This is a genomic window from Cohnella sp. GbtcB17 (assembly GCF_019091135.1).
In the GTDB taxonomy this organism is placed as follows: Bacteria; Bacillota; Bacilli; order Paenibacillales; family Paenibacillaceae; genus Cohnella.
Genome location: NZ_JAGXJW010000010.1, coordinates 1 through 57671, shown reverse-complemented (window position 1 = coordinate 57671; position 57671 = coordinate 1). Strand labels below are relative to the sequence as shown.

The following is a 57671-nucleotide window of genomic DNA, read 5'->3' as shown; positions in this document are numbered from 1 at the left end:
GGTGACGAACAACGTCGCCAACTTGAATACGCCGGGCTATAAGGGTGTTAATTCGGTGAACCGGGCATTTCCGGAGATGCTCATCTCGCTGATGGGCAGTCCGGACGACACGAAGGGCACGATCGGCAAATTGAATACGGGCGTATTCGCCGAGGAGAGCCTCATCAACCTGAGCCAGGGCGACCTGAACGAGACGGGGCGCAGCCAGGACCTGGCGCTCGTGTCGGATATTCTCGTAGACGGACAAGCCTTCGACGATTCCGGCAAGTTCGTGGACGCCAACGGCAACGTCACCTACCAGCCCCAAGCGCTGTTCACCGTGCAAAATGCGAACGGCGAGCGCCGCTACTCCCGCGACGGCGGATTCCGCACGACGGCCGATGGCACGCTCGTCACGCCGGACGGGATGGAGGTGCTCGGCGTGGACGGACAACCGATCCGCGTGGAAGGCACCTGGGACAACGTGCAGGTCACGGCCGACGGTCGCCTGATCGACAAGGAGACCCAGCAGCCGCTGGCCGGCAATCCTGCGCTCCTCCTCACCGAAGTGAACGATCCGAACCAGCTCGTGCGTCAGGGCGACGGCAAATACGTCTACGCGGGCGACCCGAACGGGCTGCGTCAAGTGCAGGCGGGCGAGCGCGTAGAGATCAAGCAGGGCTACCTGGAGCGCTCCAACGTGGATGCCTCGCAGTCGATGGTCGACATGATGAGCGCGCTGCGCGCCTACGAGGCGAACCAGAAGATCGTCCAGTACTACGACCGCAGCCTCGACAAAGCGGTTAACGACGTCGGCAAAGTCTAATAGAAGCGAAGGGGAATCGAGATGAACAACTCCATCGTCAGCGCAGCCGCGTCCATGGGCGCTCTCCAGCAGAAGCTTGATGTGCTCGCCGACAATATATCCAACGCCAATACGAAGGGCTATAAGCGCAAGAGCACGGTGTTCGAGGATATCCTCACCAACCTCCAGCCGCACGAAAAGTCGTTCGAGCTGCCCGGACGCCGGACGCCGCTCGGCTTCACGCAAGGCTGGGGCGCGCGCGTCGTCGGCCAGCAGATCGACATGGCCCAGGGCGCCATGCAGCAGACCGACAGCCAGACCGACCTTGCGATCGCCGGCAACGCCCTGTTCGAGGTCCGCTCCGGCGGCACGCTCGACAGCGCGCGCGCGTTCACGAGGCAGGGCGCCTTCCAGCTGTCGCCGACGGCCCAGGGCGACAGCCTCCTCACGACGGCCGAAGGCTATCCGGTCGTCGCCGTGAATACGGGCGGCCAGGATACGTTCGTGCGCGTGCCGAACAACTACGACATGATCGTAGGCGCCGACGGCAGGCTGACGGCCCGTTCCTCGGACGGCAACGAGTCGATCGAGCTTGGCACGCTGCGGCTGGTCGAGGTCAACAAGCCCGAGCTGCTGCAGGCGGTTGCGGACAATCTGTACGGCGTTCCCTCCGACGTGAACGTGGCGGACGTGGTTGCGAATGTCGTCGCGAGGCCCGACGAGGCAGGCGGCGTCGCAATTCGCCAGGGCTTCCTCGAGGAGTCCAACGTCAGCCTGGTGGACGAAATGTCGGATCTTGTCAACGTCCAACGCGCCTATCAGCTCAGCGCGAGGGCGCTCAGCTCCGGCGACCAGATGTCCCAGATGGCTGCGAATCTCCGCGCTTGACGCGGCTTGACCGCCGGCGGCCTGCCGGCGCTTTGACATGCCCTGCTGCCGGACAACTTGCGCAATCCCGACCCAAAGCTTAGAATAAATTGACTCGAACAAAGCCATTTATTCGGGCTTCTTTATTCTGAAGGAGGATCTACCGTGTCAGCGACGAAGCGTCCGACGGACAAGAAGCAGCGATCCGCAGGACGTGTCATGATGCTGATCGTTTGGATTAGCGTCAAGATTTTGTTCATCCCGGTATTGTGCATCCTGGCGCTCCTGGCGGGGCTCGGGATCGGATATGCAGTGCTCGGCAAGCAGGATTGGTCGGACGTGTTCGACTGGAATACCTGGAAGCATATGTACGATCTCATCTTCGAGGGCAGTCGCTAATCGCGTCCTGATTGAAGGGACTTGCATGCCGCTGATGCGGGATTGGAACACAACAAGGAGGCTCCCCGTCTTACGGCAAGGGGAGTTTTTTTATGCGCAAACGCGATACATATGGTATCATTTACCCGTGACGATCGAACGGGATTTTACCCGAAGCGGGACTGGCGGTATAATAAAAGCTGACAACGGTCTTGCGATCGCGATCGCGAAGCCGATGGCGGAAATGGGAGGTTCCGGCGGTGAATGTGCCGAATCTGTTGACGATGTCCCGCTTTGTCCTGATCCCCGTCTTTATGGTGCTTTATTTGGACGGACATCCTATATGGGCGTTGATCGTCGTATTCGCGGCCGGGATTACCGACATGCTGGACGGCTACATCGCCAGACGCAGCGGCCTGGTGACGCAGATCGGCGTCATGCTCGATCCGCTGGCGGACAAGCTCATGATGCTCGCGGTCGTGGGGGCGCTGCTGGCGGACGGAGAGATTCCCTGGCTTGCAGCGGGCATGATGGCATTTCGCGAATTGGGAATGATCGCGTTCGGTACGTTTTTTCATTTTCGGGGCAAGCGGACGGTGCCCGCGAATTCATTCGGCAAGCTGACGACCGTCATCTATTATCTCGCCATCGTCCTGCTGATCCTCGACCAGCCGGGAGGCGTCGTCGCGCTTTGGATTGCCGTCGGCCTGTCGTTCGTGACGTCCTTCGTTTACATTACTTCATTTAAAGAACTGAACGGCGAGACGAAGTCCGCTTGAGCGTTCGCTGCCGTCCCGAAGGGAGACAAAAGGACTTGCCGCAAGGCCGCGCGGGAAGCGATCGGCACCGGAGGCAAGCCCTCTTATATTCAACCTTCGCGGCTGCAGGACGCGGAAGGATTATACATAGTATGGGCGCCGAACCTCGCTGTTATTCCTTGGTCGCCATACATTCGAAGGGAGTATCGTTCATGCTCGACATTAATCAAATTCAGGAAATCATTCCGCACCGCCAGCCGTTCCTGCTCATCGACCGCATCCTCGAGCTCGAGCCGGGCAAACGCGCCGTCGGACTCAAAAACGTGACGATGAACGAGCCGTACTTTGCCGGGCACTTTCCGGGCTTCCCGGTCATGCCTGGGGTCTTGATCCTGGAAGCGCTCGCGCAGGTGGGGGCCACGGCGATCCTCGGGCTCGAGGAGAACAAAGGCAAGATCGGCCTGTTTGCCGGCGTGGACGAGTTCCGTTGGCGGGGGCAGGTGACGCCGGGGGATACGCTGACTCTCGAGGTCGAGATTATCCGCCTGAAGGGGCCAATCGGCAAAGGACAGGCATCCGCCAAGGTAGACGGCAAGGTCGTCGCCGAAGGCGTGCTGATGTTCGCGCTGACGGATCCGGCGAAGGAGAGATGAACAGAATGTACGGCCCCGGCGCGCCGGGTTCTCGCGGTGTGACGCAGAACGCGGCGCCTGGGTATAGATAAAGAGACCACAGACGGAAGGATGAGAATTTGATGACCATTGCTGCCAACGAAGTGTATGAATCCTGGCTCCACAATTCCAAAGTAGACGCCGCGACCAAGGAGGAGCTGCGCTCGATCGCGGATAAGCCCGCGGAGATCGAGGACCGCTTCTACCGCGAGCTCGAGTTCGGCACAGGCGGCCTCCGCGGCGTGATGGGCGCGGGTACGAACCGGATGAACCGGTACATGATCGGCCGCGCGACGCAGGGCTTCGCCAATTATTTGCTGCGCAACTTCGAGTCTCCCTCCGTCGTCATCGCGCACGACTCCCGCAATAATTCCGATATTTTCTCGCTGGAGACGGCCCAGGTGCTGGCGGCGAACGGCATCAAGACTTATTTGTTCCGCTCGCTGCGTCCCACGCCGCAGCTCTCGTTCGCGGTGCGCGACCTGAAGGCCGCAGGCGGCGTCGTCGTGACGGCCAGCCACAACCCGCCGGAGTACAACGGGTACAAGGTTTACGGCCAGGACGGCTGCCAGCTTGTGCCGCATCAGGCGGAGCAGGTCATCGCCGAGATCCGCGAGGTCGACGCGTTCGAGGACGTCAAGCGCCTGAGCCAGGCCGAGGGCGAGGCGCAAGGCCTGATCGTGTGGCTGGGCGAGGACGAAGACAATCGGTTCGTACATACGGTAGCCGCTCAGTCCGTTCATCCCGAGATTTTGAAAAGCGGCGCGGGGGCCGCGCTGTCCGTCGTCTACACGCCGCTTCACGGCGCGGGCAACATGCCCGTACGCTGGGTGCTTGCCGCCGCCGGCTTCACCAACGTTCACGTCGTGCCGGAGCAGGAGCAGCCGAACGGGATGTTCTCGACCGTCAAGTCTCCGAACCCGGAGGAACACGAGGCGTTCACGCTGGCGATCAAGCTCGCCGACGAGATCGGCGCCGACATCATCATCGGCACCGATCCGGACTGCGACCGCATGGGGGCCGTCGTCAAAAACGACAAGGGCGAATACATCGTGCTGTCCGGCAACCAGTCCGGCGCGCTGATGGTGCATTATTTGCTTTCCAGCCTGCAGGCCAAGGGGCGATTGCCGGCCAACGGCGCCGTCGTCAAGACGATCGTCACGAGCGAGATGGGCGCCGACATCGCGCGTTCCTACGGCAGTGCGGTCATCAACACGCTTACCGGCTTCAAGTACATCGGCGAAAAGATGACCGAGTTCGAAGCTACGGGAGAGCATGCGTTCCTCTTCGGCTACGAGGAGAGCTACGGCTATCTCGCCGGCACGTACGCGCGGGACAAGGATGCGGTCGTCGCGTCGCTGCTCATCTGCGAGGCTGCGGCCTACTACAAGACGCAGGGCAAGACGCTGTACGACGTGCTGCTGGAGCTGTATGCGAAGTATGGCACGTACCTGGAGAAGCTGGAGTCCCGCACGCTCAAGGGCAAGGACGGCGTCGCCCAGATCGCCGCGATCATGGCGGACTGGCGCACGAACCCGCCTGCAGAGGTGGGCGGCGTCAAGGTAGATCAGGTGCTCGACTACGAGCTGGGACTGGACGGCCTGCCGAAGGAAAACGTGCTGAAATTCCTCCGCGCCGACGGCTCCTGGTTCTGCCTTCGTCCTTCGGGCACCGAGCCGAAGATCAAAGTATACTTCGCCGTCCGCGGCGACGACCTTGGCAGCGCTGGCGCCGCGCTGGATACGTTGGTCGGCGCGGTTATGGCGCGCGTGGACGCGCTTAGCTAAAATTAAAGCGAGGTTCACGAGGTTCGCGCGCCTTTCGGCCACATATGAGCCCGCAGCCGCATGCGCTTCGCACGGCTTGCGGGCGCTTGTGCGCTTGGGTGGCAGGGGAATATTGATTGGTGCAAGGTAGTCGGATTGGTGACGGCGAAAATGGACGGAAGGCTGCATGGCGCTGTCCGAGGTACGCCTGCGCTCTCTCGCTGTCGCATCCTGTCGCGGTATTGCGCGGGAAATGAAATATAATGACGATAGCGGGCTAGGCGGTTCGAAACTTGCAGGAAGGCGCCTTCGTCTAATGAAGGTAATGTGTAATGAACGGAATGAATGTAATGAACGGAACTACATAAGGCGGGCTGTTTGCGGGCTGCGGCTGCTGCGAAGAGGCAGAAGGGAAAATTTACGTTTTCGGCATTCAATTTCCGCATAACTGCAATACTACGTTTAATCGACGGCTTAGGTAACTTTCGGATGAGGCGCGCGGCGTTTTAGGGCGACAAGCGGCGTCGCCGATGAGGATAAAAGGGAGTGGAAGCGGTGCCTGTATGGCTGGATCAATGGAATCGCAGACTGGGGAAGTGGCTCTGGTGGATCGTGCTGATCGGCGTGCTGGGCTCGCTGCCCGTCGCTTATGCGCGTGTGCAGACGGAGCATTCGGCAGACCAAGTGGAAATCATCGTGGACTATAAGGACATATTGACGATCGCGGCTACGCAAGCCGATCCGAAGGCATTTGCCCAGGAGCAGCTGCAGAAGCTTAAGGCTGCGGGCGTCAACGGCATGGCCGTGTTCGAGAGCAATCTGGACGAACTGGCCCTGACCGGGGACGTCACGATGTATACGGCTCAGCAAGCCGCGCAGCTGGAAGGCGAGCTGAGCGCGCCGGGCGACAATCGTACATACGTCATGTTCAACAAGCCGGACACCGAATCTGCGATCCGTCCGATCGTAGAAGACGCGTTCAAGCAGGCCGGGGTGAGCGTCGAATCCTGGTCGGCGAAGGGGCGCGACGGCATCGTCCTCGGCGTCGGTCCCGATGACGCGAGGCTGCGTCCGATGGAGCCGAACCCGCTCGCCTTGCAGGCGATCCACGATGCGGGGCTGATGGTCGTGCCGCGTATTTCCGATCGCACCCAGCCTTACAACGCCGAGCGTGTGGCCGATTGGCTGGCCAAGTTCAAGGCGGTCGGCGCAACGCGGATCATTTTCGACGGTGAAGCCGTCACGGGATACAACAACCAGGCCGACGAACGCAGTCTGGACGACTTCTCCAAGCAACTCAAGGACGGCGGGTTCGGCATCGCCGTCATCGAGAACCTGAAGGCGCCGCAGCTCGGCATGGGGACGCTGGCCAAGAAGCTTAACTACAACGCGGTCCGTCTTCATTCGGTGTCCGAGGGCGAGATGATGGTGATCAGCCCCGAGACGCTGAAGGACCGTCTTGTGCTGGCGGTAAAGGACCGCAACATTCGAATGATCTATCTGAACGCCGCGCCGGCACGCGACGACAAGAAGGCGGTCGTGACGCACCCGATCGACAAGACGATCGTCACCGCGTTGTCCGGAAACGACGGCGCGATCGAGCGCATGCGCGACTTCGGCTTCGAGACGGGCGAAGCGCATGCCTTCAAGGTGCACAAGGCGCCGGCCGAGGCGTTGTGGCGCGGTCTGGCGATCGCGGGCGCGGTCTCGTTGATTGCCCTGATGATCGGGCTGTTCCTGCCGCCGCTGCTGCTGCCGGTTACGATTCTCGGGTTTATCGGAGGCGCTGGCGTATTCCTGCTCGATTCGTCGCTGCTTACGCAGGCGCTGGCGCTGTTCGTCGCGATCGCGGCGCCGACGGTGTCGGTCGTGACGCTGGTTCGTCTGCTCCGTGCGAGGAGGAGCCGCCCAGAGAACTTCCGTATGTCCGCCGGACGTCGTTTGGGCTCCGCGATCTTGTTCTATATTCGTACGGCGATCTTGTCCGTCATCGCCATCCCGTTCGTGATCGCACTGCTGAACGACATCACGTACGAGCTCGTGCTGCAGCAGTTCCGCGGCGTCAGTCTGCTTCACCTCGCGCCGATCGCGCTGGTGGCGCTGTACGTATTTTTCTACGGCTCGGCGAACGGCTTCTGGGGCAACATCCGGCAGCTGCTGGTTATGCCGATCAAAGTATTCTGGGTCGTCGTCGGCGTGTTCGTATTGGCCGCGGGCTACTACTATCTGACGCGCACGGGCAACGGCGGCTCCGCGTCCGGCATCGAGATGAAGCTGCGTACGTTCCTCGAGACGACCTTCCACGTGCGTCCGAGATTCAAGGAATTCGCGATGGGGCATCCGCTTATGTTGCTCGGTCTGTTCCTCTCGCTTCGTTATCCGAAGTGGCCGCTCGTGCTCATCGTCGCCGCTACGATCGGGCAGCTGTCGATGGTCGATACGTTCGTGTATATCCATACGCCTGCCATCCTGTCCGCGACCCGGGATCTGCTGGGACTGGGCATCGGCTTCCTGATCGGTCTCGTGCTGATCGTCGTCTGGCAAGTGCTTGAGCGCTTGTGGGCGATTTGGGGGAAGCGGCTGGCGGCGAAGTGAGCGCCTGCCGCGGGTGCGGCGAAAGTCGGGTTGAAAATCGGGTAAAGAGTAATGCGGCCGTTCAGGCACGGCGTCGTAGCGCGGGCTGGTTGGCGCCGTCGCGCAGGCTGGCCGGCGCGGCCGCTTTCATCTGAATTTAAGGCAAACTTAGGCGGTGCATGGCATAATGGGTATGGCAAAAACGGACCGGAAGCTGCGGCTGGTGCTGTCCGGCTACTACGGCTTCCGCAACAGCGGAGACGAAGCGGTGCTGCTCAGCATTCTGAACGCGCTCGATCAGGCCGGCGAAGATCAAGGTGTGTTCGTCGAGCCGATCGTGCTGTCAGGCGATCCGACCTGGACGGCCCGGCAGTACGGCGTCTGGTCGGTGCCGCGCATGAAGCTGCGCGAGGTGCGCGAGGCGATCGCCGCGAGCGACGGCGTCATCAGCGGCGGCGGCAGCCTGCTCCAGGATGCGACCGGTCTCGGGTCGATCCCGTATTATCTGGGCATCCTGGAGATGGCGCGCTGGGCGCGCAAGCCGACGTTCGTGTATGCCCAGGGCATCGGGCCGGTGAAGCGCCGGATGTTCGGGCCGTTCATCGCGCGGGCGATGCGCAAGGCGTCGTACGTGTCGGTGCGGGACGCCGAATCGGCCGCGCTGCTGGCCGGGTTCGGCGTGCCGGAGGAGCGGGTCGCGGTCGTGCCGGACCCGGTTATGGGTTTGCCGCTGCCGCCGGCGGAAGGCGGAGCGGCGGCTGCGGTTCGCGGGGGCGCTGCCGCCGGCGGCGCCGCGGGCGATGGGCTTCGCGCCGCTGAAGCCGAAGGCGCGGCGCGCGAGGGCGGCACGGACAGGACGCCGCTGGTCGGCGTGTCCGTGCGGTTCTGGCGCGGCGACCGGTCCGATTTGGACCGGATCGCGGCGGCGCTGGCCGCGCTGGCGCGGCAGCGCGCGGTGCGGCTGCGGTTTTTGCCCTTTCACGAGGGCGCGGACGAGGACGCGTCGCGCTACGTGATCGAGCGGCTGGGCGATGCCGCCGCGATGGCGGAGATCGCGCCCGCGCACGACGCACCGCAGGAGATGCTGCGCGAGATCGACCGCTGCGACCTGCTGGTGGGCATGCGGTTGCACTCGCTCATCTATGCCGCGAACCGCGAGGTGCCGCTGCTCGGCTTGTCCTATGATCCGAAGATCGATCAATTCCTGTATCGCCTCGGCGACCGGGCGATCGGGACCGTCGACGCGATCGATTTGCAACATTTTACGGCCAAGGCCGTCCAATTCATAGAAGATCCGGCACAGTGGCGCATCGACCATTACAGCGCCATCCGGCGACTGAAGGAAGAAGCGGCCGTACCGGCGCAGCGAATCGTCGAAGCCTGCCTGGAACTTAGAGGGAGATAACCATGTCTCAATCCGCGGAAACGCGCAGCTTTCCGACCGTATCGATTTACGGCATCCCGTTTTCCAAAATGAATATGGCCCAAACGGTCGAATACCTCATTAAGGCGGTTGCGTCCGGCAAGAGCCATCGCGTCGTCACCGGCAATCCGGAGATGGTCATGAAGTCGCTGCAAAATCCGGTGTTCCGCCGGGCGCTCGCGACTGCCGAGCTCGTCGTGCCCGACGGCACTGGCGTCGTATGGGCGGCGCGGCGCGTCCGCCAACCGGTGGCCGAACGCGTAGCCGGATACGACCTGCTGCATGAGCTGATGCGCGAGGGCGACCGCCGCCAATGGAGCGTCTACTTGCTCGGCGCTTCGCAGGAAGTCGTGGATGCGGCCCATGCCAAGCTGGCTTCGCTCTATCCAGGCGTTCGATTCGCAGGCGTTCGCAACGGGTATTTTACCGACAGAGAAGATGAAGCCGTTGTAGCCGCCATTCGCGAAGCGAAGCCCGATCTGTTGTTCGTCGCCCGCTCGATGGATAACCAGGAGCCGTGGCTTGCGAAGCATCAGAGCGCGCTTGGCGTGCCCGTCATGATGGGCGTCGGCGGAAGCTTCGACGTGCTGGCCGGCAAGACGAAGCGCGCGCCTTCGCTGTTTATCAAGCTGAGGCTGGAATGGTTCTACAGGCTGCTTCGGGAGCCGACGCGGATCAGGAGAATGATGGTACTTCCTCAATTCGCGCTCAAAGTGGCCCGAGACGGCGATAACCTTTTGCAAACGAAATGAAAATGCGTGAAAACAAGCTTGAGTGAAGGAAAACGGCCTTTTTTGCCGGAATTCGGCGAAATTATTGGCTTGTTCATTCCCGTGCCGGAGCGTATAATTCATTCCGGTACATAAGCTAAAGGAGATGTAAAAATGCCGACAGGCTGGATGGTTGGAATCGGGATCACCGGATTTGTGCTATCGCTCGCGCTTGCGCTGGTGCTGACGCCGCTCGTCAAGAAGTTCGCGTTTCTCGTGGGCGCGGTCGACAAACCGAATCATCGCAAGGTGCACACGCGGATCATGCCCCGGCTCGGAGGCCTGTCCTTCTACGCTTCGTTTACGGTCATTATTCTTCTCTTGCTGCCGCTTATTCCCGAGCACTGGTTCAGCGCTCACGACAAGCGTCTCATCGGCGCGCTTCTGACAGGCGGTTCACTCATCGTGCTGCTCGGCGCGCTGGACGACAGGTTCCAGTTGTCCGCCAAGCTTAAGCTGCTCGTGCAGATCGCCGCGGCGTGCGTCGTCGTTTTCGGCTTCGATATTCAAATGGACTTCGTTAATATACCGTTCGGTGCAGCTAGCCAGTCTCTGACGGATTGGATTAGCATCCCGCTCACGATCTTCTGGATCGTGGGCGTCACCAACGCGATTAATCTGATCGACGGGCTCGACGGCCTGGCGGCCGGCGTATCCGGCATCGCCATCAGCTCGATCCTCGTCATGTCCGCCCTGATGGGCCAAGGTACCGTCGTCATTCTTTGCGCGGTGCTGCTCGGCGGCATCATCGGTTTCCTGTTCTTCAACTTCCATCCGGCCAAAATCTTCATGGGCGATTCGGGCGCGCTGTTCCTAGGCTTTGCATTGGCGATGCTGTCGATGCTCGGGTTTAAGCAGATCACGGTCGTCTCCTTCGTGACGCCGCTGCTGCTGATCGGCGTGCCGCTGTCGGATACGTTTTTCGCGATCATCCGCCGCCGCGTGCAGAAGAAGCCGATCTTCGAGCCGGACAAAGGGCATCTGCATCACTGCCTCCAGCAATTAGGCTTCAGCCACCGCAAGACGGTGCTCATCATCTACGGCGTGGCTGCGTTCTTCGGCGCATGCGCCGTGCTCCAGTCAGTCTTCTCTAACTCGGGCGTCGGCAACTGGCTGACCTTCGTCGTCATCTGCGTGCTGCTCGTCCTGCTGCAGATCGGCGCCGAGCTCATCGGCATCGTGGACAAGTCCAAGCGTCCGATCCTGAACTTCCTCGCGCGGATGCGCGTTAAGGAGACGGCGGGTACGCGTTCCAAATAACGTTTGAAATGATCGGCCCTGTTCCGCGCTTGCGGACGGGGCTTTTCTTATGCCAGATCGAGGCGAGTGGGTACGGAGTCTTAATATGGGGAAATGGCTAAACAATTGGAACCTCCCAACCGATAACAAAGGTACGATAACTGTCCGCTGAGGCAGGCAGGGTGGTGTGCGTTGTTTTATTCCATTTTTGTTATGCCTATAACTATTGATCCCGCACAAGGAGGATTTTTCCTTTGAAACTTCTGAACACACGGTTTATCGCTTGGATGCTGACGCTGGCGCTTGTCGCGACGCTTCTTCCCTTGACGCCCGCTAAGTCAGCGGATGCGGCATCGGCTTACTTTCAATTCGACGATTTCAGTACGGACGTGAACTCGCCTTCGGACGTTAATAGCAACGTCATCGATATCAACGGCACGTTCAACAGCGTCGCTCAATCGACGCTGACCTATAAGATTGAAAAACTCGTCAAGTCTACAAGCGGCTCCACGACGACCTATTCTGTAGCCGAGTCTTCGGTCGGCACGACTGCCCCAATTATTACGGGCTCGAGCAGCTTTAAGTTCGCCGCTGTTTCGATTTACGACGGATTGAATCGCATTACCGTTTCCGGTGCCAATACATCAGGCAACATCGTAGACGGCACAGCCTACGTCAATTTTACGAACGTACCTGTCATCTCCGAGATTAAGATGATCGACGGTACGACACTTCCAGAAGGAACATCGATCGTCACCGTGAATCCGACGGCTACGATCTCGCTTAAGGCGCCTAATGCGACTGAAGTAACGATCAACGGCACGCAGATGTTCGGCGGATCGGGTTCCAGCTTCGTTTTGTCGGGAATCGCTCTGAATCATGGATTGAACACATTGACGGTCATCGCGAAAAACGGGAGTAAAACCTACCAACTGACGCGTACGATTGTCTATTATAATTCCACGCTGACAGCATACAATGTGCAGCTCGGCAGCATTCCGCTTGACGGTCATCCGACGATCAGCGCGGCTGTATCCAGTGAAAAGCTGAGCGGCAAGGTGGTCATGCCCATTACAGGTGCCGCGCCGACCAATCCACAATTTACGGTTGAGTTGTGGGAAACTTCGAAGCTTGGTACGGTCGTCACGCCTCTTCCTACCTCCACGGCTACCGGGACTTTGCTCGAATCGACTTCGACTTACGCGACTTACAGTTTCACGACAAACGGCGGCTTTAGCTTGTCGTCGAACAATGAGTACACATTTAAGATCATCGGGCCAAGCGCATCGATTGTAGACTTGGTTCCATTCACGTACTTGGCAGCCAACTCGCCATTTATTACAGGCGTCAAGCAAGCCTATAGCGTGACGGAGAGCGGCAGCACGGTGTCATACACATCCAGCGCAAACTTTTCGGACAATGCGACGATCTCTCAGTTGCCGCTTTGGCTCGTTCTTGAGACCACGAACTTTCCTAGCGGCACGACGACTGTCAGTGTCGAGCAAAACGGAGTGAGCGTGGCTTCGGTAATCAGCGCGACTTATCGCACATCCGGTACCAATTACCCGGCGATTAAGATTAGCAACTTGCCTGCCGGTCAATTGAAACTAACTTTTAAAATCACAGACGCCTCTTCACGGACCTACAGTGTAGTACGCAACGTCACTTATTATCCGGCGCCGGCAATCCAAATCGACAACCTCTATTCCGGACAAACTTTCGGTTCGTCCGCCGAATTTCAGAGCATGTCGATCGTGGGGCGTCTGCTGAATTTCAACTTGGCCAATGCCGCGGAGCTTGCCTCCGTCAAAGTGACCTTGAATGGCGTAACGGCAAATGTCAACTCACTGGGGACGATCAACACATCGAATGGTGGGTTTACGCTTACACCTTCTACCCTGACACTAGTAGCCGGCGCTAATACGATCACATTCACCGGCACAGCGGGCGGCATCCCAATCTCGACATCGTTGACGATCTACCTATTCTCGAAGGAAGCCCCGGTCATTACGAACGTTCACCCGGTTCAGTATGTGCTGCCGCCGCTGAACGACAGTACGACCACGCCACTGCGGAAATTTACGGACAGCGCGGTCAAGTTCCCGGTAACGGACGACAATGAATATACGACGACAGAAAAATCGTTTGATCTCTTGTTCAAAGTCGTAGAATTCGATTCGATCGAGGTTCAGTTGGATGGTAATAAAGTGGCGGCAGGTTCGGTATCAGGCACTACACTGACGCTCGCGGACCCTGTAACGACCGATTCGATCGTCGCTTATATCGACAAGGACGCGCTTACCAAGCCGGTATATGCTTATACGCTCGGCGGCGGTGAGAAAGAGTTCCAAATCCGGCTATCCGAGATTAAGCTGCCGACGTCCGGTTCCGTTAACTTGACGATTACGCTTCGCAAAGGAACGAACAGCGTCTCGCAAACGATCACGGTCGTTCGCGATCTGTCCCCATACCTGGTTCTTTCGCCGAAGCTGCCGAACGAGTCGGTCATTAACGCCAACTTCATGAACATTAGCATCAAGGCAGAAGGTGCGGATCAGGTACTTATCGGTAAGATCGCCATGACGAAGGGCGAGGGCGATATTTTTCGCTATGAAATGCAAAACATGAAAGCCGGCAAAAACACAGTCAAATTTACGGTCGTTACGGGTACGCAGAAGGTCAACGGTTCATTTGACGTTACGTATGCAGCTGACGATTCCATTTCCGCGCAGTACAAGGCATCGATCGCGGCTTCTGGCAAAATCTCGATTTTTACCGGCGATCTGCAGCTTGCATTTCCGAAAAATACGTTCCTCCGGCAGGCGAACGCCAGCCCTGGACAAGACGTTAAAACGGTCGACCTGTTCAACTCGCAGACGATCTACTTCGGCATCGCCGATCGTACGGACGGACGTACCGTCAAGAAGTACAACGCTGTAGGAGAGACGGATAGCTCCGGCAACTACCTGGATGGCACAATCAAGTCGATCGCGGCAGATTCGTACGCAACAGATCGGCTTAGGGCTAAGACAAATTTCAGCTACGCTTCCGACCTCTACTGGATCGATGCCGGTTATTTCGATAATACGGTGACGCCTTCAGGAGATTACAATCTGATTAGTGCGATGCAGCCTTACCAAACGGGAAGCATGTTCTATGGACGCGTCTACGAGCCTGCCAAGTGGCTGGAACCGTCGCAGCGCGGTACGATTACAATCAAGTACGATACCAACATTTCGAATGCATACGGACAAAATCTCAGCGTATGGAGATATACGAGCAATGGCTGGGAGAACATCGGCGGCGTAGTCAACACCTCTAACAAAACGGTCACGGCGCCGTTCGATGGCTTTGGCTATTATACCGTCATGGGGTTGCGCTACAGCTTTAGCGATATCATTGGCCACAAGTATGCGCGACTTGCGTTGGAGTCGATATTCGCTCATGGGATCATGAACAACAAGGACGCGAACTCCTTCGGCGTTTACGAGAACATCACGCGCGGCGAGTTCGCGCAGATGCTCGTCAAAGTGATGGGAATTCCGCTTCAATACGACCCGAACAACATGACGTTCGACGACGTACAGCCATTCGATTATCCAGACCAACCGTACTGGAACTATCGTTACGTAGAGACGGCGGTTAAAAAGGGATATATTAGAGGCAAATCGCCGCGGTTGTTTATGCCGAACGACAATCTGACTCGCGGCGAAGCGGCTGTCATGATCGCACGGGCGTTGAACCTGGTTAAGAGCAACGCGGACGCGACCAAGGACCTTGCGTCGCTGCAGAAGATTTTCACCGATGCATCGACGACGGACACTTATGCGGTTAGTTCGATTTTGGCCGTAAACAAGGCCGGATTCATCTCGGGCATTGCCAATACGGTCGCGAGCGGCGGCAAAGCGACTTTCCGTTACGAACCGGACTCCAATCTTTCCCGCGCGGACGCAGCGGTCATTGCACAGCGCGTCATGAAAAAGCTTAAGAAGCTTTAATGCCCGGTCGGGAGTCACCGCTATGGCGGGGGCTCCCGTTTCTCATATTTCATAGAATTGTGCGCTGGAGGAAAACTTTTGGCAATGACGGCGCCAAGGCCTTAGGCTATACTATGGAAGTCTTAAGTCATACATAGAAGGTTGAGATCGAAAGACGATCATGATTGGAAGCCGGTAAAATCGTGTAAAAGTAGTCAGGACAAATCCGGAAAAAATTAGATTAAAAAATTTGGATTCAAACGCAACTTTTCATGGCGAACCGCGTCTAACATCATGTGACTTTCAAGAGGGACTTAAGTCATGAGGCATGCTAGCTTTTCCAAGAATTCTCTTTACGCTGGGATTGCTCGCATGTATAATGATCAAAGTGGCATTATTACCCTGGCCATTTTCTGCTTGTTTACGAGTTTCTGCGACATGCTTCTACTCCAATAGACATGGTGCAGACATCAATTATAGACAACGCTCAACTCCGGAGAGGGGGTGACACACCGATGAGAGAATCGAGCTACAAATCTTCCACACAAACATTACAGAGTCCTTTCCGAGGAGGAGAAAAAAAGGTTATGAAGAAAAGTTTGTCTCTTCTCATAGCTCTGGCTATGGTGTTCGGCATGTTTGCCTCTATGGCATCTGCCGCAACAACTGAGCTGACTACAGCTCAAAAGTATCAATGGTTCGTTGATCAAGGCGTTCTGAAGGGCGACCCTAGCGGCAACCCGCGTCTGGACGCTACGCTGACTCGTGCAGAGTTCGCGACGATCGTTGCAAGCGTTGGCGGTCTGAAGCTGGTCAACTCCGCGTCTTCTTTCTCTGACGTTAAGGTTAAAGACTGGTACTTCACGGCTATCCAATCCGCTTCCGACGCCGGTCTGGTTAACGGTATCGGCGCTGGCAAGTTTGGTCCTAAGCTGAACGTAACTGTTGAGCAAGTGATCAAGGTTGCTGTATCCCTCGCTGGCATCAAGCCGGTTGACGGCGCTGTTGTTGCTGGTTCGTCCGCATGGGCTGGCCCGTACATCCAAGCTGCCATCAACGCTGGTCTGGCTGTTCCTTCGAACTACAAGTCGAACGCTACGCGCGGTCAAACGATCGACGTTGCGTATGTTGTAACCCAACTCAAAGCCCTGCCGGTTCTGAGTGACGTTGCTGCTACGGTTAACGCCGACGACACGATCACGGTTTCCGGTAAGGTTGTCAACACGGCCGACAGTGTTAAGGTTGCTCTGGGTACGGCTGCTGAAGTTGCTGCTACGCTGAAGGACGACAAGACTTTCACGTACACGACTGCTAAGCAAACTCCTGGCACTTACAAGCTGACTGTCGTTGCTTATGACGGCACGAAGGCTTCTGTTGCAGTCACGAAGGAAGTTACGATCGGCGGCTTCGTTGTTGAGTCCGCTACGGCTGTCAATAACAAGCAAATCGCCATCAAGTTCAACAAGGCTGTTCAAGAAGGTATTTCCGTTGGTGGCGCCACTTACGCGCTGAACAACAATGCTGCAAGCAATGTTCTTCTGAACGGTGTTGCTCCTAAGGCTGCTTCGATTAGCGATGACAAGACGACCGTTACTTATACGTTTGCTCCTTTCGCTAACAACACTTATGCACAGCTGGAAGTGAAGAGCGGCTATAAGTCTGCTTCCGGTCAATCTTTGACGGCGTACAAGACGGCAATTCTGCTGAACGATACGGCAGCACCTACGGTTACTGGCGTTAGCTACGCTGGCAACACGGCTACCATCTCTTTCAGTGAGTCCATTCCTGCCGACAAGCTTGGCACGCTTTCCATTAACGGCTCTACGATCGGTACGGGCGTAACTAGCTCCGTATATTACAGCGCGAATGTTGATACGACGGATTCCCTGGGCTGGGTTAAGGGCATTACCGTTTACAACCTGACGCTGGGTACGAACTATTCCTTCTACCTGGTTGGCGGAGCTGACAATGTTGGTAATCGTTTCGATTACAACACGACGCTGAACGCACCGACGGATAACGTAGCACCGACGATTACTTCTTTGACGGTTAATGGCAACGTGATTACTGCTAAGTTTAGCGAAGCTGTTAGCGCAGCGGGTAGCGTCTACAACGGTTCCGATGCTTCTTCCAAGGTTGACGGTGTACGTAGCAGTGACAACCTGTCCGCTACTTATACGGTAGGCTGGATGGGTAGCAATAGCTTCCTTAACGTAACTGCTGTTGTTAAGGGCTATAAGGATCTCGTTGGCAACACGGGTGCTGATTTCTCCCAAGCATTGACGCTGACGAAGGATTCGACTGCTCCAACGATCGCTAGCGCTTCTTATGACGGCACTTACATCGTCATCAAGTTCAGCGAGCCGGTAACGGTTAACAGCACGGCTAATAGCATCGGTTATTCCTGGACGAATACTAATTCCGTAGTTAACGGTGGTAACTGGTCTGCGGCTAGCGCAGTAGCTGGTTATGATGTCAACAATGATGGCGACACCAATGACGACACTGAGAACTACTACATCCGCGTAACGCCATCGACCTCGGTCGGTGCTGGCTCGTGGACGATCACTGTTCCTGAGGGTCTGGCTAAGGATGCAGCTGGTCTGAAAAATGCTAAGGCTTCTTCTTCCTTCACGGTCTCTGCTGGTTCTACAAGCGGCATTATCGAACTTAAAAATGTTACGCTTGTTAACAACAGCAAGATCAAGTTTGAATTTAATCGTGAACTGGCTACTTCCGCCCTGGATGTATCCAAGTATACGATCAATGGCGTAGCTCTTCCGACTGGTTCGAAGCTGTACTTTGAAGGAACGCAATACTTTGTAGTAGCTGAGGTTCCTGCTGGTACGTTCCCGGTTGCGGGTTCCCGCGTAGTTAAAGTCAACAACATTGTTGACACCTCCGGCAACACGCTGTCCGATAAGAACTCCACAACGTTGTACTTCAACGAAAATGTTGCTCCGGTTGCACAAACGGTTACGCTTGTTTCCGACAAGCAACTGAATGTATCGTTTAGCGAAACTGTAGCTAACAACGGTGCTGTAACTGGCGTTGAAGTATTCCTGAACGGCAGCACGACGGCTGAAGCTGGCTTGACGGTAGTTGCTACTAACGGTATCGTTACGATCACTTCCGCTACGAGCAAGTTCTCTCCGAGCCAAACGATTGCTGTTAAGTTCGCAGGTTCTAATGTTGCCGACTCTGCTGGCAATACGGCTTCTGACATTACGATCAACAAGTAATATCTCGGCACAAAAAGAGCAAGCCTCCGGGCTTGCTCTTTTTTTCTATGATCACAACTTTTTGACTAGATTCGTCGTCTATAGTAGTAGGTTAAGATGGGGTTCATGTAATATTCATGTATACGCGCTATACTAAATGCAATAGAGTTTAGGGAGGATCGCCGGATGAACGGATCTAGCAAGAAGTTTAAAGTAATGGTTGGGCTTACCGCCATCATGTTGGCTGCAGCGCCTGCTTCGGTATCTGCGGCAACGACTACAAATAAGGTTGTTCCCAAGATAACGGCAGTTTCGCAAGTCGTTAAGCCGATCTTCTTGAACAGCAAAAGTTATATTAACCTCGTTGATATAGGACTCTCGCCAGTCGATGGCGGGCAGCTTGCTGCATTTACGCTAAGTATTTATAACGGCAGTTCCGCTGCGCTGGACCTTTCAAATTATTGGTTTAGACTATCAAATATGTCCGGCAGCAGCTATTCCTTAAAAGCGTCCGCCACGGATGCCAAGCTTAATAAAGTGGCTCCCAATTCGAAAAGCATGATTACTCTCTATGCAACCGTTGGCGAATCTACGAAGCTTTCGGATCTCCTTTTTAAAGTCGTTAAGTTTAATTTTAATGTGGCAGGATACGAACAAGGTGTCGGCAAATTCACGTTTCCTAAAAACTTTAATAATGTCGTAGCTGCTGGCTCATACAAATCATTATATTTCGCAACGACTACACTGAATTCAAAGGTTACGTCGTCTTCGATTGCCGCCTCCGGAGATGACCAACTCATCACCGTTAAGTTTGTATACAACAATATAGGCAAAAAGGCCGCAACGCTGAGCAAGTATAAATACTACCTCGCAACGGCAAGCGGCATTATGTATGAAGCGACGCCTTCGGTTACTGAAGACTTGACGATCCAGCCGTTGACCAGCAAGGAACTGAGCATTACCGCGACTGTGCCGTCTTCATTGCCGAAGACAGGCTGGAAATTGATGATTTTAAAAGATAGCGGTGGAGAGTCACCCGTGACGCTGCCGGTTGGTACGTATAATCTCTATTTCAGCAATGGCACGCCAACCACAACGGCTACCGACAACTTTACTTACACGAGCACCGAAGGTACCTACCAATACAAGCTGACTTCGCTGCTGAGAGAGCCATGGAACAGTCAGGACGTGCTTTCTGCACGGATTCGGATCACGAACAAGTCGACGGCGGCAGTTACGATTCCTACGATCTCAGGTTATTTCTACCTGGATGACAAAACCAAGCTGGACTTTAAGTCGATCGCCGTTAACAACCAATTCGGTCTTAACGCAGGCAGCTATGTCGATTTGGATGTTTATGCGAAGCTTCCATCGAATTTTAATTTTGCCAAGGCCAAGCTTGTGATAAACAACCAAGTAGACGAAAAAACGGTTACCAAGCTCGGTGAATTGTTGGGAACCTCGTATCTGGCTCAAATTCCTACCTATGCGGCAGACAAGATCCTGTCCATAGATCGTGAAGGAAGCAAGATGACAGCTGCGCTGAACAATGTTAATGTGTACAATACGACAACCACCAAAATCTTCACCGTACAAATGACGCTTACGAGCGAAGAAAAGCGTACAATCGATCCTGTTCGTTTGGTGGGCTTGTTTAAAAGCGATAACGGAGACATTTTCCCTGCAACCGCGACAATGGCTGAAGGGCAAGTTAATGCATCGAATAAAGCGCTGCTTACTTTTACCGCTTCTGTGCCCCAAGACTACGATACAAACAGCCTAAAGTTGATAGTTGGCGAAGGCGTCACGGATACGAAGTATACGGACGCTAAATCAGCTGCCGATGGATTCATCAACGCAGTCAGCTATGGGTTGCCACAAGAGCAGCGTCTATATAGTACGTTCAAAGATATTAGCCTCTTGCCGTACAAGTTTACGATCAATAAGCTGTTCCCAACCTTGCTCGGCGATGATATCCAACTCACACTGGATTACAACCTGGATAAAGATACGTCCTACAACGTGTATCCGACTGATCGCAAGCTCGTACTCGAAGTAGACGGAATCAATACATCTGACGGCAAGGCCACGAATTATTTGTCGCAAGAGCTGACGATCGAGGGAGATGGCACGACTCCAACGCTCAAGGCAGGCACGAACCAAGAGTTGATTATTAAAAAGGCCAATCCCAACACGGGATACGATGGAACGCTCAAGTACAGACTCCGATTGTACGAGGTCGTTCAAGGCGCCAAAAAGCTTGTCGCAGAACGGTCGATCGACTATTGGTTCATTACCAACGATTGGACTGCCGATACGAATAGCTAATGAATGCAACAAACGAGAAACTGTCGGTATTTATCCAATACCGGCAGTTTTTTATTCACATAACTGGAAAACGAATTCCACCCGCTTGTCGGAAAATGTGATAAAATAGAGATATCTATACCCGAATGTTGGTGAACGATTGTGGAGATCGATCGGATCGCAAGCGCCAAGTCATTATCGCAAATGCAATTTAAAGCGGTCGGCAACGCGTCCAAGCAGCGAATTAAGCTCGGCAAGGTCAGAAGAATTACGCAAGTGCTCTTCTACTTGTGCGAGTACAGTGTCTACGTCTTAACCTTTTACTTGCTGATGTATCTGAAGGTACTGCCTGACTACCCTTTGGTCGATTCGATGAATCCGATCGTATGGGCAAATGATGTCCACGTATTCGGCAAGTATATGTTTTTTCTTGGTATGATGCTGCTGATTCACGGATTTATGCGTTCCCAAGGCTTTTTGTTTGCAGGCAAGCGCGAACGGGGACTAACGGAGGATCTGTTGTTTTCGGCCAAAGCGACCTGTTACGCTTTTTTAATGTCGATCGGCATCACGTTTCTGCTAAAAACGACATTTATATATTCACGCGTAACGCTTGTTACTTTTGCCGTATTGATGTTAGTAGAAGGCGTCATGCTGCGCGCCGCGTATAAATACGCGAGTCATAAGCTTAACGAGAGAGGCTTGTTGCAGGATCGAATTCTGATCGTCGGCGCCGGCAAAGTTGGCAACGAGCTGCAGAGCACGCTGGAAGCAGAAAAGCGCAGCAAATATAAAATCGTTGGATACTTGGATGATTATAAGATCGGATCGGAAGTCATCGGGAAAACGACCGAGCTGGAGTCGGTACTGCAGAGTCAACATGTCGACGTCGTGTATATCACGATTCCTTCTGAGAGAAGCGTCATCGAGTCGATTCTCCATACGATTTACAAGTATAATGTCGATATCCGCATCATTCCGGAAATGTTTGACCGCATGTCTACCGTCTTTGCTTTCCATACGGATTCCAGCCAGCCCTATATGGAGATCGTGAAGACGCCGTTAAGAGGAATTAATGTGCTGCTCAAGCGATTGTTCGATATTCTCATCAGCTCGGTGCTCCTCCTCCTGCTATCCCCCCTGTTTCTCGCATTGGGATTGTGGACGAAGTTGGATTCGAAGGGGCCGGTTTTCTTCAAACAAGTGAGAGTAGGCAAAAATGGCGTCCCTTTCTCGATGATCAAATTCCGGTCCATGCGCGTGGATGCGGAGCGTCTGAGAGAGCAGCTGGACAAGGAGAATGCTGTCAGCGGAGGACCTGCCTTTAAGCTCAAAGCCGATCCTCGGGTGACGCGCTCCGGACGCTGGCTTCGCAAGTATTCGCTTGATGAGCTGCCTCAGCTGTGGAACGTCTTGCGCGGGCATATGAGTCTGATCGGACCGAGGCCGCCCTTGCCCGACGAAGTGGCGCAATACACCAACTATCACTGGCGAAGGATGGACGTCTTGCCCGGGATGACCGGGTTGTGGCAAGTGAGTGGCAGGAGTGATCTGGACTTCGAATCGTGGATCGATCTGGACATTCAGTATATCGAGCGGTGGAGCTTTGCGCTTGAGATGAAGATATTGCTAAAAACGATACCTGTGGTGATCAAAGGCACAGGCGCGTATTGATGAGGAGTGGCAACGTTGAAGCGTCAAGAGAAGTTCGGGTTTAGAGAATGGTTTGCCTGGGGATGGATCGCATTTATTCTGTTTATCGCAATGTTTAAAAACGGAATCTTCCTCGGCTTTGGCCTTCATAGCCCTAATCAAATTCAGTTTGAAAGCCCGGCTTTCTTGGCCTTAATCGTTTCTGCTTTTATCGCGCTTTGGCTTATCGTGCAGATCGGCGCAGAATCGTTCGAATGGACGCGCAGCAATCTCATTATCGGCGTTTTGGCTCTTGTGATGCCGGTCTTTTATTTGATCAGTTCGTTTAATGCCTTTTCCCCTTATATGGCGAAGATCGGCATTTTAATTCATCTCGCACTATTTTTATTTTATGTAGCAGGCACTTTCTGGTCCCGATCCAGCCATTTGACGGATCGGTTTCCGCTTGTATTCCTCGTGTTCGGATACCTTCTCGTTGCCTTCGGATTTTTGACGATGTTCGGAAATGCCTACCTGCTGGACTCTTTGACGCCGCAAGACGGGATTCGGATCACTTCCGTCTTCCAGTATGCGAATGCATATGCTGTACTGCTGCTCATCATGTGGATCGTCATGCTGCTGGAGATTAACCGCACGCCGCGTAGAGGGCTTCAAATCTTGCATGGCGCCATGCTTGTCCCCGTCTGCGTTTCCTTCTTGCTAACGCTGTCGCGGGGCGCATTGGTTGTATTGCCGATCATTGCGATCGTCACGCTGGCTATGCTGAGGTTGAAGCTTCAAATCAAGCTGATTCTGTACTCTGTCATTGGGATGGGCATTTCCCTTCTCATCTACTCCAAATTGGCCGATCGTGGCATTGAAGTCGTCAATGGCATTTTAACGGCTTTGAATGCCAAACAAAGGTATGATACGGTTTCTATCTTTTCTGGAGATTCAATCGGGTACTGGGCCATTCTGGTTGTTGCTTCGCTTGTGATGGGTGCTATAACCTATGCGATAGAGAGATACATAGAGCCGCAGCTTCAATCGAAAGTCGAGACAAAGGCGTCGAATCGCGCCGGGATTTGGCTGCCTCTGGGGCTAATCGTGCTGTTCATTCTCGGCGCGCTTGCCATATTGTCCGATACGCTGGTCAAATTGCTGCCTCCTGTTCTGCGAAATCGAATCGAGGGCGTAAATTTTGAAACACATAGCGTTTACGAGCGTCTAAGAATGTATAAGAATGCGATTCAATTGTGGAAGGAGTATCCGCTCTTCGGCGGCGGCAGCGGGGCATGGGAGGCTTCCTATGAAAAATATCAATCCTATCCCTATCTGAGCGCGCAGACGCATAGCTTCATTACGCAAATGCTTGTTGAAGTGGGCATTATCGGTACGATCGCCATCCTGGGTCTCATTTTGTATTCTTTGATTTCCTTTGTTATCAAGTATCGTAGAATGCCGGAGCAGTTGCGCAACAAGTATCTGTTTTACTTCGTGGTGCCTATCACGATCTTGTTGCATGCTTCCATCGATTTCGAGATGAGCTACTTGTTTTATGATATTCTCGTATTTCTGTGTCTGGGCGTGCTGAGCGGCGCGGAGTCGCCGGTGAAGCACTGGTCGAAGCAGCAGGCGAGAAGCTTGAAGCAGTTGGGTTCGGCCGCCCTGGGTGTCTTGGGCATTGCGCTTCTTCTGATCGCCAGCCTCAGACTTTATAGTTCCAGTCAAGTTGACAAAGCCAACAAAGCGTATGCCATGCAGGAGCCATTCGTGAATATCGTCGATCCGCTCAAGCAAGGACTCAAGGTGACGGCGGGTCATCCTGTGCTGCTTCAACAGCTGACGAGTTGGAACTACCAAGCCTACGATCAGTCCAAGGACGAGAGTTACCTGGTCGAGTCAGAGAAATATTTGCAAAAGCTCGTAAAGAAAGAGCCTTTTTATCGCCCCGGCGTGGATCTGGATTATACGATTCAAATGGTGCGCGGCAATCAGGATGGAGCTATTCAGATCATGGAGAAGGCGGTCAAGCAATACCCGTTCGAGCAATCTTTTTACGATCGCTTAGTCTCGACACTACTGGGCAAGTGGGAGCAGCAGAGACAGGCAGGAGATCAAGAAGGGGCGAAAGGGACTGCCGAACAAATTCTGGCTCAGTACGATAAAACGATTGAACAGGAACGTGTAGTCAAAGAGTTGCCGGCGACGGTCGAACTGGCAAGAACGTTTGTCGTCTCGAGCGCAGTCAGGCTTGCGGCAGGCGAAGTCACCTTCGCAGCGAATGATTATCAGCAAGCGGCAGACGTTTTAAGACCTGCCTTGCAAGAGGACTTGGCCGTAGAGGCGAACCGCAAGATCGCGCGATACTACCTGGCGGCACTTCGGAAGCAAGGACAGGACGACCAGGCGCTTTATGACAAGCTTGTCGCGGCAGATGAGAACGAAGCTACTCAACTAGATCAGCTCAAATAGAAAGGAGGGATAACGTTGAAGGTATCGGTTATCCTGCCGACGTTAAATGCAGAGAAATATCTGGTTAACCTCATAGGCAAGCTCCAGGAGCAGACGCTGCGACCGCATGAGATTCTTGTCGTTGATTCTCGTTCCGATGACGGGACGCTGCTGCTGGCTAAACGGCTTGGCGCCAAAGTGATGTCGGTAGAGCGCAAAGACTTCGATCATGGCGGTACGCGCAATCTCGCCGCTCAGAAGACGACAGGAGACATTCTGGTTTATATGACACAGGATGCAGTGCCGCAGCATGATCGCTTCATCGAAGAGATCGTAGCGCCTTTTGCCGACACGAAGGTGGCGGCCGTATGCGGCAGACAGATTGCGAGACCGGAATCCAACGTGCTTGAACGAATGACCCGAGATATTAACTATCCGGAGCTGTACATCCATAAGACGCTGGGGGATCTCGATCGCTTTGGCATCAAGCTGTTCTTCTTCACCAATGTTTGCTCGGCGATTCGAAAAGATGTATTTTTGCAGCTTGGAGGCTTCCCGGCTCCGATCATTCTGAATGAAGACATGATGATTGCTGCGAAGTGTATTACGAACGGCTACGCCGTCGTCTACAATCCGCGCGCCAGCGTCATTCATTCTCACGATTATAGTTTGAAGAAGCAGTTCAAGCGCAACTTCGATATCGGCGTATCCATGCGCATGAACGAGTGGATCTTCCAATATGCCCGTGCTGAAAAAGAAGGTGGCCGGCTCGTCTCAGAGCAGCTGGGGCGTCTATGGAAACAAGGGAACTGGTCCTGGATCCCGCGATGGATCGCAGAAGCGGGAGCTAAATATGTCGGCTATCGATTGGGCGTCTCGTTTAAAAAGCTCCCGGTCAGACTCAGAAAGAAGTTCAGTATGCACCCTGACTTTTGGCTGAATTACGACAAGTCGCAAATCGTCCGCGAAGCCGTTATCTTCAAGGCCGAAGCGCAATCGGTCAGCAATCATTGAGCATGAAGGGATGGTCATCATGAATCGTTATACGAAGATCTTTGGTATACTGGTCGCCGCGGCCGTAGTGGCTGGCGGCGTGAATTGGTACCAATCCGCTTATGCTGACGTCCAGCAGACGACGCCTGGCCTTGCAGATGATCCGATCGTGACCAAGAGCTATGTGGATCAGAAGATCGCAGAGTTGACGAACGGAGGCACTGCGGGCGGTAATACTGGCGCAAACCCGGCGGCAGCTTCAAAGCTCGAGGTGGTGACGGTCCCCTTCGGCGCAAAGCTTATGGTAGGAGCGGGCGGAGAAGTTGTCGTACGGACGGGCAAAGCCGTTGCATTCAGTTCGGATACGAACGGTCTGTCGGATCTTACAGCAGGTGCGGATATTGCTTCCGGGATGGCCATTGCTACTAATCATTTGATTTTGTTTCCGCGGGATGGACGGGGGATTGAGCCGGATCCGAAGCAGAAAAATGGGCTGACTGTGTTGGTGCGTGGGGGATATAAGGTTATTTAATGTCTTGAAAGGTAGTGTAATATGCGTCTTTTCGAAATGCTGTTAAAAAAAATTTTTACTTACCCGGTTTTTGTGTTTAGAAGTTTGATTTTAAATAAAGAATTGATACGACAATTAACCTGGAGAGAGGTTATTACCAGATATAAAGGCTCTTATTTAGGAATCTTGTGGTCCTTTATCACTCCCATGCTAATGCTTGTGGTATATACCTTTGTATATAGTGAAATTTTTAATTCCCGTTGGCCTAATCAAAGCGATAATACAATGCAATTCGCGCTAATTATATTTACTGGACTAACAACCTTTAATATATTTGCTGAAGTAGTAAGTAGGGCTCCTACGCTAATTATAAACAATACCAATTATGTTAAGCGTGTTGTATTTCCATTAGAGATCCTACCGGTTACTATCCTGGGCTCTGCTTTGGTACAAGGTGCGATTAGTTTGCTGATCCTTTTAGTTGGTAACTTGTTAACACAAGGAACTCTCTATTGGTCGAATCTACTAATTCCAATTGTACTAATTCCGTTAATACTACTAGCTTTGGGATTAGGTTGGTTATTGGCTGCCTTAGGTGTTTATTTTAGAGATATTGGTCAAATAATTGGTGTTATAGTTCAAGCATTAATGCTATTAACACCCATTTTTTACTCTTCGGAAGCGATACCCGAATACTTGCAGTTTATCTATTGGGGAAATCCCATATCAAGTATTGTTGAAAATATGCGGCAAATTGCTGTCTTTGGACACGCACCTAATTGGGAGATGCTATTTTCGAATTTTGCTGTTGGCCTATTTATATTCTTTGCTGGACATTTTGTTTTCAGACGTTTAAAAGGTGGGTTTGCTGATGTCCTCTGAAGTTGCAATTTCAATAAGAAATGTTAGTAAATCCTTTAAAATATATGAGAAACCTCAACATAGAATATGGCAATCTATTTTCCGTAACAAAAAGAAGATGTATCGAGAATTTTGGGCGCTAAAAGATTTGGATTTTGATGTAAAGAAAGGCGATTGCATAGGCATTATAGGTAGGAATGGATCGGGAAAAAGCACCATATTGCAAATTATCGCAAATACGCTTAGGCCTTCTGCGGGAGAGGTTGCAGTTAAAGGAAGAGTGTCTGCGTTATTAGAACTTGGCAGTGGTTTTAATCCAGAGTTTACTGGTAGAGAGAATGTAATTACAAATGGAGCAATAATGGGGTTGTCTCAGGAAGAAGTAATGAGAAGACTTCCTGAGATAGAGGCATTTGCTGAGATTGGTGAATTTATTGATCAACCAGTTAAAACATATTCATCGGGCATGTTTGTAAGACTTGCTTTTGCATGTGCAATTAATGTGGATCCCGATATTTTAATTATAGACGAAGCCCTCGCTGTTGGAGACATGAGATTCCAACTAAAGTGTATAGAGAAGCTAAAAAAATTTAAACAAGATGGGAAAACCATACTTTTTGTTAGCCATGATTCCTTCATGGTTCGTAATTTTTGTGATCAAGCCATCTGGATGATGGACGGAAGAATTCATCTTCGGGGCGATGTGAAGACAGTTACTGAACAGTATCAAGACTTCATGAAATATGATGGAGAAACCCAAAATGCTGTGAAACAGAATAGTGAGCAAAAAGAAAATAAAATACTTGAAATAGATAAAGTGTTCGTACAAGACACAAAAGAGCAAGAAAGAGAAACATATAAATTTGGAGAACCCTTTAGCGTAAGCGTTCAATATACACTTAAAGAAAAAGTAAATGGGATTGTTGCGGGAGTCGCCATTTATGATAAGCAGAACAACTATGTTTGTGGTTTGAATACGAAGTTAGATTCAATTGATATTAAAAATCAGCCCGGTAGATATAACATTAAATTACAATACGATAATATAAATTTGATGCCGGGAACATATTTTTTAGATATAGGTTTTTTTGAAAGTTCAGCTATTGTAATTTTAGATTATAAATCACGCCACAAAAAAGTTTACATAGAGTCTGGGGAATATTTTGCAGAAGGACTCGTTTATTTGGAGCATAAATGGGATACAAAGGAGATATTGTGATTAATCATGTTAAAATACGATCATGAAATTAATTTTTCAGAAACAACTTCCCATAAAATTATTTTAGATCAAATTGAGCCTAATTCTAAAGTGCTTGAATTAGGAACAGCGACTGGCTATATGACTAAATATATGAAAGAAACATTAGGTTGCTTTATCACTGGCATAGAAATGGATTCACAATCTGCTCGTATCGCCTCCCAATACTGCGAAGAATTAGTGTTAGCGGATCTAGAAGATCTTTCTTGGTTTCCCAAAATATCGAATCGAGAGTTTGATTACATCATTTGTGCGGACGTACTAGAGCATCTAAGGAACCCGAGCGAAGTATTATTAAATGCAATTAAACTGTTAAAAAAGAATGGGACAGTTATAGTTTCTGTTCCCAACATTGGTCATAACGCTATTATTATGGATTTAATAAATGGTAAGTTTAATTATCGGAAATTGGGATTACTGGATGATACACATGTTAAGTTTTTCACTCGAGAGAACTTGCTAAATATGCTCGATGAAGTTGAATTAACTCCAATAAATATAACTGCAACATTCGCGCTGCCGGAAAATACAGAGTTTCAACAAAACTATGGGTTGGTAAGTGATGGATTTCGCTCATCTTTAACGTCTAACAAAGATGGGCATGTCTATCAGTTTATCGCAATATGCAAAAAGAATGAAGAAGTGAACCATTCTTTTACGGTAGAATTTGATATAGATAAAGAAGAACTTAAACCCAGAATCAATTATAAATTCGCTCAACTTTTTTTCTCAAAAGATGAGAATTTTTCTGAAGAGAATTCTTTTAAATTTTCCATAGATGCAAGTAGGGTAACAATCTCTTGCGAATTTAAAAACAATAATAATGTAATAAGATTTGATCCTATTAATTTTCCTGGCGTAATAAATTCACTTAGATTAGAAGTAATAGACGAAGAGAACAGAAAAGTTTATGAATGGGGCCAGCAACCTGGAATTGTAACTTCATTAACAAATATGCAAGAAATTGATGAGAATTTTTTGCTGTGTTTAGATTCGGATCCTCAAATTATTATTAGTTTGCCTATATTAGGAAACGGGCGAACTTTGAAGATGAATGCTGAATTTGAATATAATGAGGATATACACGGTGTCCTTCTTAGTGAGTTGGATGCTAAAAAGAAGCATATTGATAATTTAAGTGAAAGTTTAGCCCATGAAAAACAATCACTAGCCCTCTCCGTTAGCCAAAATCTTGAGATTAAGAGTGAATTAAGCACGAAAGAGAAGTATCATGAGGAAGTTGTTAGTTCACTTGAATCACGTATAGATGCAATTACGGACTCCAAAAACAAATTGGAAAGTAATATTTTCGATCTAAATGAAAAGATAAATCAAATTACCCATTCTACGTCGTGGAAATTAACTTCTCCACTTAGATTTTTGGGGACAGTATTGAGGCATCCCAAAGAGAGCAGCCGAAATATTGCATACTTTATCTTGGGGAAAAAGTGGGTTCCGAAGTTATTGCCTATGAATCAAATTGAAAAACTAGAAAATGATCGAGGTTGGAAGTCGCTTGGAACGGACCCTCAATTTTACATCGATCCCCAGTGGCTTACTGGATGGGTTGAAGTTACGTTACTCACAAAAACAGAGAAAAGCAGCGGTGGTAGGGCGAGATTTTATTTTGATAGCGGTAAAGGTTTTAGTGAAGAAAACTCTGTCGTTCTCGGGCCTTTAAATCAAGAAAATCATGTCATTATGTATATAGAACCTACAACACGAATAATAAGAATGGACCCTATGGAAGCTATGGGGTTGTTTGAAATAAAAAAGCTTTATTTCAAAAAAGCCTCTTTTTTAACCGTTCGAATAGGAAAGAGATGGTCTAAGGTTAAAGAGAGAGGAAAAAAGGTACAAAGGTTTGTGAGGTTTGGCTTGTCTAATCTAAAAGAGTGGAAACTAAAGCGCGGAAGATATCCAAGGATAGCAGAGATGAAGCCTTTGGTAAAAAAGGCGCTGTATTTATGGAGAAGTAGGCAGTTGGTAGATGGCGGAAATCTTCTGCCTCCTGAAGGATTTGAATTCTCGGAACGAATAAATGAATACCAATCTTGGCTAGAAGTAAACGAATGGAATGAACGACAAGAAAGGGCAGCGAAAGAAGATTTATCTAATCTTGCATATAAACCATTATTGAGTATTGTTATGCCAGTTTATAATCCTCCTCTTGAATTTCTAGAGAAAGCAATACTAAGTGTCATTAATCAAGTATATACAAATTGGGAGCTTTGCATTGCAGATGATGCGAGTACAGATATAGGGGTAAGAGACGTATTAGAAACTTGGTCAAAAAGGGATAGCAGAATCAAAGTGCTTTATTGTAATGAGAATGGAAACATAAGCAGAGCAACAAACTATGCTGCCTCATTAGCTTCAGGTGAGTTTTATGTCTTTATGGACAACGATGATGAGCTAACGCCTAATGCACTACTTGAAATTAGTAAGTATATAAATAGCTTTCCTGAAACAGATTTTCTATATTCAGATGATGACAAGATGGATCAAGCAGGAAATCGATTTGCGCCTCAATTTAAACCACAATGGTCACCAGAACTATTGCTTTCTTTCATGTATCTGAGTCATATTGTGGTTATAAGAAGCGAGCTCTTCAATGAAGTCGGAGGTGCCAGGGTTGGATTTGAAGGTTCCCAGGACTACGACTTAGCATTGCGAGCAACCGAGAGAGCTAGGCATATTGGGCATATACCCAAGATTCTGTATCACTGGAGGGTACTTCCTGGGTCAACGGCACAAAGCGGAGATGCCAAGCCTGCAAGTATCGAGGCAGGTCGTAAAGCTGTTCAAGAAGCGTTTGACCGAAGAGGGGTAAAGGCAACCGTATATCAGCCGGACTGGGCTAAAAAGGCTGCATGCGGGATCTTTGACGCTAAGTTTCCCGATATCGGCCCAAAAGTGGCGATTATTATTCCTACAAAAAATCAATATGGAGTTCTAAAAAAATGCATTGATTCACTTGAACGCACAACTTATAAGAATTTTGAAGTGTTTGTTATTGATAATGATAGTGACGATCAAGAGACTATAAAATATCTGAGTGAGTTTAAGCATCGAGTATTAAAAATATCTAATCCGGAAAATAAATTTAGTTTTGCATTCATTAATAATAGAGCTGTGGAACAGATTGATGCAGAGTATGTATTGTTTTTAAATAATGATACAGAGGTTATAACCCCCGATTGGCTATCTCAAATGATGGGCTATGCACAAATTAATGGAGTGGGAACCGTAGGGGCACGCTTGATTTTCCCAGACGGTAGAATACAACATGCTGGAATTACACACGGTTTATATCATGGTATGGTTGGGCCATCATTTAAACTCATACCTTCGTGGGATAATGGCTACCTGAGCCTAGCGAATGTGTCCCGGAATTCAATCGCAGTTACTGCTGCCTGTATGCTAACTAAAAGGAAGTTGTTTCTTGAGATTGGTGGGTTTGACGAGGCTAACTTTGCTGTGGCTTATAATGATGTGGATTACTGCTATAGGTTAAATGAAGCGGGATTCCGATCAGTGTATTGTTCAACTGCGGAATTAAGACATTATGAAGGATATACGAGGGGATATATTGATAATCCCAGTGAGAGTAAAGCATTTCGAGAGAAATATGATCAGTTGGTTGATCCCTACTACAATGATAATTTGTCTTTAATGAATGAAAAGTTTGAGATTCAATCCAAAGTATTAGCGCCAAAGAGACAAGCGCCGATCCGTACATTGATGTGTGCATTCAACCTAAACCTTGAAGGTGCGCCTTATTGCCAATTTGAGTTGACGGTGGAATTAATGAAATTAGGGGTAATTGATCCGATTGTGTATTGCCCTCATGATGGTCCGCTGAGGAAACTCTATGAGGATAAGGGGATAAAAGTCCATGTATTCGATCACCCATTGATCGGGGTTTACGGTAAAGAAGCATATCTTAAAGCGATCAAACAATTTGCTTCAGTTATCGCGGAATGGGACGTAGAATTGATTTATGGTAATACTCTACAAACATTCTATGTAATCGAAGCGGCAAAACTTATGGACATCCCTTCGATCTGGAACCCTAGAGAAAGCGAGCCTTGGCAAACTTACTTCAATCACTTTGATGCAGAAATAGCATCAAGCGCTTTGCATTGTTTTGATTATCCTTATAAAGTCATCTTTGTATCTGACGCAAGTCGGGAGCGATTTATGCCACTGAACTCCCGGCATAACTTTATGACTATCCATGATGGCCTCGATAGCACTAATTTCGCAGATCGGTTGCATTCCTATGATAAAGATAAAGTTCGGTTGTCATTAGGGGTTTCCGATGAAGAAATCGTAGTGTTATTGTTGGGTACAGTATGTGAACGGAAAGGGCAGCATGATTTAATTAAAGCGATCAATGAGCTAACTCTCCCGATTGCATCAAAATGTAAATATCTTATAGTTGGGGATCGGCCAAGTGAGTATAGCTTGGAATTAAAACGATTAATATCTAATCTTGATCAATTGATTAGAAATAATGTAATTGTGATTCCTGAGACTTCTGAGGCGGCTAAGTATTACGCGATAGCGGATATCTTTGTATGCACTTCTAGAATTGAAAGCTATCCAAGGGTTATTCTTGAAGCTATGAGCTGTGGCCTGCCTGTCATTACAACTCCTGTCTTCGGCATTGTCGAGCAAGTTCAACAGAAGGTTAATGGATTATTTTATTCACCAGGTGAGGCCCAAGAACTTGCAAAGCATCTTGAGTTTATATTATCCAACGAAGATGAAAGGAAGAGGATGGGGACCAACAGCAAAGTGATATTTGATACGATAAATAGATATGACGAAATGGCAATTGCTTATGGAGAAACTTTTAAAGAAGCATGGTTCAGCTGTAAATCAAGATGAATTGATTACTCGATTGGGGGAACTTATGTGGCCATAGCCAGACAACTTTTGAATGAAGAACTGGAGCTTTCAATTTTAATGCCTTGTCTTAATGAAGCTGAAACATTAGCAATTTGCATCCAAAAGGCCAGGGCATTTTTAAAACAGAGTGGTGTTCTTGGTGAAGTCGTTATAGCAGATAACGGAAGTACTGATGGGTCTCAAAGAATTGCAGAGGAGCAGGGAGCAAGGGTTGTTCATATTGAAAATCGTGGTTACGGCAGCGCTTTGATAGGTGGAATAAATGCAGCAAGAGGAAAATATATTATTATGGGAGATGCTGATGATAGTTACGATTTTAGTTCTCTAAGTGGTTTTGTATCAAAACTCAGAGAAGGTTACGATTTGGTGATGGGGAATCGGTTTAAGGGCGGAATAAAGCCGGGGGCAATGCCTCCCCTTCATAGATACTTGGGTAATCCGGTTCTTTCAGGAATCGGGAGACTTTTTTTTAAAAGTCCTGCAGGTGATTTTCATTGTGGACTTAGAGGGTTTAACAAACAATCCATTATAAGTTTAGGATTAGAAACGCCTGGGATGGAGTTTGCTAGTGAAATGGTAGTTAAGGCTACTTTGCATCATCTGAAAATTACTGAAGTTCCATCCACGCTGTCTCCCGATGGTAGAAGTCGTGCGCCTCATTTGAGGAGCTGGCGTGATGGTTGGAGGCATCTTAGATTTTTATTGATGTATAGTCCTAGATGGCTATTCTTAATGCCTGGTATTCTACTTTTTGCTCTTGGTCTTGTAGGCACTATCGTTTTATCTTTTGGTTCTTTGACTATTAGTAATATAACATTTGATATAAATACGTTGCTTTATTTAGCATTAATTATGATTCTGGGTGTGGAACTGGTTTTTTTCTCATTTTTTTCTAAACTCTACAGTATAGTTGCAGGCCTAGTGCCCCCTACTGATGGAATGATTAAAATGCTCCGTAAATTCACTTTGGAAAAGGGAGTGATCACAGGTGGTATTCTCCTCTTGGTGGGGCTAATTGGCTCGATCTGGGCTCTTTTTGAATGGGGGGCAGAGTCCTTTGGGGATTTAATTCCTAGCACAATGATGCGCATTACAATCCCCTCGCTAACTTTGGTGATAATAGGCGCTCAAATTATGTTCTCAAGTTTTTTGATTAGCATACTTAACTTGAAGAAAATAAAATAAAAGAGTTTTACAGAAGGTATTAAAGGGGATGTGTATGGTCCTCTGTTTTTAAAATTTCAACAAGTTCAAATTCCTAGTGGGAGAATGTAGATGCATCTAAAGTCGTGTCTGTATAAAAGATATATTTGGGTTGTAATTCTAATTACAATACTCAAACTCTGGCTTGTGTCAGGCCAATCGATGACAGTATATGCGCAAGCCGGTCACGATGATAGGTTGTTTCTTACCCTTGCCAATGATTTAATTAATGGGCAATGGCTAGGACCATATAATGATTTAACTTTAGCGAAAGGTCCCTTTTATTCTATTTGGATTGTTTTATCTTTTATTTCTGGATTACCCTTACTTATTTCAGAACAAATATTTTATATTTTTTCTGTGATATGCCTCATTTTAGCAGTTAGGCCGGTTTTAGATAAATTCTCGCTAACAGTTCTTTATGCGGTTTTGCTATTTAATCCCATCAGTTTTGCCGATGGACCAATGACGAGAGTTATTCGAGAAGGTATTTATCCTGCCCTGACTCTACTAGTGATAGCCTGTTCATTTGGTTTATTCATTAGAAGAGAACAAAAAAAGTCAGTAATATTTTTATGGAGCTTATTACTTGGTATTTCTTTTTCTTGCTTTTGGTTGACAAGAGAAGAGGGAATTTGGATATTGCCGTTAGTAGCAGTCGTATGTGCATGGATGCTCATTCTGCTGTTCAAAGGAAAAAAGAACAAACATAAACATATAATTATTGTTTCCTTAGTTCCTATTAGTGTATGGGGATTGTCGATCTTAACGGTATCTGCTATAAATGATGCCAAATACGGAGTGTTTAACGTAGTTGAGTTTAGATCGAATGATTTTGTAAAAGCCTATAGTTCATTAACACGAGTGAAAGTTAACAATTGGAATCCTGTTGTTCCTGTTTCAAAAGAAGCTAGAGAGCAAATATACCAAGTAAGTCCATTGTTTGGTCAACTTGAACCATTCCTGGAAGGTGACTTAGGCTCAGAATGGATTAAGAGCGGTGCTAGGGGGACAGGGGAGATTGAAGGCGGTTGGTTTATGTGGGCGCTTCGCGAAGCTGTAAAGAAAGCTGGATACTACCAAGATGGTCGTACCGCAGAAAATTTTTACCACACTCTAGCCAATCAAATCAATACAGCGTGCGATAGTGGAGAATTGCAATGCGGTCCTCCTACGAACTCAATGCAACCCCCTTGGAATAAAAAGTATATTAAGCCACTCTTTCAAACAGTTAGGCGTTCTGTGAATTACTTCATCTCGTTCTCTGGTTTCTCGGCAACTGCATCTCCGAGTATTGGAGATACGGAATCATTTGTTTTATTTGAAGATTTGACTAATAGCAATAAGAAAGCCATTGAAAGACAGACTATAATAAATGGATGGGCATTTCATGAAACTGACCCAATAACTTTAAAGGTCTTAGATAAAAACAATGAAGTTTTAAAATCCCAAATTATTTATAGTAATAGCGATGACGTATTTAAGTATTTTTCGGAACAAGGAAAAAATTTTAATACTGCGATGAATTCTCGTTTTAAATTAATAACTGCATGCAATGAAGATTGTACTTTAAGTTTTAATAATGGAACAAAAATCCTAGGAACATTACCATTAGATGGAGTCATTAACAGTTTAGAAAATGACAAACTTCATGTTTATTTGGATTCAGTTTCTATTGGCGGTACAGATTTAAGTAATCAATACAAACTCGACCATATGAAAAGTAGTATATTAAGCTTTATTGGCAAAGCATATCAACTAGCTGTTCCGCCTTTAACGGTGCTATCCTTCTTAATTTTATTATTATCTTTGTATTTAACGGCTAAAAAAAGATTGTCCTCGTTTTTATCTGTTACCAGTCTTTTGCTGATTGGAACCATTTTCATTAGGCTTGTTATGCTTTCTATGATTGATATAAGTTCATTCCCAGCTATTAGTGTTCTTTATTTATCTTCAGCTTATCCGCTGTTATTACTTTATATTGTGATTAGTGTAACTAGTATCCGCCAAGTTTACATGAGATTCAAAAGGTAGAATATATGAAAATAAGGAGCCTTGATATGAAAGGTATTATTCTTGCTGGAGGCACAGGATCTCGACTTTATCCATTGACAAAAGTAACAAACAAGCATTTACTTCCGGTTGGGAAGTATCCCATGATTTTTCATGCAGTGGCGAAACTTAAGGAAGCTGATATCACCGATATACTTGTTGTTACTGGGAAAGATCATATGGGTGATGTGGTAAACTTGCTTGGAAGCGGACGAGAGATGGGTGTCGCCTTTACATACAAGGTTCAGGATGAGGCCGGCGGGATCGCTCAGGCCCTTGGACTTGCTGAAAATTTTGTGAATAACGAATCCATGGTCGTTATTCTCGGAGACAACGTTTTTTCGGATAGTATCGCACCTTATGTAAAAACGTTTCGCGAAAAAGGAAATGGAGCGAAAATTCTCATTCAAGAAGTACACGACCCTAAGCGTTATGGAGTACCTGAATTGAAGAATGATCGGATTGTCTCTATCGAAGAGAAGCCACAGCAGCCTAAGAGCAATTACGCGGTAACCGGCATATATATGTTTGATGCGCGGGTATTTGAGATTATTCGCACACTTAAGCCTTCAGCGCGTGGGGAGCTGGAAATTACAGACGTCAACAATGCTTATATTGCAAGCGGCGATCTGGGGTTTGATGTACTACAGGGCTGGTGGACTGATGCCGGGACACATGCTTCATTGACGCATGCTAACGATATGGCTAAAGAAATTACTTTTGGTGAAGAATTCGGGAAACTTAAATTGTAAAATTTGATTGGAGAAGAGAGACAAATGCAGGTACATGAAACCAAGCTTCCTGGAGTCAAACTTATTGATCCGGCTGTATTTGGAGATCATAGAGGATTCTTTATGGAGTCGTACAATACAGAGGTATTTGCAAATCACGGCATAGTGCATAACTTTATTCAGGATAATCATTCGCTCTCGGTTGAAGCAGGGGTACTTAGAGGGATGCACTATCAATTGAATCCCAAGGCACAAACGAAGTTAGTGAGAGTCGCTGCCGGTGCAATCTACGACGTTGTCGTGGACATCCGTAAAGGCTCGCCGACCTACGGTCAGTGGCAGGGGTTTATTCTGTCTTCAGCCAACAAGCGCCAGTTGCTTGTTCCCAAAGGCTTTGCGCATGGGTTTTGCACGATCGTACCGAATACGGAAGTGCTATATAAAGTAGATGAGCTGTATTCGCCTGAGCATGATCGCGGCATTGCCTGGGATGACCCGGCGCTGGGTATTGATTGGCCGACGCTGAAGCCTGTACTCTCGGACAAGGACGCTAAACATCCGTCGCTGGCGGAGGCCGAGGCAAACTTTACTTACGAAGGAAGAACTTAAGATGAAAATTTTGGTTACCGGCGGTGCCGGCTTCATTGGCAGCAACTTTGTTCATTATATTTTGCGCGAATATGAGCAAGACCAGGTCATTAACGTAGATGCGCTGACCTATGCGGGCAATCTTGAGAATTTAACAGCTGTTGAAAATAACCCAAACTATAGGTTTGTTCGGGCAGATATTAGCGACCGTGCAGCGCTTATTCCTTTATTTAATGACGGCGTTGACGTGGTTGTGCACTTCGCAGCGGAATCGCATGTGGATCGAAGCATTCTGGAGCCGGACGTCTTCGTTCGAACGAATGTGCTAGGCACGCAAACACTGCTTGAACTTGCCAAGGAATATAAAGTGAGCAAATTTGTTCATGTGTCCACCGATGAGGTATATGGCACGCTTGGAGCAACCGGCCTTTTCACGGAAGAGACGCCGCTTGCGCCTAACAGTCCGTACTCAGCCAGCAAAGCGGGTTCGGATCTGCTTGTGCGCGCCTACCATGAGACGTTTGGCTTAAACGTCAATATCACACGTTGTTCGAATAACTACGGACCTTATCAGTTCCCGGAGAAGCTGATCCCGCTCATGATTCAGAACGCGCTTGCCGACAAGCCGCTGCCTGTCTATGGCGACGGTCTCAACGTACGCGACTGGCTCTTTGACGAAGATCATTGCAGCGCGATTGATCTCGTGGTTCGTAAAGGGATTAGCGGCGAGGTTTATAATATCGGCGGCAATAACGAGCGAACCAATATTCATGTCGTCAAGACGATTCTCGAAGAGCTGGGCAAACCAGAATCGTTGATCCAGTACGTTCAAGATCGACTCGGCCACGACCGCCGTTATGCGATCGATGCCACCAAGGTTCGCAAAGAGCTGGGTTGGAATCCGAAGTTTCATTATGAATCCGGGATCCGCGAGACAATCCGTTGGTACCTTGCCCATCAAGATTGGATGAACCAAGTGCGATCTGGCGCTTATCAGCAATATTACGATAAGCAATACGGCGATAGGCTAGGGGGCTGAAGATGCCGGCACAAAAATCGACGATTCTCGTGACCGGCGCTAACGGGCAATTAGGCCAGGAGATCATTCATATCGAGGATGACGATGTAGTCCTCGTCGGCCTTGATCGTCTGCAATTGGATGTAACGGACTTGGAGATGTGCAGGAAGGCCGTTAAGACGTATCAGCCTAGTGCGATCATACATGCGGGAGCTTATACAGCTGTAGACAAGGCTGAAGCCGAACCGGACGAAGCTTACAAAGTCAATGCGTTGGGGACACGTAACCTGGCCATCGCCGCTCGGGAAGCATCGGCTAAGCTCTGTTATGTGAGCACGGACTACGTGTTCGACGGTTCCGGCAACAGGCCCTACAATGAATATGACGATACCAATCCACAGTCGGTCTATGGCAAGTCCAAGCGTGCGGGTGAAGTTCTGCTCCAATCGCTGTGCGACAGGTGGTTTATCGTGCGTACCTCATGGGTCTACGGCAAGTATGGCAATAACTTCGTTAAAACCATGCTGAAGCTGGCGCAGGACCGCAATGAACTGACAGTCGTTCATGACCAAAAAGGCTCACCGACATATACTCGGGACCTTGGCCGGTTTTTGGTGGATCTCGTGAAAACCGAGACGTTTGGCATCTATCATGCTTCGAATGCTGGAACTTGCAGCTGGTACGAATTCGCTAAGGCCATATTTGAGGAGAGCGGGAAGGAGATCAAGCTCACCCCGTGCACAACCGACGAATTTCCCCGTCCTGCGCCCAGGCCGCTGTATTCGGTCATGGACCATGCGGCTATCCGCCAAAACGGATTTCAGGACTTGCCGTCATGGCGGGAGTCGCTGCGAACATTTTTAAAAGAGCTTCAGGGATAACGAGTGAAGGGTCGAACGGTCATGTCCGAGCCGGTTGTTGCTGTGTGTATTGTTACCTTTAACAGTGATAGATACATCGAAAACTGCTTGGATCACTTGAGCAGGCAAACGTGGCCCGCCGTACGAACCGTAGTCATCGATAATGCATCGGCAGATCGTACAGTGGAGTTGATTCGTTCCCATCCATATTCGGTGAAGTTAATGGTTAACGAACGTAACAATGGCTTTGCCGGGGGGCAAAACCAAGCGATCGCTGCAGCTGAAGATGCGGCGTATATTTTGACACTTAACGCAGATGTGGCGCTTGAGCCCGATTATATATCGCAGCTTGTCAAGGTGCTGGAGGGTTCGCCGTCCATCGGCAGCGCGACAGGATGTCTTCGGTTGTCCGATGCGCCCGATCGAATGGATTCCGGGGGCATAGCTGTAAATTGGGCCAGAAGAGCCTGGGACCGCGGTGCGGGGGAACCCGTGTCGGACTACACTTCGGCTCAAGACGTGTTTGGTGTTTCGGGTGCGGCAGGCTTGTATGCGCGGCGTATGATCGAAGCCATTTCGATCGAAGACCAATTTTTCGATGAGGATTTTTTTGCATATAAAGAAGACGTGGATGTGGCATGGCGCGCTGGACTGCTTGGCTGGCGCTCGCGTTATGAGCCCCTAGCTCAAGCAGTACATGTCCGGCAATGGCAGTCAAGCGCAAGTCGGAAGCGGATGCCGCTCGTCGTTCGAAGACACTCCTATATAAACCGCTATTTAATGTTAATTAAAAATGGACGGATGCAGGGGTTGGAGTGGCTAAAGCTCCCGGCTCATTTTTTTTATGAGGCGGCGCTCACCGTATATTTTTTGATCAAAGATCCTAGAGTGCTTGGCGGTTGGGTGACGATGCGACAGCTTATACCGAATGCATTCCGTAAACGCCGGATTTTGAAGGCAATGGAACGGCAAGCTTCCTCTGGTCTATCGGTCAAGCGGTAACCGCCTTTATTTTCCCCCATACCCATTAACTCATATGCCTCCGGCGAAGCGGACCGGGTCATACTAGACCTGTCAAATTCAATGGAGGTGCATGACGAAATGGCGAACAGACGCAATCGCAAGCTGGTGCCGGAGAGCGCGAAGGCACTGGATGCAATGAAGTACGAGATCGCTTCGGAGCTGGGCGTAGACTTTGGTCAATATGGCGGCGCAGCAGGTGCAGGCGATACGGAATTCGCCGGCGAGCTTGGCGCATTCTCGGCGGGTGGCGGCGGATCGCAATACTTGGGCAACCTTACATCGCGTGAAGCGGGAGCGGTCGGCGGCGGCGTGACGAAAAGACTCATTCAACAGGCGCAACAATCGCTGATTTGACAGCTGGTTAATAACCAGTTGACAAAAAGTCTGATGTGTTCTCCGCTCATTGACACCCCTCGACAATTCCGGTATCATTAATCAGAAGGTCTGTCTAACAACCTTTTCCTACCGGAAAAGGTTCATTTTTTGTGTAGGGGAGGTTGAAGATATTGTCGACGATTAAGGGCCGGCATCTCTTCACGTCCGAATCGGTCACGGAAGGCCATCCGGACAAAATTTGCGATCAAATCTCAGACGCGGTGCTTGATGCATTCCTGGCGGCTGATCCATACGCGCGCGTCGCTTGCGAAGTGTCCGTCGCTACAGGACTTGTGCTTGTTATCGGCGAGATCTCCAGCTCCGCGGACTTCATCGACATCTCGTCGATCGCCCGCAAGACGATCCGCGAGATCGGTTATACCCGCGCTAAATACGGTTTTGACTCCACGACCTGCGCAGTGCTGACGTCGCTCAACGAGCAATCGGCCGATATCGCGCAAGGCGTTAACGCAGCGATCGAGAGCCGCGACGGCAAGGACGTGCTCGTCGAGAACGCCGACATCGGCGCCGGCGACCAAGGCTTGATGTTCGGCTTCGCGACCAATGAGACGCCTGAGCTCATGCCGCTGCCGATCGCGCTGGCGCACCGCCTGTCGCGCCGTCTGTCCGAAGTGCGCAAGAACGAGACGCTCGGTTATCTTCGTCCGGACGGCAAGACGCAAGTCACGATCGAGTACATCGACGGCAAGCCTGTCCGCGTAGATACGATCGTCATCTCTACGCAGCATGCCGAAGAGATCACGCTGGATCAAATCCAAGCTGACATCAAGAAGCATGTCATCTTGCCGGTCGTGCCCGAAGAATGGCTCGACAGCGAGACCAAGTTCTACATCAACCCGACGGGACGGTTCGTCATCGGCGGACCGCAAGGCGATGCAGGACTCACAGGCCGCAAGATCATCGTCGACACGTACGGCGGCTACGCTCGCCATGGCGGCGGCGCGTTCTCCGGCAAGGATCCGACGAAGGTCGACCGCTCGGCTGCTTACGCAGCTCGCTACGTGGCGAAGAACATCGTCGCTGCAGGCCTGGCCGACAAGTGCGAGATCCAGCTCGCTTACGCAATCGGCGTAGCGAATCCTGTCTCCATCAACGTCGATACGTACGGCACGGGCAAGATCGCCGAGGAAAAGCTTGTCGAGCTGATCCGCGAGCACTTCGACCTGCGTCCGGCCGGCATCATCAAGATGCTCGACCTGCGTCGTCCGATCTACAAGCAAACTGCGGCCTACGGCCATTTCGGCCGCACGGATATCGACGTACCTTGGGAGCGTACCGACAAGGTGGAGCTGCTCAAGTCCGGCGCCTGGGCTTAATCTTATTTTTCCGTCATCATTGACCGCCTCTACGGATTCGATCCGGCAGAGGCGGTTTTTGCTTTGGCCCTAAATTTCCCCGACCCCCGAGCCGACATAAAGAATACAGTATGTCCTTAGGATCTGGAGGAATCGCAATTGCAGCGTCTTCAACTTCGACTTCGTTTTCGTCTCATTCCCGTTATTCTACTGTTGACGATCCTTTCTCAATCGTTTGTCGCATTCGGCGCTGCCGCAGCGAGCGGCGGTCCAGCGGTAGTAACGCTGCAGCCGGCGGACAACAATCCGGTCGTGCCGGCCAATGCGCAGCTCTCCGTCATGTTCGACGAGGCGATCTCGAGAGGCACAGCCGGCACTGTACTGATCAAAGAGGTGGCGTCGAACAACACCGTCGGCAGCTACGACATGGCGACGGACACGACACGTCTTTCGATCGGTCCGAACAATCAGCTGAATATCTCGCCCGCCCCCGGCGCCCTTCAAGCGGGCTTGGACTATTACGTGCAGATCACGCCCGGCGCGCTCATCGGGAGCAGCGGTTATTTCAGCGGCATTACGGATGCGACCGCCTGGAACTTCCATGTCGTAGCTGCCGACACGACGCCGCCTGCAGTCAGTACGTTCGCACCGTCGTCAGGCGGAACGATGCCGGCGACGGGCGCGCTTACGATTGCTTTTAACGAGCCCGTTCAAGCCGCATCCGGCAGCATCCAGATCGTGCGAAGGGATACGCAGGACGCGCAGGTCGTTTCCGTGCTGTCTTCCGCCGTCACCGGATCGGGGACGAACGTCATTCGCGTGCAGCCTTCGACGCGACTGGCGGCCAGCACGCAGTATGACGTGCTCATCGACAACGGCGCATTCGTCGACGCCGTCGGCAACAAATATGAAGGCATCTCCGGTCCGTACATATGGTCCTTTTCGACTACGGCTTCTGCCGTGGCCGCGCCTAAGTTTATTTACCCGCAAGGCGGTGGCACCGGCGTGAGCGGCGACGCGCCGATTACACTTCAGCTTCAATTCCAGACAGGGATGAAGGCGGGAGTCGCAGGGAATATTACCGTTAAAAAAATAGCGAATAATGAAACGGTCGAGACGATCGCCGCGACTTCGGGGCGTCTTGTCTTTAACGGCGCGAACGTTAGCATTCCTCTGGCGAACGCGCTCACGCGCAACACCTCTTATTATGTGTTGATCGATCCCGGCGCGCTGCTGACGACCGGCGGCGAAGCCTATGAAGGCATCGTCGATCCGGCCGGCTGGAGCTTTTCGACGCAGGCTTTTGCCGATACGACTCGCCCGACGGTCGCTTCCTTTGCCCCGGCTTCCGGCGCTTCGACGACCGATATCGCGGGCAGCCTGAGCATTCAGTTCAGCGAGCCGGTTGTTCCCGGTTCGGGCAACGTCGTCATTCGCAATGCCGATACGAATGCGGTGTTTTGTTCGATACCGGTGACATCGACTTCAATTGCCGGAGGCGGCACGACCACGATCGCCATTAAACCATGCGCTTCCTTCTCGCCGAACGTCAGCTACGCTGTGCAGATTGGTACGATGGCCTTCGCGGATCTTTCTGGCAACTATTTCGCGGGCATCAGCACTTCCGATCTGACCACCTGGCGTTTCCGCGTGGCTTCGGATACGACGCCGCCAGAACTGATTTCCACAGACCCGGCTCCGCTGCTCAATAGCGTACGCGCCAACGCAGTCCTCCGGATGACCTTTAGCGAGCCGGTCAGGCTGGCATCCTCCTCAGTCACCGCAAGCGCGATTCTGGCGAGAGACACATCAGTCAAGATTCCGCTCGCTCTTGCGATCGACGGCGCGGATCCCCGGATCGTCACGTTGACGCCGGAGACGCCTTTCGCAGTAGCCTCCGGATATGTCGTCAACGTGCCCGCGAATGCGATCGCCGACTTGGCGGGCAATGCCTATCCCGGCATTTTGAACGACTATCGCTGGACGTTTCAGACGATCGGTACGGATACCACCGCACCGGGGCTGGCCAGCGCATCAATGGACGGGGCGGCCGTCGTACTGCTGACTTACGGGGAAGCGTTGGACGAGTCGTCGATCCCGTACGCGTCCAATTATTATGTCACCGTGAACGATGTTCCACGCCAAGTTAATTCGATATTGGTAAAAGGCACGCAGGTGCGGTTGACGCTGCAATCGGGCGTGGCCGTCGGCCAGACGGTAAAAGTGTCCTATACGCTCGGCGCTGTGACGCTGAAGGACTTGTCCGGCAATGCCGCGGCAGCCTTCAATGCCACGAATGTCGCGAACACGGCCGACACGACGCTGCCGCGCCCTTCAAGCGGCACGGTGTCCGGCAACGTGGTGACGCTGACCTTCAACAAGACGCTCGCTTCGGTGTCTTCGTCCGCTGCAAGCCAGTTCACCGTGAAGGTCAACGGAGCTGCACAGAGTGTGTCCTCAATCTCCTCGAGCGGCGCGAACGTGACGATCGGGCTGTACAGCACAATTTCGGGCAGTCAATCCGTGTCGGTGAGTTATTCGCCGGGCAGTTACAAGCTGACGGATTTGTCGGGGAACGACGCGGCGGGATTCACAGATTTCTATGTGCAAAACGCGAACGATACGACCCCGCCGGTGTTGTCCGGCGTATCGGTGCTCGGCACATCGGTCGTACTGTCGTACAACGAGGGACTATTATCCTCCTCCGTGCCGCCCAAGTCTAGCTTCTCTGTGCTGGTCGGCGGATCAGCAGCAGAGATCACGGGCGTAGCGCTCAGCAACAATACGGTCACGCTGACCTTGTTTTCCGCCGTCATCCCGAATCAGACCGTGACCGTCACTTACATTCCGGGGGCTAATCCGATCAAGGACTTGGCGGGCAACCAGGCATCGCTGTTCACCGGCTATTCGGTAACTGCGAGCTCAACGGCTGCAGCTTCGTTATCAAGCATCTCGATAGACGGCACGAAGCTAACGCTTCAATATTCGGGCGCGCTTAACTCGTCGATCATTCCTTACGTAGCTCAATATACGGTGAAAAACGCGGACGGCGGTCTGTTCGGCATCAGCAACATCGCCGTCAGCGGTTCGCAGGTCGTGTTAACTCTGACGGCGCCTGCCGCTGCCGGCAAAGCCGTTACCGTGAGCTACTCGCCCGCAGGCAATGCCCTCAAGGACGCTTCGGGTCAAGCGGTAGCGGCCTTTGCCGACAGGGCGGCTACCAATCAGACGTCCGCAGCCGCCGGACTGCCGGAGTACCTGTCGCTAGACGGCGCGGGAGGCCTGCTGCTAAGCCAGACGGCAGCGTCGAAGATCTCGGGCACGACGCCATCCGGCAAGACAACAGGGCGCTACAATCTGGACAGGGATAAAGTCACGATGGCCTTCACGGCACTGGGCACGGCGCTTAACGCGGGCACCGTCACCGCACCGCGGGTTACATTCAGCGTGCCGCAGAGCGAACCCGGCGCGATCCTCGCCATCCCGGTTATGGCGCTTGCCGGCGCGGTATCGCAAAATTCTTCGGCCGTACTCAGGCTCGACTATGGGGACCTTTTATTCAGCTTGCCGCTCAAGGCCGTCAACTTCAGCAAGGAAGTCCAGGCGAGCGGCGGCGATATGACCAGCGCCTATCTGCTGCTCAAGATCGAAAAGCTGTCGAATACCTCGCTTGCATCGGCCTTGAATGCTAGAGGCGTTCAATTAAATTCGCCGGCAGCCGATTTTACGGCGTCCATCGAGGTTAACGGATCCGAGCGGGCGATCGACGAATACAGCACGTACGTGACGCGGTCGTTCCTGCTGCCGGCGACGAGCGCGAGCGCAGCCGACGCGGCGGTAGTCCGGCTGGACGCCGAATCCGGCGAGATTGTGTATGTGCCAACCAAGGCGATAGTCAGCGGGTCGACGCTGCGCGTTGACTTCATGCGCAAGAGCAACAGCGTCTATGCCGTCGTCGCGAAGCCCCTCATGTTGTTCAGTGATATGACGAAGCATTGGGCTGGACCGGAAGTCGGGGCGCTCGCCTCCAAGTTTATCGTCAAGGGAAGCACGAATTCGGCCTTTGCGCCCGAACGCAAGATTACGCGTGCCGAGTTTGCGGAATTTATCGTGCGGGGGCTGGGGTTGAACGGCAGCTCGTCTTCGGCGGCCAAATTCTCCGATGTAGGCAGCGGCGGAGCCGCTGCCGCCTATATCGGCGCTGCGGCAAAGGCGAATATCGTCCAGGGCGGTACGGACGGGCGGTTCCGGCCGAGTGCGACGATTACGCGCGAGGAGATGGCGACGATGATGCTTCGCGCGATGTCTTACGTTGGCGTCATGCCGACCGTGACGGGCGCCGAGATCAATGCGTATAAAGACCGTACGAGCGTCAGCAGCTGGGCGAAGGATGCCGTCGTAGCGGCTGTTAAGACGGGGCTGATCAAAGGCGTTACCACAACACAGCTGAAGCCGAAGGACAACGCGACTCGCGCACAAGCGGCGCTTATCGTGAAGCGGTTCCTCGAATATGTAGAATTGATGTAAAATAGACGGGGGCGCGCAGGCGCTCCTGTTACATTTTTATCGAAAGGGGGTACAGGTTGATGATAGATATACATTCACATATCTTACCATCGCTAGACGACGGCGCGCAGGACTGGAGGGATGCATTGGATCTCGCGCGGGCGGCCGAGGCGGAAGGGATCGGGACGATCATCGCGACACCGCACCACGCGAACGGCGTATATACGAACGAGGCTCGGGACGTCAGGTCGGCAGTCGAAGCGATGAATGAGCGGTTGTCTGCAGAAGGGATCGCGCTGAAGGTAGAGGCGGGACAAGAAATCCGCATTCACGACGATCTGCTGGAGGCATGGACGAGAGGCGAGCTGCTGACACTCGCCGGTTCGCGGTATGTGCTGATCGAGCTGCCTTCCTCCCGGGTTCCCCGGAGCACCTTAGATCTGTTGCATGAGCTCCGGATTATGAATCTCTCGCCGATCATCGCCCATCCCGAGCGCAACGCCGAAATTGCCGGCCAGCCCGATCGTCTCGCCGAGCTCGTCGCTGCTGGGGCCTACAGCCAGGTGACGACGTATTCGCTGCTCGGCGGCTTCGGCAAACGGATCGAGCAGGTATCCTGGCAGCTCTGCCGGCAAGGCTTGATCCACATTGTGTCCTCCGATGCGCACCATGTGTCTAAACGCGGATTTTTGCTAGAGGAGAGTTACCGAGAGGTGAATCGGCGTCTCGGCGACAAGTTTGAGCTTTTTTTTAGGAACAATGCGGAGGCTGTATTGTATAATGGACAGATAGAGTCGCATCCTCCGACTCCCCAATCTGAGAGTATCTGGGGGAAGTTCTTAAATATTCTCAAGAAAAGTTGACCAGCCTAGTGAGTATTCGGTAGAATACTTGTTAAGGCACGTAATTTTTAACACTATTAAAACAAAGAAATGGTAGAGGTGAGATTCTTGGTAATGAAGAAGAAAGTAATTGCCGGTACGATTGCGGCCAGCTTGACGTTCACGGCTCTGGCCGGACTGCCGCTCAGCAACAAGGGACTTGCTGAGAAGCTGGGTGTCAGCGTTGCTTATGCAGCTGCTGCGGACAGCTCCAGCTACGCAGAGTTCGCGGCTAAGATTAAGGCTCAACTTTCGGTTAACCATGCTGTATACGCGCAAAGCGTTGCAGACGCAGTTTATCCGGACGGCAAAGGGAGCAGCGTTGCTAGCGTTACATATACGACGTATGCAGGGGCTAGCGCATTCACCGTGTCGGATTCGGTATACTCGATCGGCAATCCGGTCGTCGGCAAGCTGAACCTCGGCGGCGAGACTGATACTGAGCGTGCGGCTGTAGACAAGCTGTTGGCTGCTTATATCAAATTCATGTTCGATCAAGACGCGGATGCGTTCGACGAAGCCAGCACCAGCGTAGCTGGCGCAGTATACGCCGGGACAGGCTTCTATCCTTCGGATATCAACGCATTTCTGTTTGACTCGGTGAACAGTGTCCAACAGGTTGTCTACACTACGCTTAACGGAAAATCCCCGTCTTATCTGGCAGGATTGACTGGTCCGTCCAACACTGAGGCGGTTAAGAGCTTTATTTCCGAAGTGTTTAGTCAAGCACTCTCGACCAATGCTACTTTGTTCAGCACTTATCTGAAGAATCAAACTGTTAATGGCGACGATTTCGCGAACGTGTTCTCGAATTTCCGTTCCGCTATTACCAAGGGTGGTTCTGACGCAGACGTATTCGATAAAGCGGTAGCTGAGCTGCTTGCAGCATACATCGACGTGAGAAATGTTAAAGGGACGGAGCCTATCTTCACCGGTGGCGGTCCCGCAATCGTCACCGATCCTTCCGTCGCACAACTGGTTCAAGAGCTTGCTGCTCTGAAGAGCAAGATTGCAGCTGCTACGGGAGAAGAGAAGGAAAAGCTGATCGCTCAAGCTATCAGCAAAGCGAACGAGGCCGTTACTAAGCTGCTCACGCTTGATCTCTCTTCGAAGGTTCAGAACGTCAATGGCAAGGCAACTCTGACGTTGACCGCTGCAGATGTCACCAAGCTGATCACAGCTGTTGCCGACGCGAAGAAAGCACTGGCTGACGCTGTCGGTTCCGCTGACGGCCTGGACATCGGCGACATCACGATCAACCTTGGCGCGATCACGCAATCCGGCGCCTCCGTCACGCTTCCGCAAGAACTGTGGACGCTGGCTTCTGATGTTAAGGCTGACGGCGTTGCCATCAAGGTCGGCGAGCTGAGTGCGACGCTGCCGGTAGGCACCTTCACTGAAGCTGTGACCCTCGGCATTACGATCGAGACCGGCGATGCTGCATCGTCCGTTACTTCGGGCGTATACGGCAAGTCAGTAGCATCTGACGTATACGGATTCGATCTGCAAGTCGGCGGCAAGGCTGTCGAGCAGTTCAACAAGCCGATCAAGCTGCGTCTGCCGCTGAAGAACCTGACCGGCCTCGACAAGGAGTTGCTCACTACGGGCCGCGTTGAAGCCGACGGCAAGATCTCTACCCAAGGCGGTACGATCGATGGCGACTTCATCGTAGAGCCGCGCTACAGCTTCTCGAAGTACTTCGTATTCGAGAACAAGGTGACGTTTAACGATATCGCCAAGGTCCAAGCTTGGGCTGGTCGCCAGATCCAAGTCGTAGCGGCTAAGGGCGCGATCGAAGGCAAGTCTGCAGGCGTCTTTGCACCGCAGGACAAGATCACGCGTGCCGAGTTCGCCAAGATCCTGATCACGGCGCTCAACCTTGACAATACGCTGGCGACTTCGTCCAAGTTCTCCGACGTACCGTCTTCGCACTGGGCTGCGCCGTACATCGCTGTAGCTGTCGATCAAGGCATCATCAACGGCAAGTCGCCGTCGACGTTTGCTCCGAATGCGACGATCACCCGCGCCGAGATGGCTACGATGATCGCACGTGCACTGAAGGCTACTCAAGGTCTGAAGGACATTGACAACGCCGAAGCTGCACTGTCCGTGTTCAAGGACGCTAACAAGATCGGCTCCGCGTTCCGCTCGAGCGTAGCTTGGGCAGCGGCCAGCGACATCATCATTGGTTCGAACGGCAAGTTCCTGCCGAACGACAATGCGACTCGTGCCGAAGCTGCCGTTATCATCTACCGTGCGCTGAACTTCAAGCCGCAAGCTCCGAAGGCCTAATCAATCGCCATTCATCTTTCTTATCACCATGATTCGACATAATGACATCCTCCTCTCGGTTTTTGAGGGGAGGATGTTGTCTATGATCAGACATTGGTGGCGAATTATGGTATTATATAAGAGTACCTGCAGCTTGGGACTTATACTTTGGAGGGAATTCAAGTGACAAACGAGTTGGACCTGAGAGACTACTTCCGGATCGTTCGGAAGCGGTTGTGGTGGATCGTCGGGGTCGTTCTGATCGTGACAGTCGCCGCGGGTCTGTATAGTATTTATGTGAAGGATCCGATCTATCAAGCTTCCACGAAGATTATCGTCAACCAAACTTCCACTCAAGCGATCGCGAACCAAACCCAATTGAATAGCGATATGGTAAACACAAATATAAAGATGATCGATACCTACAAGGAAATCATTAAGACGCCCGCGATCTTAGACAAAGTCGTTGCCAATTACCCGCAGTTGCAGTTAACCTCCGAACAGCTGTCCGCCAAAATTAAAGTAAGCTCGGTAAACAACACGCAAGTTATGACGGTTGGCGTGACGGATCTCTCTTATCAAAAAGCGGCAGAAATTGCGAATGCCGTATCGGAAATTTTCCGGCAGGAGATTCCCAATATCTTTAATGTCGAGAACGTATCCATTCTCAACAAGGCCAAACTGGAACCCGCTCAGGCTCCCAGCCCCATCTCACCTAATATCCCTCTTAATATTGCCATTGCCTTTATCGTTTCTCTTATGCTGTCCGTAGGCGTCGCGTTCTTGTTGGAATATTTGGATGACAGTATTAAGACAGAGTCCGATGTCGAGCGATTCTTAGAGTTGCCGGTACTGGCTTCGATTTCTAGAGTGAACTTCGACGAGCACCATGCAGGCGCTTCCGGACGGCCTACCCAAGTCAAAAGTACGGGAGAATTGAATCATGTCTCAGCAGGCAAGTAGCAAACGCCCGCTTATTACATTGACGAATGCCAAATCGCCAGTGTCGGAGTCCTATCGTTCCCTCCGAACCAGCATTGACTTCTCATCCGTTGATGAGCGTATGCAGGTCATCGCAGTGACATCGGCGGGGCCAGGCGAAGGGAAGTCTACCACAATCGGGAATTTGGCCATCACATATGCGCAATCAGATCGCCGGACGTTGCTAATCGATGCGGATCTTCGCAAGCCGACGGAGCACCATACCTTTAACCTGTCGAACCGCCGGGGGCTCTCATCGGTATTGTCCCAGCAGTCGGAGGTTGACGAGGTTATCCAAAACACGGATGTTGAGAATCTATTCGTCATTTCCTCGGGACCGATCCCGCCCAATCCGGCTGAGATGCTGGCTTCCAAGCGGATGAGTGCGTTGATCGATCATCTTCGAGGGCAATTCGATATCATACTGATCGATACTCCTCCACTTTTGGCTGTAACGGATGCCCAAGTGCTCGCCACCAAGTGCGATGGATATATTCTGGTGCTTGATCAAGGGAAAGTAAAAAAAGACATTGCGATAAAGGCGAAGTCGAACCTGGAGAAGGTAGGCGCGCGTATCCTCGGCGTTGTCCTTAACAATATCAAGCGTAAGAAGAGCGAAGGATATTACTATTATTATTACGGGGAAAATAAATAAAGAAATCAAGGCGGAGGCTTTAGTAAATGACAGTCAAGAAAAAAATGGCAGTCTTGTTTCTCGTAGACCTGGTCATTATTTGGTTCAGTATATGCAGCGCCTATTTTTTTCGATTCGAGGGCCCTGCGCCTGAACAATATGCGAACCAAATGTTCTTGTACTGCGTCATTTCTTCCGTCTTGTGCGGAGCGAGCATGGCATACTTCGGCATGTATCGCAAAATGTGGCGGTATGCCAGCATCTCCGAGATGTTTTCCATGAGTGTCGCCGTCTGCATCGGTTGGGCGCTGTCATATGCCGCGACGACGATCGTCTCGGATATCCGTGTACCGATGTCCATCGCTGTGCGCACGCTTGAGACAAGCCTGCTGCTCGTAGGGGGCATTCGTGTGATCTGGCGTGTAATCCGACTTCGGCAGGGCAAAGGCGCCGACCAACGGATTCCCACGTTAATATATGGTGCGGGAGACTGTGGGGCGCTCATAGCCCGAGAGTTTAAAAGCCAGGCGATGTCGGATCACAAGCTTATCGGCTTCGTGGACGACGCAAGGGATAAGCACAATCTAACGATGCATGGGTTGCCCGTCCTGGGTGGCCGAATGGATCTGTCAACTTTAGTCGAAGTATTCAAGATCAAGGAGATCATTATCGCCATTCCGTCCGTGCCGCGTTCTCAAATCTCCGAGATTATCAACTTGTGCATGGCATGCGGCGTCAAGATCAAGATCATCCCAGGCATCAATGACCTGATTAAGGGCAAGATCTCGGTGAATGCCATACGCAATGTGGACGTCGAGGATCTCTTAGGCCGCGATCCGGTCAACACGGATCTCCAAGGGATCGCAGATTATGTACACAATAAAGTCGTGTTAATCACAGGGGCAGGCGGATCCATAGGATCAGAGCTGTGCCGCCAGGTCGCGTCCTTTGCGCCGGACAAGCTGTTGCTCTTGGGACACGGCGAGAATAGTATTTACACCATTGAGATGGAATTGAAACATAAGTTTCCCGGCATGCATTTCGAGCCGATTATCGCGGACGTTCAAGATCGCAGGCGGATTGAGGAAGTGTTCGATGCCTACCGCCCGCAAGTCGTTTTCCACGCGGCAGCTCACAAGCATGTCCCCCTGATGGAGAAGAATCCGGCGGAAGCCGTTAAAAATAACGTGTTCGGCACGCAAAATGTTGCAGACTGCGCAGACAAATACGGCACAGAACGCTTCGTGCTTATCTCCTCCGACAAAGCGGTCAACCCCACCAGCGTCATGGGGGCGACCAAACGCATCGCGGAGATGTATGTGCAGAGCCTTAATGCGTCATCTCGTACCCGGTTTGCGTCGGTTCGTTTCGGCAATGTCCTCGGTAGCCGAGGCAGTGTCATCCCGGCCTTCAAGGCTCAGATCGCTCGCGGCGGTCCTGTCACCGTCACCGACCCGCAAATGGTCCGCTACTTCATGACGATACCCGAGGCTGTGCAGCTCGTCATCCAGGCTGGCGCCCTCTCTCAAGGTAGCGAGATCTTTATTCTCGATATGGGCGAGCCGGTCCGGATTCTCAAGTTGGCAGAGGATCTCATTCGTCTCTCTGGGTATGAACCCTATATCGACATCCCGATTCACTTCACTGGGATCCGTGAAGGTGAGAAGCTGTTTGAGGAGCTGCTCACGGCCGAAGAGGGCGCGACAAAGACGCAGCATGAGCGGATTTATATTGGGAAACCGGAAGTGATATTGCGGGATGACTTGAATCGAGAGCTAAACAAGCTGAATCGCGTTCTAACAGGCGGATCGGATGATGTAAAGGAAGCCATCGAGCAACTGGTTCCCCTTTATGAGCAAGTCTCGTAACCCCACTTCAAGTATATCTTATTAGCAAGAAAGGAAGCAGGGAATATGAAAGAAAGAATCTATCTTTCCTCGCCCCATATGAGCGATGAAGGTTACGAGATGCAATATATCCAAGAAGCCTTTGCGACAAATTGGATCGCTCCATTAGGAGAAAACGTCGATGCGTTTGAATGCGAGGTCGCTGATAAGGTAGGTGTTAAATCGGCTGCTGCGCTGTCGTCCGGCACTGCCGCGATTCACTTGGCCCTTAAGGCTGCCGGCGTTGGAGAGGGTGATATCGTTTTTTGCCCGACCTTAACGTTCTCGGCGACGGCCAACCCAATCATTTATCAGAACGCAACGCCGGTCTTTATCGATAGCGATTATAAGACATGGAATATGTGCCCCGAAGCGTTAGAAAAGGCATTTCAAAAATATCCACATGCCAAGGCCGTTCTGGTCGTCCATTTGTATGGTTTGTCGGCAGACATGGACAGAATCATGGAAATCTGTCGACGACATGGAGCTGTCGTTATTGAAGATGCTGCTGAATCTCTAGGTACATATTACAAGGGAAGACACACCGGATCAATTGGCGACTATGGCATCTTCTCCTTTAATGGAAATAAGATCATTACCACCTCCGGTGGGGGGATGCTGGTATCGGATAACGAGGAAAGAATCGCTAAGGCTAGATTTTGGGCCACTCAAAGTAGAGATCAGGCGAGGCATTATCAGCATAGCGAACTCGGATACAATTATCGAATGAGCAATGTTGTGGCCGGGATTGGCAGAGGACAGCTCAAAGTGTTGGAACAGAGGGTCGCAAAGAAAACGAATATTTATAAGTTCTACAAGAGAGAGTTGGAAGAACTCGAAAATATGACGTTCATGCCAAGCAACGACTGGGATCAACCGAATTATTGGTTAAGTTCGGTGATCTTACAAGGTGAAGTGCGTCCGGCAGATGTCATGGAAGTACTGTCACGAGAAAATATTGAATCTCGGCCTGTATGGAAGCCGATGCATTTGCAGCCATTCTTTGATAAGTACGATTATATCGGATCAAATGTGGCGGAGTGGTTGTTCGAGAATGGCGTTTGTTTACCTTCCGATACAAAGATGACGAATGAGGATCTTAATAGGGTTGTAGGGGTCATCAAAGGATTGTGGAATAGATGATTTATCTTCGTTATATTAAGAGATCGATGGACCTCTTGCTGTCCATTCTCGCATTATTTTTCTTTAGTCCATTATTTTTGCTCTTGGCAGTTCTTGTGAGACTGAAGCTGGGCAGTCCTGTTATTTTTAAGCAACAGCGGCCAGGTCGGAATGGTAATATCTTTACCATGTATAAGTTCAGGTCAATGACCGATAAGAAAGATGAAAACGGCCAGCTGCTTTCTGATGAATTGAGGCTTACGAGATTTGGGAGATTGCTCAGGTCAACTTCTCTTGATGAACTGCCAGAGCTAATTAATATATTAAAAGGGAATATGTCATTTGTAGGCCCTAGGCCTTTATTGGTGCAGTATCTATCCCTGTATAACGCCCATCAAAGAAGGCGTCATGAGGTTAGACCGGGTCTTACTGGGCTTGCGCAGATTAGCGGAAGAAATTCGATTGGATGGGAAGAAAAGTTTAATCTTGATATTGAATATGTGGATAATGTTCGTTTCGTTGGCGATTTGAAAATCATCTTCCTAACGATTAAAAAGGTTTTTATTAGAGAGGGAATAAATACAGAGACAGGCGCTACAGTTGAACCTTTTAAAGCAACTCCAAAGGAAGACATGAGCCTATGAAAAGTAAACTTCTTATCATCGGTGCAAGTGGTCACGGAAAAGTTGTTGCAGACATTGCATTGAAAATGAATGAATGGAATGATGTTGTTTTCCTAGACGATGATGAAAGTATTAAATCATCAATGGGATTAGAGGTAATTGGCAGATCCAATGAGACGCAGAAGTATGCAGAAAACTATGATGTCATTGTAGGCATTGGGAATAATATTGCTAGAGAAAAGATTCAAAACCGGCTTGAAAATGAGGGCATCAGCATGCCTGTATTAATACATCCTCATGCTGTAATAGGAGAGCAAGTAGAGTTATCAGAAGGATCAATTGTAATGGCAGGGGCAGTGATAAACTGCTGCACAAAAATCGGAAAAGGCTGCATTATCAATACGGGAGCAACGATTGATCATGATAACTTAATCGGTGATTTCGTTCATATATCGCCCGGCGCTCATTTGGCAGGTACGGTGAACATAGGCAGGGGCAGTTGGTTGGGAATTGGAAGTGTTGTTGTTAACAACATTAATATAACAAGTTATTGCACAATCGGCGCTGGAGCCGTAGTTATCAATGATCTAACCGAAGCTGGTACATACGTTGGGGTTCCGGCGAGGAGAGTGTAAAGCGTGAATATACTTTTTCTTACGTTATTGGACTTTGAGTCAATTGAAGAGAGAGGGATATACACTGATTTATTGAGAGAGTTTGTGAAAGATAATCATAAGGTATTTATAGTCTCTCCAACAGAAAAAAGAAAGAAACAACCTACGAGGTTAATCGACAATGGAAATAGTAAAATTCTGAAATTACAGATAGGCAATATTCAAAAAACAAATATACTCGTAAAGGGAGTTTCTACTCTCTTACTGGAATCGAAATTTCTAACAGGCGTGAGAGAGTATTATGATGTTAAATTTGACTTAGTGTTATATTCAACACCACCTATAACCTTGCAGAGAGTGGTTGAATATATAAAGAAAAAAAATAATGCTAAAGCATATTTACTATTAAAAGACATTTTTCCTCAGAACGCCGTAGATCTCGGTATGATGAAAAAGAAGGGAATACAAAGTATTCTTTATCGTTATTTTAGAGCTAAAGAAAAAAAACTATATCAATCGTCGGATTACATTGGTTGTATGTCGCAAGCAAATGTAGAGTATGTAGTAAAACATAATAATGGACTGTTGCCCAGCGTCGTGGAGATTTGCCCGAACAGTATAGAACCTATGCGAGTCTTAATAGACGATCAGAAGATCGATGATGTTAAAAAAAAGTACAACATACCGAACAATAAGACTATTTTTATATATGGCGGAAATCTTGGTAAACCACAAGGCGTGGACTTCCTCTTAAAGTGTATAGAACTTAATAAGGCTAATCAGCAAGTGCATTTTGTTATTGTAGGCGCAGGGACTGAGTTCAGCAAGATCAAAACGTACTTTAAACAAGAGCAACCCCCAAACGCTCAATTGTTTCAGCAGCTGCCAAAGGAAGATTATGATGCTTTAGCAAGTTTGTGTGATGTTGGGCTCATTTTTTTAGATAAAAGATTCACAATCCCCAATTTTCCTTCAAGAATTTTATCCTATATGCAAGCATCAATTCCAGTTCTGGCAGCAACCGACCGTCATAGTGATATTAGGAAAGTAGTTGAAGATGGGGGATTCGGATTCTGGTGTGAGCATGGCGATATTAATGGATTCAATCACTATGTAGAATGTTTGAGCGATGATCAATTAAGAAAAGAAATGGGAATGAAATCAAGGGCGTATTTAGAAAATCATTATACTGCCAAGCACTCTTATGAAATTATAATGAGTCACTTTAAAAAAGAGAGGTAAAATCGATATGTTCAGTGACAAAACGTTATTAATTACTGGCGGAACCGGCTCCTTCGGAAATGCGGTGATGAAAAGATTCCTGGAGACTAATATAAAGGAAATACGCATTTTTTCCCGTGATGAAAAGAAACAAGACGATATGCGGAAGTTATATCGGAATGATAAGCTTAAATTTTACATTGGAGATGTAAGGGATCTGGCAAGCGTGAAGAATGCTATGCATGGCGTGGATTATATTTTTCATGCCGCTGCCTTGAAGCAAGTTCCGTCTTGTGAATTTTTCCCGTTAGAAGCCGTTAAGACAAATGTAATGGGGACTGACAATGTAATAACCGGTGCTATTGATAGTGGAGTACAAAAAGTAATTTGTTTATCTACAGATAA

At 50.4% G+C, this 57671-nt stretch carries 40 protein-coding genes (1 of these 40 running past the window's edge); all 40 read left to right on the top strand.

Going from position 1 to position 57671, the window contains the following annotated elements; genetic code table 11:
• A protein-coding gene (locus tag KVT38_RS07420; protein WP_217593055.1) for a flagellar hook-basal body protein crosses the window boundary here: on the top strand, positions 1 to 805 show its 3' portion. The gene continues 62 nt to the left of window position 1, outside the view; the window shows 805 of its 867 coding nt (coding positions 63-867); its start codon lies off the left edge, out of view; it ends in the stop codon at positions 803 to 805.
• 21 nt (positions 806 to 826) lie between these two features.
• Complete coding sequence (locus KVT38_RS07415) at positions 827 to 1672, top strand: flagellar hook-basal body protein (protein ID WP_217593054.1); 846 nt, start codon at positions 827 to 829, stop codon at positions 1670 to 1672.
• Positions 1673 to 1816: 144 nt separating this feature from the next.
• On the top strand, positions 1817 to 2050 hold the full coding sequence (locus KVT38_RS07410; RefSeq protein WP_368859063.1) for a DNA-directed RNA polymerase subunit beta: 234 nt from the start codon (positions 1817 to 1819) through the stop codon (positions 2048 to 2050).
• Between the two features lie 239 nt (positions 2051 to 2289).
• The gene (locus KVT38_RS07405) at positions 2290 to 2808 is read left to right on the top strand and encodes a CDP-alcohol phosphatidyltransferase family protein (RefSeq protein WP_217593053.1); all 519 of its coding nucleotides are present in this window, start codon (positions 2290 to 2292) and stop codon (positions 2806 to 2808) included.
• A gap of 191 nt (positions 2809 to 2999) precedes the next feature.
• Positions 3000 to 3440 (top strand): 3-hydroxyacyl-ACP dehydratase FabZ, encoded by a 441-nt coding sequence (gene fabZ / locus KVT38_RS07400; RefSeq protein ID WP_217593052.1) that lies wholly within the window; start codon positions 3000 to 3002, stop codon positions 3438 to 3440.
• Positions 3441 to 3541: 101 nt separating this feature from the next.
• Entirely contained in the window at positions 3542 to 5245 is a 1704-nt protein-coding gene (locus KVT38_RS07395; protein ID WP_217593051.1) for a phospho-sugar mutase, read from the top strand.
• Positions 5246 to 5779: 534 nt separating this feature from the next.
• On the top strand, positions 5780 to 7819 hold the full coding sequence (locus KVT38_RS07390) for a DUF5693 family protein (RefSeq protein ID WP_217593050.1): 2040 nt from the start codon (positions 5780 to 5782) through the stop codon (positions 7817 to 7819).
• Between the two features lie 166 nt (positions 7820 to 7985).
• Complete coding sequence (gene csaB / locus KVT38_RS07385; RefSeq protein ID WP_306795295.1) at positions 7986 to 9203, top strand: polysaccharide pyruvyl transferase CsaB; 1218 nt, start codon at positions 7986 to 7988, stop codon at positions 9201 to 9203.
• 2 nt (positions 9204 to 9205) lie between these two features.
• Entirely contained in the window at positions 9206 to 9973 is a 768-nt protein-coding gene (locus KVT38_RS07380; protein WP_217593049.1) for a WecB/TagA/CpsF family glycosyltransferase, read from the top strand.
• 147 nt (positions 9974 to 10120) lie between these two features.
• Positions 10121 to 11251, top strand: a complete 1131-nt coding sequence (locus KVT38_RS07375) for an MraY family glycosyltransferase (protein WP_217593139.1) — start codon at positions 10121 to 10123, stop codon at positions 11249 to 11251.
• Between the two features lie 233 nt (positions 11252 to 11484).
• The gene (locus KVT38_RS07370; RefSeq protein WP_217593048.1) at positions 11485 to 15228 is read left to right on the top strand and encodes an S-layer homology domain-containing protein; all 3744 of its coding nucleotides are present in this window, start codon (positions 11485 to 11487) and stop codon (positions 15226 to 15228) included.
• A gap of 494 nt (positions 15229 to 15722) precedes the next feature.
• On the top strand, positions 15723 to 18449 hold the full coding sequence (locus tag KVT38_RS07365) for an S-layer homology domain-containing protein (RefSeq protein ID WP_217593047.1): 2727 nt from the start codon (positions 15723 to 15725) through the stop codon (positions 18447 to 18449).
• A gap of 165 nt (positions 18450 to 18614) precedes the next feature.
• Positions 18615 to 20756, top strand: a complete 2142-nt coding sequence (locus KVT38_RS07360; RefSeq protein ID WP_217593046.1) for a hypothetical protein — start codon at positions 18615 to 18617, stop codon at positions 20754 to 20756.
• A gap of 141 nt (positions 20757 to 20897) precedes the next feature.
• Positions 20898 to 22409 (top strand): sugar transferase, encoded by a 1512-nt coding sequence (locus tag KVT38_RS07355; protein ID WP_217593045.1) that lies wholly within the window; start codon positions 20898 to 20900, stop codon positions 22407 to 22409.
• Between the two features lie 15 nt (positions 22410 to 22424).
• Positions 22425 to 24842 (top strand): O-antigen ligase family protein, encoded by a 2418-nt coding sequence (locus KVT38_RS07350; RefSeq protein WP_217593044.1) that lies wholly within the window; start codon positions 22425 to 22427, stop codon positions 24840 to 24842.
• 15 nt (positions 24843 to 24857) lie between these two features.
• Positions 24858 to 25835 carry a glycosyltransferase family 2 protein gene (locus KVT38_RS07345; RefSeq protein ID WP_217593043.1) on the top strand — a complete coding sequence of 326 codons (978 nt, stop codon included), beginning with the start codon at positions 24858 to 24860 and terminating at the stop codon, positions 25833 to 25835.
• Between the two features lie 19 nt (positions 25836 to 25854).
• Positions 25855 to 26346, top strand: coding sequence for a hypothetical protein (locus KVT38_RS07340; RefSeq protein ID WP_217593042.1), 492 nt, complete (start codon positions 25855 to 25857; stop codon positions 26344 to 26346).
• 21 nt (positions 26347 to 26367) lie between these two features.
• Positions 26368 to 27207: an ABC transporter permease gene (locus KVT38_RS07335; protein WP_254639063.1), complete on the top strand. Its 840-nt coding sequence runs from the start codon at positions 26368 to 26370 to the stop codon at positions 27205 to 27207.
• On the top strand, positions 27197 to 28405 hold the full coding sequence (locus tag KVT38_RS07330; RefSeq protein WP_217593041.1) for an ABC transporter ATP-binding protein: 1209 nt from the start codon (positions 27197 to 27199) through the stop codon (positions 28403 to 28405). The genes KVT38_RS07335 and KVT38_RS07330 overlap by 11 nt, the downstream gene beginning before the upstream one ends.
• A 6-nt stretch (positions 28406 to 28411) precedes the next feature.
• Positions 28412 to 33340, top strand: a complete 4929-nt coding sequence (locus tag KVT38_RS07325; RefSeq protein WP_217593040.1) for a glycosyltransferase — start codon at positions 28412 to 28414, stop codon at positions 33338 to 33340.
• Positions 33341 to 33367: 27 nt separating this feature from the next.
• Entirely contained in the window at positions 33368 to 34546 is a 1179-nt protein-coding gene (locus KVT38_RS07320) for a glycosyltransferase family 2 protein (protein ID WP_217593039.1), read from the top strand.
• 180 nt (positions 34547 to 34726) lie between these two features.
• Positions 34727 to 36598 carry a hypothetical protein gene (locus KVT38_RS07315; protein ID WP_217593038.1) on the top strand — a complete coding sequence of 624 codons (1872 nt, stop codon included), beginning with the start codon at positions 34727 to 34729 and terminating at the stop codon, positions 36596 to 36598.
• Positions 36599 to 36624: 26 nt separating this feature from the next.
• On the top strand, positions 36625 to 37368 hold the full coding sequence (locus KVT38_RS07310) for a sugar phosphate nucleotidyltransferase (protein WP_217593037.1): 744 nt from the start codon (positions 36625 to 36627) through the stop codon (positions 37366 to 37368).
• A gap of 24 nt (positions 37369 to 37392) precedes the next feature.
• Entirely contained in the window at positions 37393 to 37956 is a 564-nt protein-coding gene (gene rfbC / locus KVT38_RS07305) for a dTDP-4-dehydrorhamnose 3,5-epimerase (RefSeq protein WP_217593036.1), read from the top strand.
• A gap of 1 nt (position 37957) precedes the next feature.
• Positions 37958 to 38974 carry a dTDP-glucose 4,6-dehydratase gene (rfbB, locus tag KVT38_RS07300; RefSeq protein WP_217593035.1) on the top strand — a complete coding sequence of 339 codons (1017 nt, stop codon included), beginning with the start codon at positions 37958 to 37960 and terminating at the stop codon, positions 38972 to 38974.
• A 2-nt stretch (positions 38975 to 38976) separates the two neighbouring features.
• Positions 38977 to 39834, top strand: a complete 858-nt coding sequence (gene rfbD / locus KVT38_RS07295; protein ID WP_217593034.1) for a dTDP-4-dehydrorhamnose reductase — start codon at positions 38977 to 38979, stop codon at positions 39832 to 39834.
• 21 nt (positions 39835 to 39855) lie between these two features.
• Positions 39856 to 40815 (top strand): glycosyltransferase family 2 protein, encoded by a 960-nt coding sequence (locus KVT38_RS07290; protein WP_217593033.1) that lies wholly within the window; start codon positions 39856 to 39858, stop codon positions 40813 to 40815.
• A gap of 99 nt (positions 40816 to 40914) precedes the next feature.
• Positions 40915 to 41190 (top strand): alpha/beta-type small acid-soluble spore protein, encoded by a 276-nt coding sequence (locus tag KVT38_RS07285; protein WP_217593032.1) that lies wholly within the window; start codon positions 40915 to 40917, stop codon positions 41188 to 41190.
• A gap of 152 nt (positions 41191 to 41342) precedes the next feature.
• Complete coding sequence (gene metK / locus KVT38_RS07280) at positions 41343 to 42548, top strand: methionine adenosyltransferase (RefSeq protein ID WP_217593031.1); 1206 nt, start codon at positions 41343 to 41345, stop codon at positions 42546 to 42548.
• A 138-nt stretch (positions 42549 to 42686) separates the two neighbouring features.
• On the top strand, positions 42687 to 47054 hold the full coding sequence (locus KVT38_RS07275; protein WP_217593030.1) for an Ig-like domain-containing protein: 4368 nt from the start codon (positions 42687 to 42689) through the stop codon (positions 47052 to 47054).
• 59 nt (positions 47055 to 47113) lie between these two features.
• Positions 47114 to 47896 carry a tyrosine-protein phosphatase gene (locus KVT38_RS07270; protein ID WP_254639062.1) on the top strand — a complete coding sequence of 261 codons (783 nt, stop codon included), beginning with the start codon at positions 47114 to 47116 and terminating at the stop codon, positions 47894 to 47896.
• Positions 47897 to 47989: 93 nt separating this feature from the next.
• Entirely contained in the window at positions 47990 to 50206 is a 2217-nt protein-coding gene (locus KVT38_RS07265; protein WP_217593028.1) for an S-layer homology domain-containing protein, read from the top strand.
• Positions 50207 to 50368: 162 nt separating this feature from the next.
• Positions 50369 to 51148: a YveK family protein gene (locus KVT38_RS07260; protein WP_217593027.1), complete on the top strand. Its 780-nt coding sequence runs from the start codon at positions 50369 to 50371 to the stop codon at positions 51146 to 51148.
• On the top strand, positions 51129 to 51821 hold the full coding sequence (locus KVT38_RS07255; RefSeq protein ID WP_217593026.1) for a CpsD/CapB family tyrosine-protein kinase: 693 nt from the start codon (positions 51129 to 51131) through the stop codon (positions 51819 to 51821). The genes KVT38_RS07260 and KVT38_RS07255 overlap by 20 nt, the downstream gene beginning before the upstream one ends.
• A 26-nt stretch (positions 51822 to 51847) precedes the next feature.
• A complete protein-coding gene (locus tag KVT38_RS07250) occupies positions 51848 to 53668 on the top strand; it encodes a polysaccharide biosynthesis protein (RefSeq protein WP_217593025.1) in 1821 nt (606 codons plus the stop codon).
• 45 nt (positions 53669 to 53713) lie between these two features.
• Positions 53714 to 54829: a DegT/DnrJ/EryC1/StrS family aminotransferase gene (locus tag KVT38_RS07245; protein ID WP_217593024.1), complete on the top strand. Its 1116-nt coding sequence runs from the start codon at positions 53714 to 53716 to the stop codon at positions 54827 to 54829.
• Positions 54826 to 55452, top strand: a complete 627-nt coding sequence (locus KVT38_RS07240) for a sugar transferase (RefSeq protein WP_306795294.1) — start codon at positions 54826 to 54828, stop codon at positions 55450 to 55452. Before KVT38_RS07245 ends, KVT38_RS07240 begins: the two co-directional genes overlap by 4 nt.
• Positions 55449 to 56066 carry an acetyltransferase gene (locus KVT38_RS07235; protein WP_217593023.1) on the top strand — a complete coding sequence of 206 codons (618 nt, stop codon included), beginning with the start codon at positions 55449 to 55451 and terminating at the stop codon, positions 56064 to 56066. Before KVT38_RS07240 ends, KVT38_RS07235 begins: the two co-directional genes overlap by 4 nt.
• Positions 56067 to 56069: 3 nt before the next feature.
• A complete protein-coding gene (locus tag KVT38_RS07230) occupies positions 56070 to 57287 on the top strand; it encodes a glycosyltransferase family 4 protein (RefSeq protein ID WP_217593022.1) in 1218 nt (405 codons plus the stop codon).
• 7 nt (positions 57288 to 57294) lie between these two features.
• Positions 57295 to 57671: polysaccharide biosynthesis protein (locus tag KVT38_RS07225; protein ID WP_217593021.1), on the top strand; the 377-nt coding region annotated here is incomplete at its 3' end.

Bases quoted from the DNA above. Each gene is read 5' to 3' on its own strand.
- KVT38_RS07380 (WP_217593049.1), top strand. From the start codon at position 9,206: ATGTCTCAATCCGCGGAAACGCGCAGCTTTCCGACCGTATCGATTTAC.
- KVT38_RS07245 (WP_217593024.1), top strand. From the start codon at position 53,714: ATGAAAGAAAGAATCTATCTTTCCTCGCCCCATATGAGCGATGAAGGT.
- KVT38_RS07335 (WP_254639063.1), top strand. From the start codon at position 26,368: ATGCGTCTTTTCGAAATGCTGTTAAAAAAAATTTTTACTTACCCGGTT.
- KVT38_RS07365 (WP_217593047.1), top strand. From the start codon at position 15,723: ATGAGAGAATCGAGCTACAAATCTTCCACACAAACATTACAGAGTCCT.
- csaB (WP_306795295.1), top strand. From the start codon at position 7,986: ATGGGTATGGCAAAAACGGACCGGAAGCTGCGGCTGGTGCTGTCCGGC.
- KVT38_RS07360 (WP_217593046.1), top strand. From the start codon at position 18,615: ATGAACGGATCTAGCAAGAAGTTTAAAGTAATGGTTGGGCTTACCGCC.
- KVT38_RS07415 (WP_217593054.1), top strand. From the start codon at position 827: ATGAACAACTCCATCGTCAGCGCAGCCGCGTCCATGGGCGCTCTCCAG.
- KVT38_RS07285 (WP_217593032.1), top strand. From the start codon at position 40,915: ATGGCGAACAGACGCAATCGCAAGCTGGTGCCGGAGAGCGCGAAGGCA.
- KVT38_RS07330 (WP_217593041.1), top strand. From the start codon at position 27,197: ATGTCCTCTGAAGTTGCAATTTCAATAAGAAATGTTAGTAAATCCTTT.
- KVT38_RS07265 (WP_217593028.1), top strand. From the start codon at position 47,990: ATGAAGAAGAAAGTAATTGCCGGTACGATTGCGGCCAGCTTGACGTTC.
- KVT38_RS07290 (WP_217593033.1), top strand. From the start codon at position 39,856: ATGTCCGAGCCGGTTGTTGCTGTGTGTATTGTTACCTTTAACAGTGAT.
- KVT38_RS07255 (WP_217593026.1), top strand. From the start codon at position 51,129: ATGTCTCAGCAGGCAAGTAGCAAACGCCCGCTTATTACATTGACGAAT.
- rfbC (WP_217593036.1), top strand. From the start codon at position 37,393: ATGCAGGTACATGAAACCAAGCTTCCTGGAGTCAAACTTATTGATCCG.
- rfbD (WP_217593034.1), top strand. From the start codon at position 38,977: ATGCCGGCACAAAAATCGACGATTCTCGTGACCGGCGCTAACGGGCAA.
- KVT38_RS07325 (WP_217593040.1), top strand. From the start codon at position 28,412: ATGTTAAAATACGATCATGAAATTAATTTTTCAGAAACAACTTCCCAT.
- KVT38_RS07395 (WP_217593051.1), top strand. From the start codon at position 3,542: ATGACCATTGCTGCCAACGAAGTGTATGAATCCTGGCTCCACAATTCC.
- fabZ (WP_217593052.1), top strand. From the start codon at position 3,000: ATGCTCGACATTAATCAAATTCAGGAAATCATTCCGCACCGCCAGCCG.
- rfbB (WP_217593035.1), top strand. From the start codon at position 37,958: ATGAAAATTTTGGTTACCGGCGGTGCCGGCTTCATTGGCAGCAACTTT.
- KVT38_RS07315 (WP_217593038.1), top strand. From the start codon at position 34,727: ATGACAGTATATGCGCAAGCCGGTCACGATGATAGGTTGTTTCTTACC.
- KVT38_RS07250 (WP_217593025.1), top strand. From the start codon at position 51,848: ATGACAGTCAAGAAAAAAATGGCAGTCTTGTTTCTCGTAGACCTGGTC.
- KVT38_RS07310 (WP_217593037.1), top strand. From the start codon at position 36,625: ATGAAAGGTATTATTCTTGCTGGAGGCACAGGATCTCGACTTTATCCA.
- KVT38_RS07235 (WP_217593023.1), top strand. From the start codon at position 55,449: ATGAAAAGTAAACTTCTTATCATCGGTGCAAGTGGTCACGGAAAAGTT.
- KVT38_RS07240 (WP_306795294.1), top strand. From the start codon at position 54,826: ATGATTTATCTTCGTTATATTAAGAGATCGATGGACCTCTTGCTGTCC.
- KVT38_RS07375 (WP_217593139.1), top strand. From the start codon at position 10,121: ATGGTTGGAATCGGGATCACCGGATTTGTGCTATCGCTCGCGCTTGCG.
- KVT38_RS07270 (WP_254639062.1), top strand. From the start codon at position 47,114: ATGATAGATATACATTCACATATCTTACCATCGCTAGACGACGGCGCG.
- KVT38_RS07340 (WP_217593042.1), top strand. From the start codon at position 25,855: ATGAATCGTTATACGAAGATCTTTGGTATACTGGTCGCCGCGGCCGTA.